The sequence below is a fragment of the Amycolatopsis sp. NPDC047767 genome, from assembly GCF_040704195.1.
GTDB lineage: Bacteria > Actinomycetota > Actinomycetes > Mycobacteriales > Pseudonocardiaceae > Amycolatopsis.
In genome coordinates, this window is the sequence record NZ_JBEYSJ010000050.1 from 1 (window position 1) to 55,913 (window position 55,913).

The window sequence follows — 55,913 nt, forward strand, 5'->3', positions numbered from 1 at the left end:
ACGTCGCCACGTGGAAGGCGCTGGAGAAGCTCTACGCCGACGGCCGCGTGCGCGCCATCGGCGTGTCCAACTTCCAGCCGGCGCACCTGCGCCGCCTGTTCGACGAGGGCACCGTGGCGCCGGTGCTCAACCAGGTGGAGCTGCACCCGTATCTCGTGCAGCGGGAAGTGCGCGCCTTCGACGCCGAGCACGGCATCGCCACGGAGGCCTGGAGCCCGCTGGCCAAGGGCGGCGAACTGCTGAACGAGCCCGCGGTGACGCGGACGGCCGAGCGCCTCGGCCGCACGCCCGCCCAGGTGGTGCTGCGCTGGCACCTGCAGCTGGGCAACGTCGTGATCCCGAAATCCGTCACGCCCTCCCGCGTCGCCGAAAACCTCGACGTCTTCGACTTCACCCTCACCGACGCCGACGTGGCCGCCCTGTCGGCCCTCGACCGCGACGGGCGCACCGGGCCGGACCCGGACACGTTCGACCTGGTGTGAGCCCCGTCGACCGCGGACTGTGAACCGGGCGGCCATTCCCTTCGACGTGGTAAGGCCCGGCTCCAGTTCGACGCTGACAGCCTGTGCGGCGATGTCGACAGAACGTGCAGCGCATGTGGGGGCCACGGCGGCGCTCGGGGATCCCCCAGTCCTGGGGCCACCGCACTGAGCTGTCGAGGAGTGCACGACGAGGAGGGAGGGCATCATGACGGAAACCGAGGGGGAGATGTCGACGCGTGACGCAACCCGGGTGCGTGTGGTTTCGACATCGTCGTGCGCCGCGGCGTTCCCGATCCAGTCTGGGTCCGCCGGCGCGGCCGTCGCCACTGTGGAGCCCGGGAGCAAACGAGGCTGGGTCGCAGTAGGCGCCATCGCGCTCGGCGCGTTCATCGTCGTGATGACGGAGACGATGCCGGTGGGACTGCTGCCGCGGATCGCCGATGGATTGCACGTTTCGCTGGGCCTCGCGGGGTTGATGGTGCTCGTGCCGGGTTTCAGCGCCGCGGTGTCGGCGCCGCTGTTCTTCCTCGGCTCCGGCCGGTTCAACCGGCGCTCGGTCATCCTCGTGCTGGGGTTGACCGTGCTGGTGTCGAACGCGGTCGTCGCGGTCGCGCCGAACTTCGCCTTGGTGCTGATCGCCCGCATGTTCTTCGGCGCCACTCTCGGAGCCTTCTGGACGGTGGTCTCACCGGTCGGGCCCAAACTGGTGGGCCCCGCCGGCGGCACTCGCGCCATCACCATCATCGCGGCCGGTATTTCGGGTGGGACGGTGGTGGGGCTGCCGGCGGGACAGTTCCTCGGCGACCTCGTGGGCTGGCGTCTCACTTTCGCCGCCGCGGCGGCGGCGACGCTGCTTGTCGTGGTCGCGCAGGCGGTCGTACTGCCGGGTATCCCGCCGGACGGGCCCACGCACGTGCGGGATCTCGTCGCAGTGGTGACACGGCGGGCGGCACAGCTGGGGATGGCGGCGGGCGCGGTGGTGTTCATCGGGCAGTTCACCGCGTGGACGTACATCACCCCGTTCCTGATGGACCACACGCATCTGCCCGGCAGCGTGATCTCCCTGCTGTACGTCATCTACGGCTGCGGTGGCATCGTCGGCTCACTCATCGCCGGATCCCTGTTCAAGCGCACCGTGATCGGCAGCTTCGCCGGGGCGGCGACGGTGGTGGCCGCAATGGTCATCGGGCTCGCGAGCGTGGGGACTTTGCCCTGGCTGGCCGGCCTGTTGTTCGTGCTGTGGGGGTTGTTCTGGGGAATCGTGAACCCGGGAACGCTGGTCTGGATACTCGACGCGGCGGCCGAAACCCCGGAGGCCGCGTCGGCGGTCAATGTGACCAACCTTCAGATAGCCCTGGCGGCCGGGTCCGGTCTCGGGGCGGTCCTGGTTACGTCGACGAGCTTGCCCACTGTGTTCCTCACGGCCGGCTTCATCATTCTGGCCTCCGCCGTCCTCTCGGCGGTGGCGATGCGGTTCGTGACGCTCGCCCGCAGGGAGTAACGGGCGCTTCCTTCGGGAGGGGGCGGAAGTCGCGTGCACCAGCACCGCGGCCGCCACGTGCGGGCGAGCAGCTCCGACGAGAGGCCACTGGTTGACAAATAGTCCTACCAATAGTCCATACTGCTGAGCGTCGATTCGCACTCACGCCGAGGTGAGGCGCCGCCCCGTGTCGACGGGTGGTCGTCCGCGCCGAAGGGACGGGTATGAACGTGTGGCGCTCGATCTGCCGGCCGCTCGCGGCCCTGCTCCTGGTCACGGCGGTGGCCGCGTGTGGTGGTGGGGCGGGGGACGACTCGGCGGCCCAGGCCGCGGCCGACAAGCTGAGTCCCGCTCAGCTGGCGGCCGCCGCGGCCAAGGAGGGGGTCGTCGTGTGGTACACGACCTTCGCCGACACCGATGTGCAGCCCATCATCGCCGACTTCAACAAGACGTACCCGAACGTCAAGGTGAACGCGCTGCGGCCCAGCGCGTCCGAGCTGCCGCAGCGCATCATCACCGAACAGCGCGGCGGGAAGTACAACGCGGACGTCGTTTCCGGGGAGGGGCCGCAGATCGCGCAGCTCGTGCAGGCCGGTGCGTTGCAGCCTTATCAGCCGAAGGACGCGCCGCCGTTGCCGGACGGGCTGACGCTGCCGGCCGGGTACCGGGGGGTCGTCTACGTGCTGACCACGGTCCTGGCGTGGAACCCGGCCGTGGTGGCGCAGCGCGGACTGACGGCCCCGAGGTCGTGGGAAGACCTGACGCGGCCCGAGTGGAAGGGCCAATTCTCCATCGATCCGTACGCGGTGAACTGGTACGACAGCCTGATCATCGCCATGGGACACGACAAGGCGCTGGCGCTGCTGAAGGCGCTCGGGGCGAACTCACCGCGTTTCGTGCAGAGCCACACCGTGTCGCTGACGAACGTCCAGGCGGGCGAGCCGCCCGTCGCGGCGACCGCGTACGGCTACAAGGCCTCGGCGCTGAAGCGGAAGACCCCGGGCGAACTCGACTTCGCCAACGGCACTCCGCTGCCGGCTTCGCTCAGCCTGATCGACGTCGTGAAGAACTCGCCGCACCCCAACGCCGCCCGGCTTTTCGACGACTGGATCGTCTCGAAGGCCGGCCAGGAAGCCGTCGTCCGGATCACCAACCACACCTCGATCCGGACGGACGTCACGAACGACGCGGCCGTCTGGGACCCGGCCACCTGGGCCCCGGCGTGGAGTCACCCCGTGCTCGCGCAGGCGGACTACAACACCTACCTCGCGGAGATGAAAGCGGCGCTTCGCGCTCCGTGACAAGGAACGCGAAGCGCCCGGCCAGGTCAACCCGTCAACCCGTCAACCCGTCAGACCGGCAGGGAAGACAGCGGCACGGCGAACACCGAGCGCCCGCAGGTCTGGCCCTGGGCGGAACAATCCGTCGTCGACCATTCCGACTGGGACCACACCAGGCCGGTGGACCAGTCGTAGGTCAGGGCTTCCGGGTGGACTGCCCAGCGGGCCGTCGTCGCGGGGGACCCGCAGCTCGAGGAACTGCTGGCGGTGGTCGTCTGGGCCCAGAGCTGGCCGTTGAGGGTGGCGGAGCTGTGGGAGACGTACCACTTGCCGTTGTGCGAGAGGACGCCCTGCATGTTGCCGACGGAGCTGCGGAAGGCCTCGGTGGCCGCGGTGGTGCCCGAGCTCGCCAGGAGGTAGTCCGCGCCGGTGGGGTAGCGGTAGAGGCGGCCGTGGAGGGACTGATCGGCGAAGTACTCCGTGGTGACGATCGAGGCGGGCGAGGTGGTGCGGTCCAGGGACATCGAGGAGAAGCAGGGGACGCCGGTGTCCGACTGCATGCTGCAGGTGCCGCCGGCGTAGGTGTAGTAGCCGATTTGCATCATGGCGTACTTGTAGGTGTAGGCGGCGTACCCGGCGGACGTCTTGCCGATCGCGTTGGACGTCGTGTCGGTCATCTGCAGGATGTGCTTGGTGCTGAAGACGCGGATGGCGGTGGAGGTGTTGCCGACGGCCGTGACGTAGATCTTGTCGCCGTACCAGGCCATCCCGCCCATGTGGGCTTTGGCGGCGGTGAAGCTCGAGCCCGTGCTGTTCGGGACCGCGAGGTACACCATGCGGTTGGTGGGGGCGGCCGGCTTGTCGTAGTTGACGGCCATGATGCGGGCGTCGTCGTAGCGGCCGAGGGCGTCGCCGCTGTGCCAGCCGGACAGGATGATCTTGTCCGCGCCCCACATGCCGTCGTCGTCGGCGTCGCCGGAGGTGGTGATGCCCTGGGGGACCCAGGTGGCACTGTTCGCGCGGTCGGTGTCCCAGCAGAACGACGTGGTGGCTGCCGGCGCCTTCGGCAGCGCGGCCTTTTCGGCGGCGGTGCAGCCGGTGGTGGGGTAGCTGGGGTCGTTGACGACGGTGTTGAGGCTGACGTTGGGCAGCGCGTTGTCGAGCGCGGTCAACGCGGCGGCCGGGGTGGCGTGCCAGACCAGGCTCTGTTTCGTCGTGGTGGTCAGCGGATCGCTGTAGGCGGCGCTGGCGGTGCCGGGTATCGCGAGCGCGCCGGCGGCGACGGCCAGCACGAGGAGGAGCACTCGGGGAATTCGCATGAGAACCATTTCTGCATGCGATTCGGGAAAGTGTCAAACTGCGGCGTGAAACGAGTTTGTACGATTCTTGTACAATTCTTCGATAGGAATACGCTGGGGTCTTATTGGTGCTTTCAGGCGAAACCGGTGTCCGGCGGCGAGGCGATGGGATTGGATGAACGCCATGCCCGTCGAAACCGCGCTGATCGCGCTCGGCACCGTCGCCGTGCGGACGGCCACGAAGCTGTGGCTCGGCGACCACGAGATCGCCGCGGAGGTCGGCGCAGCCGTGGTCGACCGGCTGTCCGGGCAGCTTGCGAAGGAGCGCGACCGGCGCCGGCTCAAGCGGCTGCTGGACAACTTCGCCGAGGCCGTGGTCGACCGGATCGAGCCGATCGTCGACGTGGAGTTCCGCTCGCTGCCGGAGCACGAGAAGCTCGCGGCGATCGAGGCGGTGCGGGAGACGTTCGCGCTGGCGTCCGTCGACGACGCGGACCTGTTCGCGGCCGACCTCGATGCGGGGCACCTCGACCGCTCCATCCGGCAGCGGGTGCCGTCGCGGACCGCGCTGCTGTCGGCCGACGCGACGGCGTTGCACGACCTGCTGCTGCGCGAATGCTGCGGATACGTCATCGAGATCTCGCGCGGGCTGCCCGCGTTCTCGGCGAACGCGCTGACGGAGCTGCTGCAGCGCGACCGCGAGATGCTCGACGGCATCCGCGAGGTGCTCGCCCGCCTGCCGCAGCGCGACCGCGACGCCGGCTTCGACTACGACTACCGCCAGCTCGTGGCGCGCAAACTGGACCACGTCGAGATGTTCGGCGTGACCCTGGCCGACGCGAGCCGCCGGTACCCGCTGTCCGTCGCGTACATCGGGCTCACCGCGTCGACCGGCGAGCCCGGGCCGGTGCGGCGGGTGGAGGAGCTGCTGGCGGGCGCGCAGCGGGTGTTCATCCGTGGCGAGGCCGGGCTGGGCAAAACGACGCTGCTGCAGTGGATTGCCGTGCGCAGCGCGCTGGGTGACTTCCCCGAGCAGCCGGCGGGCTGGAACGCGACGGTGCCCTTCTTCATCCCGCTGCGCCGCTACGCCGGACGGGACCTGCCGAGCCCGGCGCAGTTCCTCGACGAGGGCGGCAGGTACATCGCGGACTCGATGCCGCCCGGTTACGTCGTGGAGAAGCTGCGCGACGGCAGCGCGGTGCTGCTGGTCGACGGCGTGGACGAGCTCGTCGCCGAACGCCGTGCAGAGGCCCGGGCGTGGCTGCGCGACCTGGTGGACGCCTTTCCTCTGGTCCGGGTGGTGGTCACGTCGCGGCCGTCCGGAGCGCACCCGCGGTGGCTGCACGGCGCGGGGTTCGTGGTGCTGGATCTGCAGCCGATGAACCGGGACGACGTCCGCCGGTTCGTCGGCCGGTGGCACCGCGCGATGCGGTCGATGCGGGCCGACGACGAATCGCGCCGGGCGCTCGACGAGTACGAGACGCGGTTGCTGGACCTGCTGGAAAGCCGCGGCCATCTGCGCAAGCTGGCCGGCTATCCGTTGCTGTGCGCGCTGTTGTGCGCGATGCACGAGGACCGGCGCGCCACGTTGCCCGCCAATCGCATGGAGCTCTACGACGTGGCGCTGCAGATGCTGCTGGAGCGGCGAGACGTCGAACGCCGGATCGAGCCGGTGGAAGGTCTGGGCCGCACCGAGAAGACGTTGCTGCTGGCCGATCTCGCGTACTGGCAGCTGCGCAACGGCTACGCCGACGTCGAGGCGCCGCGGGCGCTTTACCGCATCTCGCGACGGCTTTTCCAGATGCCGCAGGTGAAGGCGAGCATCCAGGACGTGTACCGGCACCTGCTGGAACGCTCGGGGCTGCTGCGCGAACCCGTGCAGGGCCGCGTCGACTTCGTGCACCGGACGTTCCAGGAGTACCTGGCGGCGCAGGACGCGATGAACACCGACGACGTGGGCACGGTCGTGCAGCACGGGCACCTCGACCAGTGGCACGAGGTCGTGGTGATGGCCGTCGGGCACGCGTCGCTGAGGCAACGCGAGGAGCTGCTGACCGGGCTGCTCGCGCGCGGCGACCTGCACCTGCTGGTGCTGGCGTCGCTGGAAACCGTGCCTGAGCTGAGCGGCGACCTGCGACGGGAGATCCAGCTGAAGACCGCGCGGCTGCTGCCACCGGCGTCGATGCACCAGGCGCGGGAAGTCGCGTCGGCGGGCGAGTTCGTGCTCGACCTGCTCGCCGCGTGCCGGCCGCAGACGATCGACGAGGTCACGGCGACCATCCGGGCGCTGGCGGAGACGCGGCTGGAGGAGGCGTTGCCGGTGATCGCGAAGTTCGCCTCGGATCCGCGGCCGCGGGTGTTCGCGGAGCTGCTGAACTGCGCGGAGCGCTTCGAGGAGCAGGCGTACGGCGAGGCGGTGCTGGCGAAGTCGTCGCGGACGAGCCTGCTCGTCGACGGCGAGCTCGGCCTGGCACCGGCACGGTACCTGGATTCGTTGAAGCAGCTGGAACTCGTGTACTTCAGCGCCGACGAGTCGCTTGTGGACCGTTACCGGGACTTGCGGCCGGTGCCGGATCTGCGGCTGTCGCGGTGGCCGGAGGAGAAGCTGTCGGTGATCGGGACGACGTTCCGGCTGGACAGCCTGAGTGTGCGGTTCATGGAGCTGACCGATCTCACGTGCCTGGGTTTCGTGGAGTCGGTGGAGGAGCTGAGGATCGAGGGCGGCGCGCTGCTGTCGTTCGCCGGGGTGGAGCGGTGGCGGGAGTCGCTGAAGCGGGTGTCGGTGGTGGGGTGCCCGACGGGGCTCGAGGCGCTGGCCGATCTGTGGCGGCGGCTGCCGGACGTCGTGCGGATGTGAGTCAGACGCGTTCGCGCGGGTGACTCCGAGGCCGACCTCCGTATCGGATGAAACCGTATCAGCCGAGGTAGAGTGCGGGCATGAGTGGGAAGCCGCGGGCCACCGGCCGGCCGGGGGACGACTCGCCGTTCGCGCTGGGGCTGTTGCTGCGGCGGGCGCACGCGCGGGTGGCGAGCACGATGACGGCCGCCCTGCGGCCGCACGGGCTGGATCTGCGGCACTTCGCCGTGCTGATCATCCTGGTGGATCGTGGGCCGACGACGCAGCGGGACCTCGTCGAGGCGACCGGTTCGGACAAGGCCGGCATCATGCGGGTCGTCGACGACCTGGAGGAGAAGGGGTTCGCGGTCCGCAAGTCCGTGCCGGGCGACCGGCGGGTGCGCGAGGTCGAGATCACCGAGGCCGGGCTGAGGGCGTTCGACGCGGCGCACGACGACGCGGCGGGCCCGGCGCAGGCGCTGGTGTCGCACCTGCGGCCGGGTGAGCCGGCGAAGCTGCTGGAGCTGCTGACGCGGTTCGCATACCCCGAATAACCGGAGCGGATGCGGCCACGGTGTCGTGAGTTTCACATGGGGAGCCAGCGGTCGGCCAGCGCCGATACCCACTCGCCGGCGACGGCCGGGTCGTCCGGCGGGCCGGCGACGAGCACCAGTTCGTCGACGCCCAGCGCGGCCAGCTGCGCGATGTCTTCGGGTTGCGGATCGCGCAGGGCGACGGCGATCCGCAGGTCGGCGAGGTCGCGCCCTTGTGCCCCGAGGAAAGCCAGGCGGTCGGCGACCTCGGGAACGCCGTCGAGGTTGAAGCCGTACCAGCCGTCGCCCAAGGTGGCGGCGCGGCGCAGGGCGGAGTCGCTGTTGCCGCCGAAGACGATCGGGATCGTGGGCCGCGGGGGCTTCGGGTAGACGCGGATCGAGTCGAACCGGACGAAGTCGCCGGTGAAGGAGGCGACGTCTTCGCGCCACAACGTGCGCAGGGCGGCGACGTACTCCTCCGTCCGCGCCGCCCGCCGCGCGAAGGGCACGCCGAGGGCGTCGAACTCCTCGCGCGACCAGCCGACGCCCACGCCGAGGGTGAGACGGCCGCCGGACAACACGTCGAGGCTGGCGGCCTGCTTGGCGACGACGACGGGGTTGTGTTCCGGCAGCAGGAGAACACCCGTGGCCACGCGGATGGTCGACGTGGCCGCGGCGGCGAAACTGAGGCCGATCAAGGGATCGAGCCAGTCCGCCTCCGCCGGGACGGCGATCCGGCCGTCGGCCGAGTACGGGTAGCGCGAGGACGCGCGGTCGACCATCACCACGTGCTCGCCCGACCACAGCGTCGCGAAGCCGGTCGCCTCGGCCGCCACGGCGACCGCGTCGATCACGGCCCGGCGGGCGCCGGCGCCGATGCCCAGTGCGTGCAGGCCGAGCTGCATCGGACCAGCTTCGCACACTCCGGGCGGGCATCAGGCGCGCTGACTGTCCGCGGCGACGCGGACGAAGCTGCGGACCTGCGGGCCCGCGCCCGTTTTCGGCCACGCCACGACGAGGTCGCTGGGCGCGTGATCGGACAGCGGGATGGCGACGAGGCCCGCGGGCAGCGGCTGGTCGGCCGGCGCGAGGGCGGCCGTGCCGTTCCAGGTGACGGCGTGGAGGCATTCGCGGATGGTGCGCAGCACGGGTGCGCCGGGGCCGGGTGGGCCGCCGGTCCAGAAGGACGTCCACGCCGGGTCGGTGGCGTCGGGGAGGTGGACCCAGCCGTGGGCGGCGAGGTCCGCGGCCGAAACTGTCGTGCGGGCGGCGAGCGGGTCGTCGGAGCGCAGGACGACGGCGACGGGGACCGTGCGCAGGACGTGGGTCGAGATGCCGGTGGTGTCGAACGGGGTGCGGGTGAGCGCGACGTCGACCAGGCCCGCGCGCAGCCCCGCGGTCGGGTCGGTGAGGTCGGTTTCGCGCACGGTGATTTCGACGTGCGGGTGGTGCTCGCGGAACCGGGGGACCAGCTGGGCGCCGACGAACTCGGCCGCGTCGGCGAGGGTGCCGACGACGAGCCGCGCGGTGCCGGCCGCGGCGGTCACGCGGCCGCGGATGCGGTCGGCCCGGGCGAGGAGCGCGACGGCGTCTTCGTGGAGAACCGCGCCGGCGGCGGTGAGGGTGACGCCTTTGGGTGTGCGCTCGAACAAGGTCGCGCCGAGCTCGTCCTCCAGCTGCCGCAACGCGCGGCTGAGCGGGGGCTGGCTCATGTGCAGCCGCCGCGCCGCACGGCCGACGTGCCGCTCCTCGGCCACCGCGACGAAGTACCGCAGCACGCGCAGGTCCACCTCGATACGATACCCGTGGGGTATCGGATCGTCGAAAACGGTCTTGGCCGAGAGCGCCCGGACCGGCCGACGATCGAAGGCATGGACAAGACACTCACCATCGGCTGCTACCGCTACGACACCACGCAGGCGCTGTTCGACGGCAGCTTCGGCGCGACCGTGCGGACCGCCCCCACCCTGCCCGAGATCTTCGAACGCGCGATCCGCGAGCACGAGTTCGACGTCGCCGAGCTCGGCCTCACGTTCTTCCTGCGACTGGTCGGCGAAGGCCTGCCGTACGTGGCGCTGCCGATCTTCCCCAACCGCGTGTTCCGGCATTCGTGCGTCTTCGTCAACACCCACGCCGGCATCACCGGGCCGGGCGACCTCGCCGGCCGGACGATCGGCGAGTTCGGCACGTACGGCCAGGACTCCGGCGTCTGGGCCAAGGGAATCCTCGCCGACGAGTACGGCTTCGAGCCCGAGCGCAACCGGTGGGTGATCGGCGGGCTGGAGCACCCGGCGCCGCCGTTCGGCTTCATCCCGCACCCGCGTCCGTCCGGCCTGGACGTTTCCGACGCGCCCGCGGGGAAAACGCTCAACGCGATGCTCGACGCGGGTGAGATCGACGCGCTGTTCTCCGCCAACGTGCCCCAATGCGTGCTCGACGGGTCGCCGAACGTCGCCCGTCTGTTCCCCGACTTCGAGCCGCTCGAACGCGACTACCACCGGCGCACGGGGATCTTCCCGATCATGCACACCATCGTCGTCCGGCGCGAGCTCCTCGCCCAGCGGCCGGGCCTCGCGCGTGAGCTCTACGCCGTGTTCACCGCCGCCAAGGACACCGCCGCCGACCGCTACCGGCGTGACCGCAGGCTCTACCAGGTCCCGGCGATGGTGCCGTGGCTCAACGCCCTCGTGGAGCGCAACGAGGAGCAGTTCACCGGAGACTGGTGGCCCTATGGCATCGAGGCCAACCGCACTGCTCTCGACACCTACCTGCGCTACCACCACGAACAGGGCCTGTCCGAGCGCCGGCAGCGGATCGAGGAGGTCTTCGCGGCCGACCTCCTCGACACCTGACCGTCTACAAGGGATCAGAGGCCAAGACCGCCGGCGCCGCAGCAACCCGCGGACCAGCAGCGGCAGGCAGATCTCGCCGCCGTTCACCGCCGCTCACGCGGCAGACCTCGCGGACTGGCTCCGGCGATCGGTCGCCGGCACGGTGGTCCCGGCAGCCGACTCGGGCTGGGGCGACCCGCGGCTGCAGGCGCTGCTGTCCCGTGCGTCGATGTCCACGCCGACCGCGCGCTGCGTGGTCGGCGCGACCGCTGATCACGAGGCCGGCCGGACACCGATCCGTGCGGCGATGACGACGGCACTCGCCCGGGTCGGCACGCTCGAGGTGGCCGACGAGCTGGGGCCAGTTGACCGTGACCGTCGCACTGGAACACGTCCGGGCTTCTGACACGGCCGTTGATCTTCCGGTGCCCTGCACCTCGGCCCGGTAGGGTTCCCCCCGATGCCGGGGCTGTGCCCGCTCGCGCCGAGGAGGAAGACCGTGACCGAGGGCCGGAAGGCGACCACGACGGGGGACGGGCCGGCCGCCCGGGCGCGGCTCGCGCGGGACTCCGTGAAGCTGGCCGTGGTGGTCGGGGCGCTGGGAGTCGTGTTCGGCGACATCGGGACGAGCCCCATCTACACGCTGCAGACGGTGTTCAGCCCGAGCGACCCGCACCCGGTGCCGGTGAGCGCGCAGAACGTGTTCGGGGTCGTGTCGCTGATCTTCTGGTCCGTGACGATCATCGTGACCGTCACGTACGTGCTGCTGGCGATGCGCGCGGACAACGACGGCGAGGGCGGCATCATGGCCCTGATCACCCTGCTGCGCCGCCGCGGCGGGCAGGGGCGGCGGCGGGTGGCCGTGGTGCTGGCGGGGCTGGGCATCTTCGGCGCGTCACTGTTCTTCGGCGACAGCATGATCACCCCCGCGATCTCGGTGCTGTCGGCGGTGGAGGGCCTCAAGGTCGTCGACGACGCGTTCGAGAGCTGGGTCGTGCCGATCACCGCGGTGATCATCGTGGTGCTGTTCCTGGTGCAACGCCGGGGTACCGCGGCTGTCGGGCGGGTGTTCGGGCCGGTGATGATCACGTGGTTCACCGTGATCGGCCTGACCGGCGTGACGGGCATCGTCAAGCACCCGGCGATCCTCGAGGCGCTCTCGCCGACGTACGCGCTGGACTTCATGGTCGGCCACTTCGACATCGCCTTCTTCGCGCTCGCCGCCGTCGTGCTGTCGGTCACCGGCGCTGAAGCGCTGTACGCGGACATGGGCCACTTCGGCCGCCGCGCCATCACGCGCGGCTGGCTGTTCCTCGTGTTCCCCGCGTGTGTGCTCAACTACTTCGGCCAGGGCGCGCTGATCCTCGAAGACCAGGCCAACCTGAGCAGCCCGTTCTTCCTGCTCGTCCCCGGCTGGGCGCGGCTGCCGCTCGTGCTGCTGGCCACGGCGGCGACGGTGATCGCTTCGCAGGCCGTGATCACCGGGGCGTACTCGGTCGCGTCGCAGGCCGCGCAGCTCGGGTACCTGCCGCGGCTGCGGATCGCGCACACGTCGGAGACCGAACGCGGCCAGATCTACGTGCCGTGGATCAACTGGCTGCTGATGTTTTCCGTGCTGACGCTCGTGTTCGCGTTCCGCAGCTCGTCGGCGCTGGCCTACGCGTTCGGCATGGCCGTGACCGCCACGATCACCATCACCACGTTGCTGTTCTTCTACATCGCCCGATCGAAGTGGAGCACGCCGCCGTGGCTGCTCTGGATCGGCGGGACTGTGCTGCTGGTGGTGGACCTGCTGTTCGTCGCCGCCAACCTCACCAAGCTCGTCCACGGCGCGTGGCTGCCGCTGCTCATCGGCCTCACCGCGTTCACGGTCATGACCACCTGGCAGCGCGGCCGCCACATCGTGACGGCCGAGCGCAGCCGGCAGGAAGGGTCGCTGCGCGGGTTCGTCGACAAGCTGCGCAACGGCGAGTCGCCGACGCAGACCGTGCCCGGCACGGCCGTGTTCCTCAACCGCGGCAACGACAGCGCGCCGCTGGCCATGCGCGCCAACGTGGAGCACAACCACGTGCGCCACGAACACGTGGTGATCATGTCGCTGGAAACCGAGCCCGTGCCCCGGATCCCGGACACCGAACGGATCTCCGTCGACGACCTCGGTTACGCGGACGACGGCATCACCCACGTCACGGCCCGCTTCGGCTACATGGAAACCCCGGACGTGCCGCGCACGCTCGCACTCGTCGACCCGGCCGCCACCGAAGGCCGCCTGCAGGTCGACGACGCGTCCTACTTCCTGTCCAAGATCGAGCTGCGCCGCGGCGACGAACCGACGATGGCGGCCTGGCGCAAGCGCCTGTTCATCGCCACGTCCTACATCACCGCCGACGCGGCCGAGTACTTCGCGCTGCCCCGCGAGCGGACCGTGATCATGGGTTCGCACATCGACGTTTAGCGCGTCAGGAAGGAGCCGACGATGACCGACCCCGATGGGGAAGCCCTGCGCGCGGCGGCCGCCCGAGGAGACTCCGACGCCGTCGACCAGCTGATCGAGCTGGCCGCCGAACGCGGCGACGCGGCCGAGCTGCGCCAGTGGGCCGCCGGCGGCAGCTCCGACGCCGCCGATCTGCTCGTCGAGCTGGCGACCGAACGCGAGGACCACGACGAGCTGCGCCGCCTGGCCTTGGCCGGCAACACGACGGCCGCGGAAGTGCTGGCGGAGCTGGAAAGCGACTAACGCGCCTCTGCGTCGCCGCGCGGCGGGATGTCGCGGGCGAAAGGGTCGTCGTCGTGGGAGTCGAGCCACGCGCCGGCGAGGCGGAGCAACAGCGCCACCAGCACGAAACCGCCGATCGCGACCAGGGTGAACGTCAGGCCGGTCATCCGTCCATCGTGCGGCGGCGGGGTGCGTCGGGCTCGAGTCCGGACGGAACTTTGACGCCCGGGAAGGGCTCGTTGACGGCGTTTTGCCTCGTTGCGGACTTTCGTGCCGCGGGCTACTGAGCCGCGTGGCTCTCGTAGGCGCCGCGGGCGGCCAGTGCGCGCAGCACTGCCTTCGGTCGGCAGGCAGGTGGTCACGCCGTGACTGTCCGGCTCGCGGCATCACCGCGAAAGCCGGCTAGTGCGCGTCGCCGGTGAAGCGGGGGCGGGTGGGGTGCGGGGTGAGCCAGTCTTGGGCGCGGCGCCACCACACGTCGGCGGTGGGGGTGAGGCCCGTGCGGTCGTCGAGGGTGCCGGCTTTGACGATGAGGGTTTCGGGGTGTTCGTGGAGGATCGTGAAGATCGGCGTGCCGCAGTCGCCGCAGAAGAGGCGGTCGCGCAGGTGGCCGTTCTCGGTGCCGGTGGTGTGGTGCACCTTGGGGGTGCCCTCGATCTTCACGGCGTCGCGGGCCACCAGGACGTTCTGCGAGAACGCCGAGCCGGTGTGGCGCTGGCAGTCGTCGCAGTGGCACAGGACGACACCGGTGGGCTCGGCGTCGAAGCGGTAGGTGATGGCGCCGCAGAGGCAGTGGCCGGTGCGGGAAGTGGTGGGGGTCATGGGAAATCTCCTTCTCCCGGCTCGGCGACCGATGCCGGAGTCGCACGTGGACGGTCCCGCGTGGCTGTGCCTCGAGTATTGCGACGGAAGAAGGTCCGAACCTGCCCTTGCCGAACGGGCGGACGCCGTGAGTACCACCGCCGGGGACAGGCTCGTCCCGGGAGAAAGTCCACAGCGGTAGACATCGTCTGTAGACATCAGGCGTAGACTAAGTGGGAGACGGTACCCGCAAGCCCGCGAGCGGGGTGGTTCGTGTCTCGGCAACCGTGAAGGAGAACGTGCCATGTCCCGATCCCACGAGGCTCCTCCGCCGACCGCGCTCGTCCTCGGCGGCGGTGGTCCGGTCGGCGCCGCGTGGATGTCGGCCTGTCCGGGTCCGGGGTCGTCGTGGGCACCTCGGCCGGGTCGATCGTCGGTGCGTGGCTGACGATGGAGCCGGCCGGGCTGACGGCGGTGCCGGCGAAGATGCGGGAGCGCGCGGCCTGGCGCGCCCGGAACGTCGCCGCCGGGCAAGGGGACCGGGCGCTGTTCCAGAGCCTCGCCCAGGACACCTCGGAGGGACCCGAGCGGGCGCGGCGGATCGGGCGGCCGCGATCGCCGCGGTGCCGCCGATTTCGGCGGAGCAGGCCGACGAGCTGTGGTCCTGGGCGTTGCCGGCCGGCCCGTGGCCGCGCCGGCTCCGGATCACCGCGGTGAGCACGGACACCGGCCTCGCCCGCGGGTGGTCGACGGCGGACGGGATCTCCGTCGCCGTCCCGGTGGCCTGTTCGTCGGCGGCGCCGGGCGTCGCACCGCCGGTGCGCGTGGCCGGCGCGACCTGGGTCGACGGGGGCGTGCGCTCGGGTACCAACGCCGACCTGGCCGTCGATCCGCAGTGGCACGAAGGCGGTGCCGCGGAGCCGGGCCGGGTGCTCGTGGTGGCGCCGATGCCGTCCGCAAATCTCGCGCGGGAGGAGGCTTTCCTCACCGCACGAGGTCACCGCGTACGGGTGATCACGGCGGATCCGTTCTACGAGAAGCCCCACGATCTTGTCGACGCGCGGTTCATCGACGTCGGGGCCGAGGCGGGCGCGCGGCAGGCGGACGGCCTGTCCGACGACCTGCTGACGTGGTGGCACGAGCCCGCGCGCAGCCTCGACTGAAATCCGCGAGATCACCCCAGCACGCAAGGAAGCACGGGATGCCCGACTCTTCGTCTCCCCGCCGTCGCGACGCGGCGGCGAGCCGCGATCGGCTGCTGACCGCCGCCGCCGAGCTGTTCGCCGACCGCGGCTACGACCAGACGACGGCTCGGGACATCGGTGAACGCGCCGGGGTCGACCCGACGATGATCGCGCGCTACTTCGGTGGCAAGGCGCAGCTGTTCATCGCCGTGCTGCGCGCCGAGGGCGAACCGGGCACGCAGCTCCCCGATGTCCTGGAACCGGCGCGGCTGAAGGACCTGATCGAACGCACGGGTACGCGCGGGCCGGGTCCGATCCTGCAGGCCGCGATCCGGCCCTACGACAACGCGGAGGCCCAGGAGGCCGCGCTCGCGGAACTGGGCCACCGGGTTCTCACCCCGCTGTGCGAGCGGTTCGTGCGCGAGGGTGTGGCCAACCCCGAGCTGCGCGCCGAGGTCCTGTCGGCCGCCTTGATCGGCGTGATCCTCGGCCGGCACGCGGGGACCCTGCCGTACCTCGCGGCCGCCGGTTCCGACGAGTTGTTCGCCCTGGCGCAGGAGATTCTCGGCGGCGAGCCGCGCTGAGGTCCGGAGAGGACAGTGCTCAGACCACCCGGCGCAGCGCGTCGAGGGTGGATTCCGGGGACGTGTTGAAGCAGAAGGTGACGCCGGGGACCAGCTCGACCAGGACGTTGACGAGCCGTTCGAACAGCAGCGTGTGCTCGGCGGCCATGCGCACGCCCGCGCCGATCATCGCCGCGGTGACCGGGTTCGCGGCCACGCAGTCGCGCACCTGCCGCTCCGCCGCGTCGGGGTCGGCCGGGACGTAACACGGCACGAAGTCGAAGCCCGCGTCGCGCACGGCGGCCTCGCCGGCGGTGATGCGGGCAGTGAGGGTGGCCTCGTCGAGGCCGGGGTGGCGGCTGTAGTCGAGGGCGGCAGGGTGCAGGCCGAGCGAGAGGATGGCCACCGGCGGGTCTCCTTTCGGGTGGAGGAGGGCCCTGCCGAGGCTAGCGGCGCGGTGGCCGGCCGGGCGGCGGGCGCCAGTAAAGTACGCCGAATGGAGAACCTACGGCAGCAGATTCTCGCCGAGCTCGGCGTCAAGCCGGTCATCACGCCGAAAGCCGAGATCCGGCAGCGGATCGACTTCCTCAAGGATTACCTGCGCTCCACGCCGGCCAAGGGCTTCGTGCTCGGCATCAGCGGCGGCCAGGACAGCTCGCTGACCGGCCGGCTCTGCCAGCTGGCGAGCGAGGAACTGCGCGAGGAGGGGCACGAGGCCACGTTCGTCGCGGTCCGGTTGCCCTACGGCGTGCAGGCCGACGAGGAAGACGCGCAGATCGCGCTGGAGTTCATCAAGCCCGACCATTCGGTCACGGTGAACGTGAAGCCCGGCGCCGACGCCGTCGCGACGGAGGCCGCGCTCGGGATGAGCGAGCTGCTGGGCCACGCGCCCGGCCTGCGCGACTTCGTGCGCGGCAACATCAAGGCCCGCGAGCGCATGGTGATCCAGTACTCGATCGCCGGGCAGCTGAACCTGCTGGTCGTGGGCACCGACCACGCGGCCGAGGCCGTCACCGGCTTCTTCACCAAGTACGGCGACGGCGGCGTCGACCTCACGCCGCTGACCGGGCTGACCAAGCGCCAGGGCGCCGCGCTGCTGCAGGAGCTGGGCGCGCCGCCGAGCGTCTGGCAGAAGGTGCCGACCGCCGACCTCGAGGACGACCGGCCCGCCCTGCCCGACGAGGTGGCCCTGGGCCTCAAGTACGCCGAGCTCGACGACTACCTGGAAGGCCTCGACGTGACCCCGGCGGTCGCGGAGAAGGTGGAGTCGATCTTCCTCCGGACGCGCCACAAGCGCACCGTGCCGGTCACCCCGCTCGAGGACTGGTGGCGGAGCTGACCCGAGGGTGAACGGCGGCCGGGTCCGTGAACCCGGCCGCCGTCGTCACTTGCCCGCGGGATCCTTCCGGACTTGCGCTTGCAGCGAAGGCCAGTACTGGTACAGCGAGCTCGGGTACTCCTGCCCCGGGAAGTACCGGCGGTACAGCTTGAGGAACGTGCCGTCGTCGACCACGGCGGCGAGCTGCTTGTCGTAGTCGGTCAGGAACCTGTCGAGTCCTTTTCGGACGGCCATCGCCTCCGGCAGCGGGTTCTGCACGGAGACACCGACTTTCAGCCGCCCGGGGTGCCGGGTGAAGACCGTGATGGCCTGCACGGAGCTGACGACGAAGCCGTCGAGGTTGCCGTTGAGGAGCTGGTCGATGCCGGTGGCGTTGGTCTGGACGCTCACGACACTGGCCTGTGGCAACGTCTTCGCGGCGAAATCGGCCTGTGCGCTGCCGATGCCGACGCCCACGCGCTTGCCGTTCAGGTCGGCGACGGTCTTGGCCGGGGAATCGGAGCGGACCAGCACGTCGTTGGCGTCCACGTAGAACGGCGTGGTGAAGGCGACGTTGCGCTTGCGTTCCTCGGACATCGTGAGGTCGGCGATCATCATGTCGTACTGGCCGGCGGTGACCAGCGGCAGACCCGCGCCGACGGTGGAGAGCTTGTAGGTGATCTTGAGGCCCATGCGCTTCGCGATGACGTCGTTGAGGTCGATCAGCATCCCGGCCGGCTTGCCGCTCGCGTCGGGTGACACGAACGGCGCGTCGCCCTGCGGCACGCCGGCGGTGATGGTGCCGGGTACCGCCAGGCCGTAGGGGTCCGGGCTCGCGGAACCCCCGCCGCCGCACGCGGAAACGGTCAGCAGCGCGGCCGCGGCGAAGGCGGCGCGGAATCGTCGGCGCATTTCATCTGCCCTTCTGGATCTGGTCTCGGAGCTGGGGCCAGTACGTGAACATCTGCGCCGGGTAGGGCTCGCCGGGGAAGTACTTGTCGTACAGGCGAAGGAAAGTGCCGTCGTCCATCGTGGTCTTGAGCTGATCGCCGTAGGCCTTCTCGAACGCGGTGAGCTTGCGGTTGACCGGCATCGCCGACGCCTGCTCGTGCGGCGCGGAGTAGGCGATCCTGACCCGCCCGGGGTTCTCCTGGAGCACGGTCGGGACCTCGGTGGAGGCCAGGACCATCGCGTCGAGATTGCCGTTGAGCAGCTGGGTCACGCCCGCGCTGTTGGTGGGCTGCGAGATGAGGGAGGCGCCGGGGATCTTCGCGGTCACGAAGTCGGCCTGCGCGCTGCCCAGCCCCGCGCCGACGCGTCGACCGGCGAGGTCTCCCGCGCCTTTCACGGCCGAGTCGGTGCGGACCACGACGTCGTCGGAGGCCAGGTAGAACGGCTTGGTGAAGTCGACGCTCTTCTTGCGCTCCGCGGTCGGCAGCATGCCGATCGCGAGCATGTCGAGCTGCCCGGCCGTGACCAGCGGCAACCCGGCGCTGACGGTGGTCATCCGGTAGGTGATCTTGAGGCCCATCCGCTGGGCGATCACGTCGTTGAGGTCGACCAGCAGGCCCACCGGCTTGCCGGTCGCGTCGGGGGAGACGAACGGCGCGTCGCCCGCCGTGACGCCCGCGGTGATGGTGCCGGGTTCGGCCAGTCCGAGGCCGTCGGGTTGGCCGCCCGACCCGCACGCGGCGAGCGAGACGAGTGCGGTGGTCGCGATTAGGATCCGCCGGATCCGCAGAGCTGTCATAGCTCCCTCCAGGCACCGGCTCGCGGGCGCGGGCTCGGTGGTCTGGTATTTCTTAGGCTCATAAGACCAGGTTGTCAACTGCCGGGATCGCGCTCGCGTCTGGTAGACGTCGTGGCATGACAGACCTCATCGACCTGGCCGGCAAAACGGTCATCATCACGGGCGCCTCCTCGGGAATCGGCGCGTCGACCGCCCGGCGCCTGCACGCGGCGGGCGCGTTCCCCGTGCTCGCCGCCCGCCGCGCCGACCGGCTCGCCGCACTCGGCGACGAGCTCGGCGGCGCCCTCACCGTCCCCACCGACGTGACCGACCCCGCGCAGGTGGCGGCCCTCGTCGAGGCCACCCTGGCCCGCCACGGCCGCATCGACGGCCTGGTCAACAACGCCGGCGCCAGCCTCCACGGCCCCCTCGACCAGGTCGACCCCGCCGCCTTCGGTGCGACGCTGGAACTCAACGTCGTCGGCTTGCTCGCCGTGACGCAGGCCGTCCTGCCCGCCATGCGGCGCCAGGGTTTCGGCCGCATCGTGAACGTCAGCTCCGGCACGACCCGCCGCGTCGCGGTCGGCGTGGGCGCCTACGCGGCGAGCAAGGCGGCCGTGAACATGCTCAGCGCGGTGCTCACGCAGGAGCTCGCCGCGGACGGGATCGCCGTGTCGCTGCTGCTGCCGTCCATCACCGCGACGGAGTTCGCGGACGGCCTGTTCAAGCTCGGCGCTTCGCCGATCCCGGGGATGGTCGTGCAGAGCCCGGACTACGTGGCCGGGGTGATCCTGCGGCTGTTGCGGACGGGGGAGGAGTCGTTCGACATTCCGCACGGGGTGGAACAGCCGGAGATCGCCCGCGTGCCTGAATGATCCCGAAGTAGGTCCATTGTGGATGGTCGGCCATCCACAATGGACCTACTTCGTCCGCAGGGTCGACGCCCGCACCACCAGCTCCGGAAGGTACGTCACCTGCCGGTGCACGTGTCCCGGGTCCGACGTCTCCTGGATGAGCAGCTCCGCGGCCGTGCGGCCGAGGCGGTGGCGGGGCTGGCGGACGGAAGTGAGGGGCACCGTGGCGGCCGCGGCGAAGTCGATGTCGTCGTAGCCCACGATGGCGAGGTCGGCCGGGACTGAGATGCCCAGCGCCGCGCAGCTGCGCAGAAGGCCGAGGGCGAGCAGGTCGTTGGCGCAGAACGCCGCGGTCGGGCGGGTGGCGGACGGCAGGCCGGCGAGGCGCTGGCCCGCGTTGCTGCCGTCCTCGACGGTGAGCTGGGGAGTGGCCAGGTCGACGAGGTGGTCGGGGCCCAGGCCGGCCGCGAGCAAGGCGCGCAGGGCGCCCTCGCGGCGGTCGCGGACCTGGCCGAGCGTGAGCGGGCCGCCGACGAAGCCGATGCGGGTGTGGCCCTGGTCGAGCAGGTGGCGGGCGGCGAGCTCGCCGCCGCGGACGTCGTCGACGGCGACGGAGCAGTGGTCGGTGCCGGGGCGCTTGCGGTCGACGATGACCACCGGCGTGCCCCGGCGCGCGAGCTCGGCGAGGGCGGGGGAGTCCGGGTCGACCGGGGTGATGAGAACGCCCTGCACGCGCTGCTGTTCGAGCCGGCGGAGGTAGGCGGTCTCGCGTTCGGCGAGGTTGGCGCTGTTGCACACGAACAGGGACAGGTCGTCCGCGGCGGCCGCGTCCTCCATGCCCGCGGCGACGTCGGTGAAGAACGGATTGCGCCCGTCGAGCATCACGTAGGCGAGCACGCTGCTGTGCCCGGCGCGCAGCTGGCGCGCGGACTCGTTGCGCACGAAGCCCAGCGCCGCCATCGCGGCCTCCACTTTGGCCCGCGTCTTCGGGCTCACGCGCTCGGGCCGGTTGAGCACGTTCGACACCGTGCCGAGCGAGACGCCGGCGGCCGCGGCCACGTCCTTGATCCCGGCCGCGCGGGGTGCGGGGGTCACGACCTCGCTCGAGTCTTCCACTGTCACCCCACCCTGTGTTGAAACGTGACAATCACGGGTCGCTGCCTGAAAAACCGCGACAACGTCGAGATACCGCTGTCATTGACTTCCCGTTCGAACGCATAGTAGCGTCACCGCGCCAGGTTTGTGAAACCTTTCAATCCCGGAGGTCGCGATGACGCGGCAGGAGCGCGACCGAGTGCCACTGCTCGAGGTCCGCGGGGTCACGAAGTCGTTCGGCGCGGTCGCGGCGGTCGCGGGCGTTTCCTTCCCCCTCTACGCCGGCGAGGCCCACGCGCTGGTCGGCGAGAACGGCGCGGGCAAGTCCACGATCGTCAAGATGCTGGCCGGTGTGCACCGTCCCGACCAGGGCGAGCTGCTCCTGGACGGCCGGGAAGTGGAGTTCTCCTCACCCGCCGACGCGAAAGCCGCGGGCATCGCGGTGATCTACCAGGAACCGACGTTGTTCCCCGATCTCACGGTCGCCGAGAACATCGTGATGGGCCGCCACCCGCGCGGCCGGCTGGGGATGATCGACCGCTCGGCGATCCGCGCCGAGGCCGAACGGCTCTTCGCCCGCCTCGGCGTGCGCATCGACCCGAACCGCCCGGCGCGCGGGCTGTCCATCGCCGACCAGCAGATCGTGGAGATCGCCAAGGCGCTCAGCGCCGACGCGCGCGTGCTCATCATGGACGAGCCGACCGCCGCGCTGAGCCTGGTCGAGGTCGAGCGCCTGTTCTCCGTGGCCCGGGCGCTGCGTGACGAGGGCGCGGCCATCATGTTCATCTCGCACCGCTTCGAGGAGATCGTCGACCTGTGCCAGCGCGTGACCATCATGCGCGACGGCCGCCACGTCTCCACCGACGCGATGGAAGACGTGACCGTGGACGAGATGGTGCGCCGCATGGTCGGACGCGACCTCGACGCGCTTTTCCCCAAGCAGGACGTGGAACCCGGCGCCGTGGTGCTCGAAGTGGACGGTCTGACGCGCGAGGGCGTGTTCCGCGACGTGTCGTTCTCCGTGCGGGCGGGCGAGATCGTCGCGTTCGCCGGGCTGGTCGGTGCCGGTCGGTCCGAAGTGGTCCAGGCGGTGTTCGGAGTGGACGAACGCGACGCCGGAGTCGTGCGGCTCAACGGGAAGAAGCTCAAGCCCCACTCGCCGCGCGCGGCGATGGCGGCGGGCATGGCACTCGTGCCGGAGGACCGCCGGCAGCAGGGCCTCGTCATGGACCTCTCGATCGAGCGCAACGTGACACTTCCGCGAGCGAGAGCGCTGTCGAAGCTCGGCCTGCTCCTCGGCCCGGGCGAGCGCCGGGAAGCCTTGCGCTGGACCGAACGCCTGCGCACCAAGTACGGCCGCCTCGGCGACGCGGTGGGCACGCTCTCGGGCGGCAACCAGCAGAAAGTGGTGCTGGCCAAGTGGCTCGCGATGGCGCCGCGCGTGCTGATCGTGGACGAGCCGACGCGCGGTATCGACGTCGGCACCAAGGCCGAGGTGCACCGGCTGATGTCCGCGCTGGCGGCCGAAGGCGTGGCGGTGGTGATGGTGTCGTCGGAGCTGCCGGAGGTGCTGGGCATGGCCGACCGGGTGCTGGTGATGCGCGAAGGCCGGATCGTCGCGGAGATCCCGCGCGCCGAGGCCGACGAGAACTCGGTGATGTTCGCGGCGATGGGACAGGGAGCGGTGGCGTGAACGCGACGAAGGTGGCGGCCCCGCCGCCCCGCCAGGCGAGCCCGGGGGAGCGGCGATCGGTGTTCGGAACCGTGTTCAAGGCCCGCGAGTCGGGCATCGTGCTGGCGCTGATCGTGATCGTGGTGTTCACCGCGACGCAGAACTCCCGGTTCCTTTCGGGGCAGAGCATCCGCGACATCCTGCTCGGCACGGCGATCCTCGCGGTGCTGGCCGTCGGGCAGGCCGTCGTGATGATCACGCGCAACATCGACCTGTCCGTCGGGTCCGTGCTCGGTCTGTCGGCCTTCGCCGTCGGCACGATGCTGCGCGACAACCCCGGCCTGCCGGTGATCGTGGCCCTGCTCGCCGGCCTGGTCGTCGGCGCGGCGTGCGGCCTGATCAACGGCGCGGTCGTGCGGTTCGGCCGGGTCCCGGCCCTGGTCGTCACGCTCGGCACGCTGTACGCGTTCCGCGGCGCGGTCTACTTCTGGGCCGGCGGGCAGCAGATCAACGCCGACAAGCTGCCGCGTTCGTTCCTCGACTTCGGAGACGCGTCGGTGCTCGGCATCCCGTGGCTGGTGCTCATCGCGGTGCTCGTGATGGTGATCGCCGGCATCGTGCTGCGCAACTACCGCGGCGGGCGTGAGCTGTACGCCATGGGCTCGAGCCCGCAGGCCGCCCAGCTGGCCGGCATCAAGGTCGGCCGCAACACCACCATCGCGTTCCTCGTCAGCGGAGCGCTGGCCGGCCTCGCCGGGGTGCTCTTCGCCGCCCGGTTCGGCACGGTCGACGCCGCGGCCGGCACGGGGTACGAGCTCAACGTCGTGGCCGCCGCGGTCGTCGGCGGGGTCGCCGTGTTCGGCGGCAGCGGTTCGGTATGGGGCGCGAGCCTCGGCGCGCTCCTGCTGACGGTGATCGGCAGTGCGCTGGCCGTGCTGGACATCGACCAGTTCTGGCAGCAGGCGATCGTCGGCGCCCTGATCCTGCTGGCCATCGGCGCCGACCGGCTGGTCGCCGTGCGGGTCGCCAAGGCACTGAAGAAGAGGGACTCCCATGTCTGACCCCACCACCGCCGCGCGGCGCCCCGCCTGGCTGGCGCGGCTCGCGAGCTGGGACGTCGCCGTCATCGCGATCGCGATCGTGGTCCTGCTCGTCGCGTCGGGCACCATCGACAACTTCGGCACCGGGCGCAACTACACGTTCCTGCTGCTGGACCTGCTGCCGATCGCGTTGATGGCGCTGCCGATGACGTTCATCATCGTCACCGGCGAGATCGACCTGTCGGTGGCGAGCACGCTCGGGCTCACGTCCGCGGTGATGGGCTCGCTGTGGAACTCCGGCCTGACGATCGAGTCGATCATCCCGCTGTGCATCGTGCTCGGCGCGATCCTCGGCGCGGTGAACGGTTTCTTCGTCACGGTGCTGAAGCTGCCGTCGCTCGCCGTCACGATCGGCACCATGGCCCTCTACCGCGGCCTCGCGTTCGTGGTGCTCGGCGACAGCGCGGTGGCCGACTTCCCGCAGTCCTACACCGCCTGGGTCACCGGGACGATCGGCGGCAGCTCGATCCCGAACGTGCTGGTGCCGCTGGTGATCCTCGCGATCGTCTTCGGGGTCGTCCTGCACGCCACCCCGATCGGCCGCGGCGTGTTCGCGGCCGGCGCGAGCGACACCGCGGCCCGCTTCGCCGGCATCCGCACCGGGCGCACGAAGTTCTCGCTCTACGTCGTCAGCGGCGCCGTCGCCGGGCTGGCCGGGGTGCTGTGGACGCTGCGCTACTCCAGCGCCCGCGCCGACAACGGGTTCGGCCTCGAGCTCGCCGTGGTGGCCGCGGTGCTGCTCGGCGGCGTCTCGATCTTCGGCGGCAAGGGCACACTGCCCGGCGTGCTCGGCGGGGTGGTGCTGCTTTCGGCGCTGCAGAACGCGTTGCGGCTGCAGGACGTGTCGAACGAGGCGCTCAACATCGTGACCGGCGTGCTGCTGATCATCTCCGTGCTGCTGCCCAACATCCTGTCCTCCGCCCGTGCCGCGCTGCAGCGGCGCAGGCGGCGATCCCCGTCCCCGAAAGCCGGAGCTCTCGCCGGCGCCGAGCAGTAACCCAGAAAGGTGACGAAGATGTCCCGACGAATCCTGACCGGCGTCGTGTCGCTGGCGAGCGCGGCAGGCCTGGTCCTGAGCCTCACCGCGTGCGGAGGCACCACGAAGAACGACAGCACGGGCTCCGGCCCGGCCGCGTCCACCGCGTCCGCGGACCCGAACGCGGCGAGCAAGACGGGCGTCAAGATGGCGTTCCTGCCCAAGCAGCTCAACAACCCCTACAGCGACATCGAGGTCGGCGGCGGCAAGGCCGCGCTGGACGAGCTCAAGGGCGAGTACAAGCTCGTCGGCCCCAACGACGCCAGCGCGTCCTCACAGGTCAGCTACATCAACACGCTGATCCAGCAGCAGCAGGACGTGATCGGCATCGCCGCCAACGACCCGAACGCGGTGTGCCCGTCGCTCAACCAGGCCCGCAGCGCCGGCATCAAGGTCGTCGCCTTCGACTCCGATGCGGCGAAGAGCTGCCGCGACGTGTTCATCAACCAGGCCAGCACCCAGGGCATCGGCGAGCAGCTCGCGAAGATGGCCAACGAGCTGGCCGGCGGCGAGGGCGAGATCGCGATCCTCTCGGCGACGCCGAACGCGACCAACCAGAACGCGTGGATCGCCGTGCTGCAGAACGAGCTCAAGAAGCCCGAGTACGCGAAGCTGAAGCTGGACAAGATCGCCTACGGCAACGACGACGACCAGAAGTCGTTCCAGGAGGCCCAGGGCCTGCTGCAGTCGTTCCCGAACCTCAAGGTGATCGTGTCGCCGACCACCGTCGGCATCGCGGCCGCGGCCCGCTACGTGAGCTCGTCGAGCTACAAGGGCAAGGTCGCGATCACCGGGCTGGGCACGCCGAACCAGATGCGGGCGTTCGTGAAGGACGGCACGGTCAAGGAGTTCGCGCTGTGGAACCCGGCCGACATCGGCTACCTGGCCGCCTACGCGGGCGTGGCGCTGAGCTCGGGGCAGATCACCGGTACGCAGGGCCAGAAGTTCAAGGCCGGCAAGCTCGGTGAGTACACGATCGGCGCGGACGGCGAGATCGTGCTCGGCCCGCCGACGGTCTTCAACGCCGACAACATCGACAAGTTCAACTTCTGAGGCGCGGCTCCGGCCGGGCCCGCTCGGCCCGGCCGGACCTCCCGAGTCCACAGAGTCCACTGGATCCACTGAGTCCACCGAGGACGGAGATCGTGGCGCGATACTGCTTCCAGCTGCAGGTCCGGCCCGAGCGGATGGCCGAGTACGCCGAACGCCACCGCGCCGTGTGGCCGGAGATGCAGGCCGCCCTGCGCGAGACCGGCTGGCGCAACTACTCGCTCTTCCTGCGTGAGGACGGCCTGCTGATCGGTTACGTCGAGGCCGACGACCTCGCCGCGGCACAGGCCGCGATGGCCGAGACCGAGGTGAACGCCCGGTGGCAGGCCGAGATGGCGCAGTTCTTCACCGGCCTCGACGACCGCGGACCCGACGAGGGGTTCGCCCTGCTCACCGAGGTTTTTCATCTGGACGACGAGCGCGCGAGCGCGTGAGAAGGAAAAGACGTGATCGACTTGCCCGACCTGGCAGCCGTGAAATCCGCTCTGCGGGCGCAGCGGATCGAGACCCCCTCGTGGGCGTTCGCGAACTCCGGCACCCGGTTCAAGGTCTTCGCCCAGGCCGGGGTTCCCCGCACGCCCGAGGAGAAGATCGCCGACGCGGCGACCGTGCACCGCTTCACCGGGGTCGCGCCGACCGTCGCGCTGCACATCCCGTGGGACCGGGTCGACGACTTCGCCGCCCTGCGCTCGTACGCCGAGGACCTCGGCGTGGGGATCGGCGCGATCAACACCAACGTGTTCCAGGACAACGACTACAAGCTCGGCTCGGTCACCAACCCCGACCCCGGCATCCGGCGCAAGGCGACCGACCACCTGCTCGAGGCGATCTCCATCATGGACGCCACCGGCTCGCGGGATCTGAAGCTGTGGTTCTCCGACGGCCTCAACTACCCGGGCCAGGACGACCTGCAGGACCGCCAGGACCGGCTCGCGGCCGCGTTGCGCGAGGCGTACGACCGGCTCGGCGACGACCAGCGGATGCTGCTGGAGTACAAGCTGTTCGAGCCCGCGTTCTACGCCACCGACGTGCCCGACTGGGGCACCTCGTACGCGCACTGCATCGAGCTGGGCGAGAAGGCGACCGTGTGCATCGACACCGGCCACCACGCGCCGGGCACGAACATCGAATTCATCGTCGCGTTCCTGCTGCGGGCCGGGAAGCTCGGCGCGTTCGACTTCAACTCGCGCTTCTACGCCGACGACGACCTGATGGCCGGCGCCGCCGACCCGTTCCAGCTGTTCCGGATCCTGTACGAGATCGTGCGCGGTGACGCGCTGGACCCGGCGTACGGCATCAACTTCATGCTCGACCAGTGCCACAACATCGAGGCGAAGATCCCCGCGATCATCCGCTCGGTGATGAACGTGCAGGAGGCCACGGCCAAGGCGCTGCTCGTCGACCGCGACGCCCTGCGCACGGCCCAGCAGTCCGGCGACGTGCTCGGCGCCAACGCCGTGCTCATGGACGCCTACAACACCGACGTGCGGCCGATCCTGGCCGAGATCCGCGAAGACGCGGGGCTGGACCCGGACCCGGTCGCCGCCTACCACCGCAGCGGCTACCAGCAGAAGATCGAGGCCGAGCGCGCCGACGGGCAGCAGGCCGGATGGGGAGCATGAGCATGACCGTGCCCGAGGAGCTCATCGCCCGCAGCAACGCGCTGGGCGCCGATCCGCGGAACACGAACTACGCCGGCGGCAACACCTCCGCGAAGGGCGAGGTGCTCGACCCGGTCACCGCGAAGCCCGTCGAACTGGTGTGGGTCAAGGGTTCCGGCGGCGACCTCGGCACCCTGAAGGAATCCGGGCTCGCCGTGCTGCGACTGGACCGGTTGCGCGCGCTCGTCGACGTCTACCCGGGGGTCGAGCGCGAGGACGAGATGGTCGCCGCGTTCGACTACTGCCTGCACGGGCGCGGCGGGGCGGCGCCGTCGATCGACACCGCGATGCACGGTCTCGTCGAGGCGGCGCACGTCGACCACCTGCACCCGGACTCGGGCATCGCGCTGGCCACGGCGGCCGACGGCGCTGCGCTGACGAAGGAGTGCTTCGGCGACCGCGTCGCCTGGGTGGACTGGCGCCGGCCCGGCTTCCAGCTCGGCCTGGACATCGCGGCCGTGAAGGCGGCCAACCCGCAGGCGATCGGCGTGATCCTGGGCGGACACGGGATCACCGCGTGGGGCGCGACTTCCGAGGAGTGCCGGCGGAATTCGCTGGAGATCATCCGCACCGCCGAGAAGTTCCTGGCCGAACGCGGCAAAGCCGAGCCGTTCGGCCCCGTCGTCCCCGGTTTCGAGGGGTTACCGGAGGATGAGCGCCGCGCGCGGGCCGCGGCGCTGGCGCCGCTGATCCGTGGGCTCGCGTCCACGGATCAGCGCAACGTCGGCCACTACACCGATGCCGACGTGGTGCTGGAGTTCCTTTCGCGGGAGAAGCTCGGGCGGCTCGCCGCGCTGGGCACGTCGTGCCCGGACCACTTCCTGCGCACCAAGGTCCGCCCGCTGGTGGTCGACCTGCCCGCGACCGCGCCGCTGGAGGACGTCGTCGCGCGGCTGAAGGAGCTGCACGCCGAGTACCGCGAGTCCTACCGCGCCTACTACGAGCGGTACGCGACGCCGGACAGCCCGGCGATGCGTGGTGCGGACCCGGCGATCGTGCTGGTGCCCGGCGTCGGCATGTTCTCCTTCGGCAAGGACAAGCAGACCGCGCGGGTGGCGGGGGAGTTCTACGTCAACGCGATCAACGTGATGCGCGGCGCGGAAGCCGTGTCGACGTACGCGCCGATCGCGGAGAGCGAGAAGTTCCGCATCGAGTACTGGGCGCTGGAGGAGGCCAAGCTCAAGCGCCTGCCGAAGCCGAAACCGCAGGCCGGGCGGATCGCGCTGGTCACCGGCGCGGGCTCTGGCATCGGGCGGGCCATCGCCGAACGGCTCGCGGCCGAAGGCGCCTGCGTGGCCATCGCCGATCTCAACACCGAGGCGGCCGAGGAGGTCGCCACCGGCATCGGCGGCACCGACAAGGCCATCGCGGTCACGGCGAACGTGACCGACGCGGCCGGAGTGGCAGCGGCGGTCGACGCGACCGTGCTGGCGTTCGGCGGGCTCGACCTGGTGGTGAACAACGCCGGGCTCTCGATCTCCAAGCCGCTGCTGGAGACGACGGAACGCGACTGGGACCTGCAGCACGACGTGATGGCCAAGGGCTCGTTCCTGGTCTCGCAGGCCGCGGCGAAGGCGATGATCGCCCAGGGCCTCGGCGGCGACGTCGTGTACATCTCGTCGAAGAACTCGGTGTTCGCGGGCCCGAACAACGTCGCCTACGGCGCTGCGAAAGCCGACCAGGCCCACCAGGTCCGGTTGCTCGCGGCCGAGCTGGGCGAGCACGGCATCCGTGTCAACGGCATCAACCCCGACGGCGTCGTCCGCGGCTCCGGCATCTTCGCGGGCGGCTGGGGTGCGCAGCGCGCCGCAGTCTACGGGGTGCCGGAGGAGAAGCTCGGCGAGTTCTACGCCCAGCGCACGATCCTCAAGCGCGAGGTGCTGCCCGCGCACGTTGCCGCCGCGGTGTTCGCGCTGACCGGCGGCGACCTCACCCACACCACCGGCCTGCACATCCCGGTCGACGCCGGGGTCGCCGCGGCCTTCCTCCGCTAGGGAGAGCATTTCATGACCGACACACTCGGGCAGCCCGTCCCGGCAGTGCCCTCTGTGCCGTCCGCTTTGGACCGCATCACCCCGCGCCGCACCCGCGTCGGCCTCGTCGCCGGCGGGCTCGGTGCGTACTGGCCGCAGTTCCCGGACCTGCTGCCGCAGCTGCAGGCCTCGGCGCGCCGGGTCGCGGAGCGGCTGTCGGGAATGGACTGCGAGGTCGTCGACGCCGGGTTCGTCTCCGACGCGGCCGAAGGCGCGGCCGCCGCGGAGAAGCTGCGGGTGGCCGACTGCGACCTGATCATCGGCTTCCTCACCACGTACCTGACGTCGAGCATGCTGGTGCCGATCGCGCAGCGCTCGGGCTCGCCGGTGCTGCTGCTGAACCTGCAGCCCACCGAGGCGATGGACCACGCGTCGTTCGACACGGGCGCGTGGCTGGCCTACTGCGGGGCCTGCCCGCTGCCGGAGATGGCCAACGCGTTCCGCCGCGTCGGCGTCGAGTTCCGGTCGGTGTCCGGGTACCTGGAGGACGAACGGGCCTGGGTGAAGATCGCGCGCTGGATCACCGCGGCCGGCGTGCGGGCGGCGTTCCGGCACGGGCGTCACGGCCTGCTCGGGCACCTGTACCCGGGGATGATGGACGTGGCCACCGATCCGACGCTGGTGTCGGCGCAGCTCGGCGGGCACGTCGAGATCCTGGAGGTCGACGACCTGCGCGTGCGCGTGGAGCAGGTCACCGACGCCGAGACGGCGGCCCGGATGGCCCTCGCCCGCGAAGTGTTCACTGTGGACGATTCGGTCGTCGAGGAGGACTTCGCCTGGGGCGCCAAGGTTTCGGTGGCGCTGGACCGTCTCGTCGGGGACTTCGGGCTGGACTCGCTCGCGTACTACCACCGCGGGCTCGACGGGGAGACCCACGAGCGAGTGGGAGCCGGGTTCATCCTCGGCGCCTCGCTGCTCACGGCCCGCGGCGTGCCCACGGTCGGCGAGTACGAGCTGCGGGCGTCGCTCGCGATGCTGCTGATGGACCGGCTCGGTGCCGGCGGTTCGTTCACCGAGCTGCAGGCGCTGAACTTCCGCGACAACGTCGTGGAGATGGGCCACGACGGCCCGGCGCACCTGGCGATCAGCGCGCGCAAGCCGCTGCTGCGCGGGCTCGGCGTCTACCACGGCAAGCGGGGCTGGGGCGTGTCCGTCGAGTTCGACGTGCAGCACGGCCCGGTGACGTTGTGCGGCCTCGGCCAGCTGCGCGACGGCACGTTCGTGCTCGTCGCGTCCGAAGGCGAGGTCGTTCCGGGGCCGCTGCTGCAGATCGGGAACACGACCTCGCGGGTGGACTTCGGCTGCGACCCCGGCGAGTGGACCGACGCGTGGTCGGCCACCGGCGTGAACCACCACTGGGCGCTGGGGACCGGCCACCGCGTCGCCGAGCTGAAGGCGGTGGCGGACCTGCTGGGACTCGGGCTGACCGTGGTGTCCGGCTGATGGATGTGCGGGTGCTGCGCCTGGCCGCCGTCGACCTCGGCGCGACGAGCGGGCGGGTGATGGCCGGGACGGTCGGGCCCGGGCGGCTCGACCTGGAAGAGGTGCGCCGCTTTCCGAACGGCGGCGTCCGGGTCGCCGGTGCCACCGGCTCCACCCTGCACTGGGACGTGCTCGGGCTCTACCGCGAGGTGCTGGCCGGGCTCGGCGCCGCCGGCGCGGTGGCGGGCGTCGGCATCGACTCGTGGGCGGTCGACTACGGCCTCCTCGACGCCGACGGCCGGCTGCTCGCCAACCCCGTGCACTACCGGGACTCCCGCACCGACGGCGTGGCGGAGTTCGTGCACCGGACGATCCCCGCGGCGGAGCTGTTCGCCGTCACCGGCTTGCAGGAGCTGCCGTTCAACACGCTCTACCAGCTGGTGTCCGAAGGCGACCGGCTGGCGGCGGCCGAGAAGATGCTGCTGATCCCGGACCTGCTCGGCTACTGGCTGACCGGGAGCGTCGGCGCCGAGCGCACCAACGCGTCCACCACGCAGCTCTACGACGTGCGCGAGCGGACGTGGGCGGGTGGCCTCGCCGAGCGGGCCGGCATCCCGGCACGGCTGCTGCCCCCGTTGCGCGAGCCGGGCGACCGGATCGGGACGCTGCTGCCGGCGTTGGCCGAGGAGCTCGGGAAGCCGGAGCTGCCGGTGATCGCCGTCGGTTCGCACGACACGGCGTCGGCGGTTGTGGCGGTGCCCGCCGAGCCCGGTGCGAACTTCGCCTACATCTCCTCCGGCACGTGGTCGCTGGTCGGGCTGGAGCTCGACGAACCGCAGCTCGGTGCAGCGGCGCTGGCGGCCAATTTCACCAACGAGACCGGCGTCGACGGCAAGATCCGCTTCCTGCGCAACGTGATGGGCCTGTGGGTGCTCACCGAGACCCTGCGGACCTGGGCCGCGCGCGGCGAGCCCGCGGACCTGGCGACGGTGCTCGCGGAGGCGGCCGCCGCACCGCCCCTGGCGGCCGTCGTGGACCTCGACACCCCCGAGTTCCTCCCGCCCGGAGACATGCCCGCGCGCATCGCCGCCGCGTGCCGCGGAACCGGGCAGCGGCCGCCGCGGAGCCGGGGCGAGCTCGTGCGGTGCATTGTGGACAGTCTCGCGCTCGCGTACCGCCGCGCGGTCCGGCAGGCCGCACAGGTCACGGGCCGTCCGGTCGACGTGGTGCACGTCGTCGGCGGTGGCGCCCGCAACGAGCTGCTGTGCCGCCTGACGGCCGACGCGTGCGGCGTGCCGGTGCTGGCCGGGCCGGTCGAGGCGGCGGCGCTGGGCAACGTCCTCGTGCAGGCGCGGGCCCTCGGCGCCGGCCTGCCGGACCTCGCGGCCATGCGTAGGCTGATCCGCGAGACCCAGCCGCTGCGGCGTTACCAGCCGGGCGGCGGGAACTGGGCTGCCGCCGAGGCGCGGCTGAGCGGAGCGGGGGTGGTGGCGTGAAGGTCGCCGTGCTCGTGACGTGCATCAACGACACGATGTTCCCCGACACCGGCAAGGCGGTGTTCCGGCTGCTGCGGCGCCTCGGCGTCGACGCGGAGTTCCCGGAAGCGCAGACCTGCTGCGGCCAGCCGATGGTCAACACCGGTTACCTCGACGAGGCCGTGCCCGTGGTGCGCGCCTTCACCGACGCCTTCGCCGGCTACGACTGCATCGTCACGCCGTCCGGGTCCTGCGCGGGTTCGGCGCGCCACCAGCACTCGCTCGTCGCGCGCCGCGCGGGGGAGCCGCGGCTGGCGGAGACCGGGCCGAAGGTCTACGAGCTCAGCGAGTTCCTGGTCGACGTGCTCGGCGTGACCGACGTGGACGCCTACTTCCCGCACCGCGTGACGTATCACCCGACGTGCCACTCGCTGCGCATGCTCGGCGTCGGCGACAAGCCGTTGCAGCTGTTGCGCAACGTGCGCGGGCTCGACCTCGTCGAACTGCCCGCTGCCGAGGAGTGCTGCGGGTTCGGCGGGACGTTCGCGGTGAAAAACGCCGAGACGTCCACCGCGATGGGCGCGGACAAGGCCCGCCACGTCCGAGACACCGGCGCGGAAGTCCTCGTCGCGGGTGACAACTCGTGCCTGCTGCACATCGGCGGCCTGCTCTCGCGCGAGCGCTCCGGCGTGCGGGTGCTGCACCTGGCCGACGTACTGGCTTCGACCGAGGAGAACGCGTGAGTGCCACGTTCGTCGGCATGCCGGCGTTCCCGACGGCCGCGCGCGAGGCCCTCGCCGACAGCCAGCTGCGCCGCAACCTCGCCCACGCCACCGGCACGATCCGCGCCAAGCGCGCGGCCGTCGTCGGCGAGGTGGACGAATGGGAAGAACTGCGGCTGGCGGGCGCGGCGATCAAGGACAACACGCTGCGGCACCTCGACGAGCACCTGCTGACGCTGGAAGCGGCGTTGCAGTCCCGCGGCGCGACCGTGCACTGGGCCCGCGACGCGCGGGAGGCGTGCGACATCGTGGCCCGGATCGCCCACGGCCACGGCGTCGGCGAGGTCGTGAAGGTCAAGTCCATGGCCACGCAGGAGATCGGGCTCAACGAGGCGCTCGCCGAGCAGGGCATCACCGCGTGGGAGACCGACCTCGCGGAGCTGATCGTGCAGCTCGGCGACGACCTGCCCAGCCACATCCTCGTGCCCGCGATCCACCGCAACCGCGCGGAGATCCGCGAGATCTTCCGCCGTCGGATGGCCGCCGCGGGCCGGCCGGCACCCGAGGACCTGACCGACGAACCGGCCGAGCTGGCAGGTGCGGCGCGGCTGCACCTGCGCGAGAAGTTCCTGCGCGCCAAGATGGCCGTCTCCGGCGCGAACTTCGCCGTCGCCGACACCGGGACACTGGTCGTGGTCGAGTCCGAGGGCAACGGCCGCATGTGCCTGACGCTGCCCGAGGTGCTGGTTTCGGTGGTGGGCATCGAAAAGGTCGTGCCGACCTGGTCCGATCTGGACGTGTTCCTCCAGCTGCTGCCGCGCTCCAGCACGGGCGAGCGCATGAACCCCTACACCTCCACGTGGTCGGGGCTCACGCCCGGCGACGGGCCGCAGGAAATGCACGTGGTGCTGCTCGACAACGGCCGCACGCGAGCGCTGGCCGACGAGGTCGGGCGGCAGGCGCTGCGCTGCATCCGCTGCTCGGCGTGCCTCAACGTGTGCCCGGTCTACGAACGCACCGGCGGCCACGCCTACGGCTCGGTCTACCCGGGCCCGATCGGCGCGATCCTCAACCCGCTGCTCAAAGGCGTCGGCGTCGACGAGCAGACCGATTCGCTGCCGTACGCCTCCAGCCTGTGCGGCGCCTGCTTCGAAGCCTGCCCGGTCCGCATCGACATCCCCGAAGTGCTGGTCCACCTGCGCTCGCAGGTCGTGGACGCCCACCGCGGCGGCGCGCCGAAACCCGAAGCCGTGGCGATGAAAACCGCGTCCTGGGTGCTGTCGGACGCCCGGCGGCTCACCCTCGCCGAACGCGGGATGGGCGCGGCGGGCAAGGCGTTGAACCGCTTCGGCCGCGCGGTTCTGCCCGGCGGCCGGCGCGCGGTGCGGCGGCTGCCGTGGCCCGCCTCGCTGTGGACCGGCGCCCGCGACCTGCCCGCGCCGCCGCCGGAGTCCTTCCGCGCGTGGTGGCGCCGGACGGGCCGCCGATGAGCGCGCGCGACGAGATCCTCGCGGCCGTCCGCGGTGCCTTGCGCGAGGCCGACCGCGCCGAGGCGCCCGTGCCTCGTGGCTACCGCAGCGCGCCCCCGCCCGCGGACGTGGTTTCGCTGTTCGCCGAACGCGTGGTCGACTACCGCGCCACGCTGAGCCGGTGCGCGCCGGCCGACTTGGCCGACACTGTCCGCGCCGCGCTGGGGCCGGCTGAAAACATCCTGGTTCCGGACGGTTTCCCCGTCGACCTCGGCGGAACTCCGGACGCCGAGGACCTCGACTCCTGCGACGCCGTGGTCACCACGGCGGCCGTCGGGATCGCGCGCACCGGCACGCTCGTGCTCGACCACGGCCCGGGCCAGGGCCGCCGCGCACTCAGCCTGGTGCCGGACGTGCACGTGTGCGTCGTCCGGGAGGACCAGATCGTGCCGGGTGTGCCCGAGGCCGTCGCGCTGCTGGATCCGAACCGGCCGCAGACGTGGATCAGCGGTCCCAGTGCCACGAGCGACATCGAGCTGAACCGCGTCGAAGGCGTGCACGGGCCGCGGACCCTGCACGTGGTGCTCGTCGGTTCGTGACACGCCGAGCGAGTTGGTGACGGCCGAAGCGCTATGGCACGATTGTCCACCTGAGTTCCGCGGCATCCGGGCAACACCGCGGCGAAAGCGGTGGTGGCGATGACGGTGCCACGAGTGGTCCTGGCCGAGGACGACGTACTGCTGCGCGAAGGCCTGGCGAGCCTGCTCGACCGCTCGGGGTTCGCCGTGGCCGGGCAGGCCGGAGACGCGACGGCGCTGCTCGATCTCGTGCGGGAGCACCGCCCCGACCTGGTCCTGGTCGACGTCCGGATGCCCCCGACCCACACCGTCGAGGGGCTGGAGGCCGCGCGCACCATCCGTGAGGAGCTCCCCGAGATCGGCATCCTGGTCCTCTCGGCCCACGCCGACGTCGACCACGCGATGGAGCTGCTGGCCGGCGGCCGCGGCATCGGCTACCTGCTCAAGAGCCGGGTCGCCGACGTGGGGGAGTTCCTCGACACGCTCCGGCGGATCGCCAAGGGCGGCTCGGTCGTCGAGCCGGCGCTGGTGCAGGAGCTCGTCGAGGCCCGCCACCGCAACGACCCGCTGGCCGCGCTGAGCGCCCGGGAACGCGAGGTGCTGGGCCTGATGGCCGAAGGCCGCTCCAACGCCGGGATCGCGCGCCGGCTCTGGGTCACCGAAGGCACCGTGGAGAAGCACGTCCGCAGCGTGCTGGCCAAGCTCGACCTGCCGGAGACCACCGACGACCACCGCCGCGTGCTCGCGGTGCTGGCCTACCTCGACAACCGCTAGCCGGCCGCGCCGAGCAGGCCGCGGATCGCCCCCGCGGACAGGATGGCTTTGGGCAGGAACCCCACCGCGGGACCTTCCGCGATCACGTCGCGGTAGTCCTCTTCCTCGTGGGTCGAGATCACGATGATGTCCGACGAGCCCCCGGCGTCCGTGTGCGCCAGGCGCACCACGAGGTCGAGGCCGCTTTCCCCGCCGAGGTCGATGTCGACCAGCACGACATCGGGTCGCAGCTCCGCGACGGACCGCAATGCTTCCGCCCCGCCCCGGGCCACCCCCGCGACCGTGACTCCCTCACGCTCCAGCAGCCGACGAGCCGCGGCCAGGAAACCCGGACTGTCGTCGACGATCAGGCACCGCACGTGTTCACCCTCCCAGAACCGCGCAGCGCGCGCATTCCCGCTAACCGGTACGGCCACGGCCGGTCACCCCGTCCGCATACACCTCGTCGAGCTGGTGCAACCGGATGCGCCGCAGCGCCTCCGAGAACGTGCAGGCGCCGTACCAGAACCAGCCGCAGGCGTCGCAGTGGCTGTGCCAGCGCCCGCACCGGGTGCAGTACCTGTTGCTCGCGTGGTGGTGGACTGTCATGACCGGACTTCTTCCCGAGGAACCTTCTTTGCCCCCGCCTGGTCACCCAGTGTGGTACCCCGACCGGGTCGCCGTCGTCACGGCGAGCGGGAATTCCCGGGCCCGGCCAGTGGGTAGCTCACCTACCGGCTGGCCGGTACGCCTGCTCAGCCGGCCCGCCCGACCAGCGGGAACTCGGCGCGAAGCACCGTGCCGTCGCCGGGCGGGCTGTCGAGGAAGATCCGCCCGCCGAGCGCCTCTACACGGTCCTTCAGCCCGGCCAGCCCGGTGCCGCGGGCGAAGTCGGCGCCGCCCGCGCCGTCGTCGCGCACGGCGATGCGCAGCGCGTCGGCGCGGGTCTCGACGACGACGGTGATCGCGGTGGCCTGCGCGTGCTTGGCCGCGTTCGTGAGTGCCTCGGCGACGACGTAGTACGCGCCGACCTCGATCGGCTCCGGCAGCCGTCCGTCGGCGCGGACGTCGAGCTCGACGTTCTGCGGCGCGCGCCGGGCGAGGGCCTTGAGCGCGGGCACGAGCCCGAGCTCGGCCAGCAGCGCCGGGTGGATGCCGCGGGCCATCTCGCGCAGCTCGTCCAGCGCGTCGGACAGTCCGTCGGCGATGCGATCGAGCTCGCCGCGGGCCTCGAGGGCCTCGTCGGGGATCAGCGCCTGCACCGCGCGCACCTGGAGGGCGAGCGAGACGAGCTGCTGCTGGGCGCCGTCGTGCAGGTTGCGTTCGATGCGCCGGCGGGTCCGGTCGGCGGTGGCGACGATGCGCGCGCGGGAGGCCTGGAGCTCGGCGCGGGCCTCGGCGTTCTCGACCGCGGTGGCGACGAGCTCGGTGAAGCTGGCGATCTGCGCCTCGGTGTTGTCGGGGAAGCGCTCGGCGCTCTTCGTCGACGCCGCGATCACGCCCCACAGCCGGCCGGACACCGTGATCGGGCAGCCGACCGACGAGCGGATGCCCAGGCTGCGGGCTTCGCGCGCGATCGCGCCCGTCTCGCCGGCGAAGCTCGCGAGCCGCACCGGCCGCCCGGTGGCGCGCACGTCGCGCGCGACGCTGAGCCCGTCGAGCTCGATCTTCGTGCCGACGGCGAGGTGCACGGGCACGCGGCTCCACGCGGCGACACCCGTCACCGTGCCGTCCACTTCGTACCGTTCCATGCGGGCCAGGTCGGCGTCGCAGAGCAGGCCGACCTCCCGCGTCACGGCTTCGAAGACCTCCGGCGGCGACACCGATCTCGCGACGAGCGTCGCGACCCGGCGCAGGGCCGACTGCTCGGCGGTGAGGCGTTCGGAGATCAGGGCCGTGCGCTGCAGTTGCGCCGCGAGGGTCCCCACCACCACCGCGGTGATGAGGAAAACCCCCAGTGCGACCGCGTTCTGGGCGTCGACGAACTGCAGCGAAAACGGCGGCGGGGCGAACAGGACCGCGTAGACACCGACGCTCAGCAACGAGGTTCCCACGGCCAGCGCGGTTCCCCAGATCACGGCGACCGGCAGCACCACGACGAGGTACAACATCAGCAGGGACACGGAGTCCACATGCGGCTCGAGCAGCAGCGCCACACCCGTGACGACGGCGACCGCGACCACGGCGGCGAGCGCGCCGCTGGAGCGCCGCCGCATGCGCTCTCCGGTCCGGCGACGCTGCACCATCGTTTCGTCGGACACGCGCAACACCCGTCCCGAGAATAGGCGCCGCCCGCGCGGACAGCCAGCCCCCGGCCCGCGGGTGAAAGTCCCGGTAGCGGGGGCGAGGGACTCCAGGTGGCAGGAATGCGGACCACAGCCGGTCGCGGCGATCCTGTGAGGACTCGAAAGCCATGGCGGTAGCCGGCATCGGGTCGTCAAGATGCCGCCCGCCCCCCGAGTTCTCCTCCGGATCGGAAGGTGGAAGCGTGATGCGCCAGCACGGCTTGCCCGACCGGGGACGCACGGCCACCCTCCGCCGCGTCCCGGCCGGACCTCGGCAGCGGATGCGTTCGGGCCGGCTGCCGCGAGGCAGCGCCACGGCCGTGCTCGGTGCTCGGGGCCGCACGGATGCGCAGAGGACGAGCCATGCCTGAGCCGTTGTCCCGCTGGGGTTTGCAGCTCTTCGGCTGCCCGTGCTCGGTGTGCGGCCGCCCGGCCGAGCGCCTGTGGTTCCTCGCCGACAGCCGCGTCGTCTCGCACCCGGGCGGCGGGCCGCTGTGCCGGCTGGCGAACCCGCAGGCCGACGAAGACGTTTCGGCGCCGGCCGACCCGCGCGGGATGAGTGCGGCGTGACCGAGTACGCGGGCCCGCGGCGCTGGTGGTCGAGCGACCGGCTGCTGGGCTGGGACGACTTCGATCTGCGCGGCCAGGCGGCGCGGCTCGGACTCCCGGCCGGCTGGCTGCGCGACCGGGCCGAGCGCGGCTCGGGTGAAGGCTCGCCGCAATGCGCCGACTGCCGGGGAATCCCCGGCGGGCGGTGAAAACCGGGACGGACCACCGTCCCCATAGCTACCCGGCCGAGGTCGCGTGTCCCCCGCCCCGCGACTTCGGCCGGGTTCCCAATCCGTCGGCGGCGAGGCGGGTCCGCGACCCCACGGACCTCACGGGCGCACCCAGGTCTCGTTGGGCACGACGGCGAGGTCTTCGAGGTTCAGCGGCTCGCCGGAGTCCGTGTGGGGCGCGACGCTGACGGATTTTCCGGAGCGGCGCTCGACGATCCGCACCGGGCCGCCGTCGGGCTGCAGGTGCTTGTCGGCCCACTGCATCAGCGCCAGCACGACCGGGAAGAGATCGCGGCCCCTCGGCGTGAGCACGTATTCGTCGCGCGGCCGCGCACCGGGTTCGCGGTAGGGCTGCTTCTCGAGCGCGCCGAGCTCCACGAGCTGCTTGAGTCGGGCGGCCGCGACGCTGGGGGAGAGGTCCGTGCGGTCGACGAACTCGTCGAAGCGTGTCGTGCCGTAGAAGGCCTCGCGCAGCACGAGCACGGTCGCGCGGGCGCCCACGACCTCGATCGCCTTGGTGATCGAGCAGTTCTCGGCCCGCCAGCCGCGCCGGTCGGTGACCGCGCCCTCCAGAGTCATCGCCATGCTGCGAGTCTACCCCTGAGTTGCGACTGTCGAAGTCAGCTGCGTAGAGTCTGACTTCGACAATCCGAACCCAGAGTGGGGGACCTCGATGCAGGCGGACTGGACTTACGCGACGGCCGGCGAACTGTCCGCCGCCCTGCGTGCGGGCAAGGTGAGCGCGGCCGGGCTGACGGAGGCGGCGATCGCGCGCATCGAGATGTACGACCCGGAGCTCAACGCGGTGTGCGTGCGCGACTTCGACCGGGCACGGGCGGCGGCGCGGGAAGCCGACGCGGCGCTGGCGCGCGGGGACGACCGGCCGCTGCTGGGGATTCCCGTGACCGTCAAGGAGTCGTTCAACGTCGCGGGCCTGCCGACCACGTGGGGGATCCCGCCGTTCAAGGACTTCGTCGCGACTGAGGACGCGCTGCCGGTCGCGCGGCTGAAGGCGGCGGGCGCCGTCGTGCTCGGGAAGACCAATGTCCCCTTGGGGCTCGGGGATCTGCAGACCTACAACGCGATCTACGGCACCACGAACAACCCGTGGGACCGCACGCGGACGCCGGGTGGTTCGTCCGGGGGCTCGGCCGCCGCGCTCGCCGCCGGGTTCGGCGCGCTGTCGATCGGGTCGGACATCGCGGGTTCACTGCGGGCCCCGGCGCATTTCACCGGGGTGTACGCGCACAAGGCGTCGCAGGGTGTGCTGCCCTCACGCGGGCACACCGCGCCGCCGAACCCGCCGCTGCCGTCCGAAAAGGACCTCACCGTCATCGGGCCGATGGCGCGCACCGCGAGCGACCTCGCGCTGCTGCTCGACCTGCTCGCCGAGTCGGATCCGCTCACGACGCCGCGTGGTGCGTCGGGGAAACTTCCGCCTTCGCGGCGCACGGCGCTGGCGGATTACCGCGTGCTCGTGGTCGAGGACCACCCGGTGATGCCGACGTCCGCGAGTGTGCGGGCCGGGATCCGGCGGGTCGCCGACGTGCTGACCCGCGCCGGCGCGCGGGTGGAGCACGACAGTCCGCTGCTGCCCGATCCGGTCGAGGCCGCGCGGACGTTCGTGCTGCTGTTCGACTCCGTCGTCGGCGCGAGCTGTCCGCCGCCGGTCTACGAGCAGTTCCGGCAGCGGGCCACTTCGGTGGCGCCCGATGATCACAGTCTCGCGGCGGAGCACCTGCGCGGCACGGTGATCAGCCACCGCGACTGGCTGGCCGCCGACGCGGTCCGCCAGCGGCACCGCCAGGCGTGGCGGGAGCTGTTCGAGGAGTTCGACGTCGTGCTGTGCCCGCCGATGCCGACTCCGGCGTTCCCGCACGACCACAGCGAAGACCAGCGGGGCCGGACGATTCCGGTCGACGGCGTGGCGCACCCGTACCCCGGCCAGCTCGTGTGGGCCGGGATCGCGTCGATGCCCGGGCTGCCGGCCACGGTCGCGCCGGTGGGGCTGTCCGACGAGGGGCTGCCCGTCGGTGTCCAGCTGGTGGGGCCGATGTTCGAGGACCACACCACGATCCACCTCGCGCGGCTGCTCGAAGGCGAGCTCGGCGGGTTCACCGCGCCACCGTGGGGTTGAACATCCCGGATTGACTTCGGTCGCCGGCGGTTTCTAGACTCGTTCCGGTGAGAACGATCGTTCTCGGAATGGAGCCGGTGGGCGTGACGATGCAGCAGGTCCGGGTCGAGCGGCTCGCCGAACACGATTACCTCGTCAGCGTCCCCAGCGGCGAGGACGAGGTCCTGATCCGGCTCAGGTCGGACAGCACGACGGTGTCCGAGCTGGAGTTCGGCGGGATCGAGGAGGAGCGGCTGGTGCGCGCGATCATGGCGTACCTGCTCGCGCGCCAGGACGCGGACGACCTGCCGGGCGAGCTCGACCTGGAGGACGTCGCGGCGGCGTACGACGATTTCGGTCCCGTCGTGCGCGGCTCGCTCACGGAGTGAGGACCAGGCGGCCGCGCAGGCCGCCGGTCCGGAACCGCGGGTAGGCGGCCGGGGCCTCGGCCAGCGCGACGGTGCCGGCGCGGCGCGCTTCGAGCACGCCCTGCTGGGTGAGGGCGAGCATCCGCGTCAGAGCGGCGGCGTCGGGGAAGACGACCGCCGAGGTGACGTCGATGCCGCGTTCGGGTGCGGGTTCGCGACCCGGGAAGATGCCGACGTAGGAACCGTTGGCGCGCACCGGCTTCAGCGCGGCCTCGTTGAGGAGGGCGGTGTCGAACACCGCGTCGACCTCGGGTGCCTGCGCCAGGTCCGTGATGATGTCGTGCGCTCCGCCGCGGGTGAGGAACCCGGCGTCCGACGCGCGAGCCAGGGCGACGACCGACCAGCCGTCCTGTGCGGCGAGGGCCACGGCGTAGCCCCCGACCGCACCGGCGGCGCCGGTGACCAGCAGCCGTTGTCCCGCCGCCGGGCCGAGGAGGGCGAGGAGCTGTGCCGCGGTCAGGGAGTTGCAGGGCACGGTGGCGGCGTCGAGGAGGTCGACACCGTCCGGCACCCGCGCGGCGTCCTGGGCCGGCACGAGCACGTACTCGGCGGCGGCACCCGCGACGGCGTGGGGCGCGTGCGGGAACTGCAGGGCCGCGACGCGGTCGCCCACGGCGAACCCGGTGACTCCGGGGCCGACTTCGTCCACGACCCCCGCCACGTCGAGCCCGAGCCCGACACCCGTGTGGCCGCTGTCGATCACGTGCAGGTCGGCCGGGTTCACCGCCGCGCCGGCCATCCGGATCCGCAGCTGCCCGTCCGTCGGGTGAGGGTCGGGCAGGTCCACGACCTCCGGCTCGCCCGGGCCGGTGAGGATGACCGCACGCATGACGTGGTCCTTTCTGGCGGCGTACACTCGACGTCGGCCGGAGCACCGCTCCGGTGCACTTCAAAGCTACGGAGCAGTGCTCCGCGACGTCAAGGCGGGAGAGCTCGCGTGACCGAAGCCACGCCGTCCGGGGTGCCGCACAACCGCGACCTCCTGCTGGCCGCCGCACGCGAGGCCTTCGCGGAACAGGGCACCGATGCGTCGCTGCGGGACGTCGCCCGCCGAGCCGGCGTCGGCATCGGCACGCTCTACCGGCACTTCCCGACCCGTGCGGCGCTGCTGGAGTCCCTTTTGGACAGCAACTTCGCCGCGTTGCGCACGCGGGCGGAGGCACTGGCGGACACTCCCGACCTCGCGGCACCCGACGCGTTGCTCACCTGGCTCGGCGAACTGGCGACCGGCGCGCGCACCTACCTGGGCCTGCCGGAGTCGATCATGGCGGCACTGGCGGACGAGGAGTCCGCGCTGCACGCCTCGTGCGCCGCGATGCGCTCGTCCGCAGGCCGGCTGCTCGCGCGCGCCCAGGACTCCGGCCGCGTCCGCGCCGACGTCACCGTCTACGAGGTCATCTCCCTGGCCCTCGGCCTCGCCTGGGCGGCCCAGCAACCCGGCGGCCCCGCGGACCTGATGGAACGCCTGCTCTCCACGGCCATGCACGGCCTCGCCGTGTCGAGCTGACCCGCGGCGGGCCGGCTCGGCCCACCTGCGCCGCGCCGCCAAGTCTTATGACCGGAGACGAGCCCCGTTCGATGAGCCGCTCCGGGTGGGCCGACCTGTGCCGAGGTCGTCCAGCGGTGGCGGACCTCCGCGGAGGGCCGGGAAGTTCTGCTGTCCGGAGAAGGGAAAGCCGCCGCGATGGGCTGGCGCGCCGCCCTCGCTCTCGACCTCAGGAAGACGCCGCGGGTGCTCCCGCCGGTTGCGGACCTGCCGAAGTCCCGCGGCGCCTGGCCGGGGTCAGTGCGAACCGGCCGCCGGGGTGTAGCCGACGTCGATCGCGTTCGGCAGACCGGCCGGGTGGTGCTGGCCGGTGAGGACGGGGTCGAAGTCGGTGCGACCGTTGAGGAAGCGCTGGAAGAAGGCGGTGACGTAGGCCGACGTGATGGCGCGCTGCCGGGGCTCCGTGAGCCGGGGCTGGTCCTGCTGCGGGCCGTCGGGGAACTGTGACCGGCAGGTGCCCGGGCGGGTGCCGAGGACGGCGTCGTCGTAGCTGCCGACCTGGTGGCCGCTCGGGGACCACTGGGTGTTGTAGTTGTCGTGGTTGCCGCCGGTGAGGGTGAAGCGGTAGATCGGGACCTGGTTGCGGCCGGAGTTGCTCGTGAAGTAGCGGCCGGTGTTGACCTGGTCGCACGTGCCCCACATCTGGGCGAACGGCACCTGCGTCACGGCCTCGTCGTTCCAGTTGTCGGTGGGCGCGAGGGCGAACACCGCCTTCACGGTCACCCCCGCGGGCCAGTCGCCGTGGCGCTGGTCGGCGGCCTGCTGCATGACCCCGCCGCCGCCCATCGAGTGGCCGATGGTGCCGACGTCGTCCAGGTTCAGGTGGCCCTGGAAGCCCACGGCACGCGGCTTTCCGGTGGCCGGGTCGGTGAAGTGGCCGCGCAGCGGTCCCTGCCCGGTCGACGCCAGCTGCTGCCACAGGGCGAGCTGGGCGTTGAGCAGCGCCGCCCGCGCGTAGTAGACGGTCGGGGCCTGGCCGCCCGCCGTCGCGTTGATCCCGTTGGTGCCGAGGGACACGACGACGAACCCGAGCCGCGCGAGCTGCCGCCCGAGGTAGTCGTAGCCGGCCTCGCTGGGCAGCGGCGGGACGCCGGGGGCGCACGGCCACGCCCACATCCGCGCGGACGTCTGCTCGACGATCGCGCTTTGCCGCGCCGCTTCCGCGTCGTCGCCGGCCTTTTGCGCCGCGGCCAGGGCGGCCTGGGCCGCGGCGTTGGCGTCGGTCGCGGCACGGTCGGCGCAGGTCTGCCACGAGCCGTGTTCGATCATGATCACCGGATGGGTGCCGAGCGCTAAGTCGGATGGGTAGTAGACGACGCCGTCGAGCTCGTTCTTGCCTTCGTAGCCGAGGTCCGCCGGTGGCGTGAACGCCTGGTCACCCAGGTCGTAGGCCACCGTCTCGACCCGGCGGGTGGCCGCCGGGTCCCCGGTCGCCACCGCCGTGCCGGATCCCGTCACGATCGCCGCGACGGCGAGCACCGTCGTCTTCATGATCAGCCGCATGGGCGGGGACGGTAACCGAAGATTGTCAGGAACCCGTTTGCCCGCCGAACCGCGTCCTCTGAGAACGACCATTCTCACCGTGTTGTACGTTCGGGTGGCTCCGGCCAGGTGGGCCGGTGGGCGAGGGGAGTGGCATGACCGGCTTGCTCTCGGGCGTTTCGAGCCCGGAAGACGTGCGGCGGCTGAGCTTCGAGGACCGCGTGGCGCTGTGCGGTGAGATTCGCGAGTTCCTGATCCGGACCGTGTCGGCGACCGGGGGCCACATCGGGCCCAACCTGGGCGTCGTCGAGCTCACGGTGGCGCTGCACGTGGTGTTCGACTCGCCGGCCGAGCCGATCCTGTTCGACACGGGGCACCAGACGTATGTCCACAAAGTCCTGACCGGGCGCCGGGCCGGCTTCGAGCGGTTGCGCCAGACCGGCGGGCTGTCCGGCTACGCCGCCCGTGCGGAGAGCGCGCACGACTGGATCGAGAACTCCCACGCGTCCACGGCGCTGTCCTACGCCGACGGCCTCGCGAAGGGCCTGGAACTGCGCGGCGAGACTCGGTGCGTGGTCGCGGTGACCGGCGACGGCGCGCTCACCGGCGGGATGACCTGGGAAGCGCTCAACAACATCGCCGCGGCCCGGCGGCCCGTGGTGATCGTGGTCAACGACAACGGCCGTTCGTACTCGCCCACCGCCGGCGCGCTGGCCGACCGGCTCGCCAAGCTGCGCCTGCAGCCGGGCTACGAACGCGTGCTGGACTCCGTGAAGGGGGCGCTGGAGAAGGCGCCGCTGGTGTACGACGTGCTGCACGGCGTGAAACGCGGCGTCAAGGATCTCCTGGCGCCGCAAGGGATGTTCGAGGATCTCGGGCTCAAGTACGTCGGCCCGGTCGACGGCCACGACCTCGCCGCCCTCGAACGCGCGTTCACGCTGGCGAAGAACTTCGGCGAGCCGGTGGTCGTGCACGCGGTCACGCGCAAAGGTCACGGCTACGCGCCGGCCGAAGACGACGACGTCGAGCAGATGCACGCTCCCGCCGCCTTCGACATCACCACCGGACGGCCGCTGGCCGCGAAAAAGCGCACGTGGACCTCGGTCTTCGCCGACGAGATCACCGCGCTGGGCGCCGAACGCGAGGACCTCGTCGCCATCACCGCCGCGATGCGCGAGCCGACGGGCCTGGGCAAGTTCGCGCGCGCGTTCCCCGAGCGCTTCCACGACGTCGGGATCGCCGAGCAGCACGCCGTGACCTCCGCGGCCGGCCTCGCTTCCGCCGGCGCGCACCCCGTGGTGGCGCTGTACTCGACGTTCCTCAACCGCGCGTTCGACCAGCTCCTCTTCGACGTGGCGCTGCACCGGCTGCCGGTCACGCTCGTGCTCGACCGCGCGGGCGTGACGGGCGCGGACGGGCCTTCGCACAACGGGGTGTGGGACTACGCGTTGCTGGGGATGGTGCCGGGGCTCGTGCAGGCGGCGCCGCGGGACGAACCGACGCTGCGAGCTGCGCTACGGGCGGCGGTGGCCCACGACGAGGGGCCGAGCGTCGTGCGGTTTCCCAAGTCTCCGCTGGTCGCCGGCGTGCCGGCGATCCGCCGCGAGGGCGACGTCGACGTCCTGTGGGAGTCCGGCGAAGGTGACGTCGATGTGCTCGTCGTCGCCATCGGCACCATGGCCACGGACGTTCTCGCCGCGGCTCCGGGAATCGCCGACGCCGGGTTCACGGTCCGCGTGGTCGATCCGCGGTGGGTGAAGCCGCTGCCCGCCGCGCTCGTCTCCCTTGCTCGCGGTGCGGGATTGGTGGTCACCGCGGAGGACGGTGTGGTCGCCGGAGGAGTCGGCTCGCGGATCGGTCAGCAGCTCCACGCCGCCGGCGTCGACACCCCGGTCCGCGAAATCGGGGTGCCGGACGAGTTCCTCGCGCACGGCAAGCTCGACGACGTGCGGGCCCGCGTCGGAATGTCCGCGCAGGCCGTCCGCACCCGGATCACCGAGTGGGGCGCCGCTCTCGCGGTGTCCACAGAGGAATCCACCGCACCGTCGGCATGACGGCCGCGGCCGCCCGCGCTCAGGACTGGGCGCGGGCGGCGCCGCGGCGACGGGGGCCGGGTGTTTCGGCGCCGATGATGATCTCGGCTGTCCGGCGGGCCTCCGCGGCCGGGGTGGCGGTGCGCTGGACGGCGGCCGCCGAGACCGCGCCCTCCGCCAGCAAGTACACGGCGTTGCCGGCTTCGCGGGAGAAGCCGGCGTCGGTGACGATGCCGGACAGCAGCTTGCGGAACTCGCGCTGGTGGTGGTGCACCTCGGCGGCGACCGCCGGGGTCGTGGCCCCGAGCTCGCCGAACGCGTTCATCCACGGGCAGCCGCGGAAGTCGGCCTCGCAGAACCAGCGGTGCAGCCAGGTGAAGATCGCGGCCACGCGGGCGTGCGGCTCGTCGGCCTTGGCGACGAAGTCGGCGATGCTGCCCATCATGCGCTCGTGGCGCCGGCGCAGGAAGGCGACGACGAGGTCGTCCTTGCTGGGGTAGAGCTGGTAGATCCGCCGCAGCGGCAGGTTCGCCGCGGTCCGCAGCCGGTCCATGCCCACGGCCTGGATGCCCCGCGAGTAGAACACTTGCTCCGCGGCGTCGAGCAGCTGCTCGCGGACGGGGTCTCGGAGTTCCTCGGCGCTGGTCACGGCACCTCACGTAAGCGGACGTTGACGGTCGGAAAAGTGAACCCTAGACTATCACCACCGTGAGAATGAACGTTCTCACCGACGACGAGGACACCATGGACCGTCACTCCGGGGTCGAAGCGGGCCGGGAGATCCGGGAAGCGCTGACCCGAGCCGCCGACACCGTGCTCACCTCCAGCCCCGACGGCACCGTGACCCGCACCGGCGAAGACCTGCTGCGACGGGCCCGGGCGCTGGCGGGCCGGCTGGTCGAGCGCGGGCTGACGGGCGCGACGGTCGGCCTGTCGTTCCGCAACAGCGCGGCCGCGCTCGAGGCGTTTCTCGCCACAGAGCTGGCCGGGGCCACGCGCCTGCCGGTCGAACCGTCCGCGGCGACAGCCGAAACCCGGGCGATCTTCGACGCCGGCGGCGCGCGGGCGGTGCTGACCGACGGCCACCACGACGACGTCCGCGACGATCCGACGGGCTGGACGAGCACGGCGCTCGGTGCCGCGACTCTGGTGCACCACGACGCTTCACCGGCACCGGGCCCCGAGTGGTTCGACCGGGTTTTCGTCCGCGCGGAACAGCCACTGGTCGTCTACCCGCGCGCGGTCCGCGGCGGCGAGCTCTTCGGCATCCCCACCAGCTACGCCAACTGGCGCGCCATCATCGATATCAACGTGGACCTCCACCGCGCCGGTGGCTACGGCCCGCCGCTCGCCGCCGGCGAGCGCTACCTGACCGTCGTCCAGCTGATGCACGCGACCGGCCTGGTCGGCAGTTTTCCCTTCCTGCACCTGGGTTTGCCCCAGGTTCTGCTGCCGCGGTTCTCCGCCGGCGCGATGGCCGAGGCGATCGAACGGCACCGGATCACGACGGTGTTCGCCGTTCCCGGAATGCTGAGCCGCGTCGCCGACGCGGTGGGCGACCCCGGCCGCCTGGCTTTGCTGCGCCGCGTGCTCTACGGCGGCGCGCCGGTGGAAACGGCCGAGCTCGCCCGTCTGCACCGCGTCTTCGGCGGCACCCTCTGCCAGCTCTACGGCCGCTACGAGGCCGGCTGGCCGCTCACCGTCCTCAGCCCCGACGACCACGGGCGCCTGCTCGCGGGCGACGCGCAGGTGGCCGGGACGTGCGGCCGCCCGATCCCCGCCGTCGACCTGCGGATCGTCGGCGGGGAAGTCCGCACCCGCAGCCCGATGGTTTCGCCCGCCTTCGCGGACGTGGACGGCTGGTGCCGGCTCGGCGACACCGCCGAGCTCACCGGCGCCGGTTACCTGCGGCTGACCGGCCGGCTCGACGGGATGATCAACACCGGCTCGTTCCACGTCTACCCGGACGAGGTGGAAGAGGTCGTTCTCACGCACCCGGCCGTCACCGCGGTCCGGGTGACCGGGGTCGCCGATCCGCGGTGGGGCGAGACGGTGGCCGCGTACGTCGTCACCACCGATCCGGCGGTCGGCTCGACGTTGCGCGAGTGGCTGCGCGATCGCCTCGCGCCGTACAAGGTCCCGACGGTGGTGCACGTCGTGGATCGCTTGCCACACCACTGATTTCCCCCGGATCCGGGGCCGGGCGAACGGTCCTCTTCCGGGGCGTAGACTGATGCCGAGCGGTGAGAACGAGCGTTCTCAGGGAACAGGAGCTGGATCGAAATGGCGGGCACGGACGTCGACGAGGGGTCCCCGGCAGGGTTCGGGGTCAACGAGTGGCTGGTGGAGGAGCTGTACGACCGGTATCGGCAGGACAAGACCTCGGTGGACCGGTCCTGGTGGCCGGTCTTCGAGAACTACCGGCCCGAGGCGAACACCCCGGACACTCCGGACACCCCGGACACCCCGAGCACCCCGAGCACGCAGCCTCCCGTCGCACCGGCGCCCGGTGAGCAGCCGGACGGAGACGTCACCGTCCTGCGCGGCACCGCGAAAACCCTGGCGTCGGCCATGGACGCGAGCCTTTCCGTGCCGACCGCCACGAGCGTCCGCACGGTGCCGGCGAAGCTCCTGGTCGAGAACCGGATCGTCGTCAACGACCACCTGCGCCGCACCGGCGGCGGCAAGGTCAGCTTCACGCACCTGCTCGGCTGGGCACTGGTGCAGGCCGTGAAGCGGTTCCCCGGCCAGAACGTCCACTACGCCGTGGTCGACGGAAAGCCGGCCGTCGTCACGCCCGAGCACGTGGGGCTCGGCGTCGCCATCGACCTGGCGCGCCCCGACGGCCGCCGCACGCTCGTCGTGCCGGTGATCAAGGCCGCCGAGCCGCTGACGTTCGCCGAGTTCCTGGCGTCGTACGAAGACCTCGTCGAACGCGCCCGCGGCGGCGCGCTGAAGGTCGACGACTTCGCCGGCCTCACGCTGTCGCTGACCAACCCCGGCGGGATCGGCACCGAGCACTCCGTGCCGCGCCTGACCCAGGGCCAGGGCGCCATCATCGGCGCGGGCGCGCTGGAGTACCCGGCGGCGTTCAAGGGCGCGAGTGCCGAGTGGCTCGCGGACAACGGCATCGGCAAGACCCTCACGCTCACCAGCACCTACGACCACCGCGTGATCCAGGGTGCGGGCAGTGGCGAGTTCCTGCGCCTGGTCGAGGAGTTGCTGCTGGGTGAGCACGGCTTCTACGACGACGTCTTCGCCGCGCTCCGGATCCCGTACGAGCCGCTCCGCTGGGCCGCCGAGGTCACCGGAGCGGTCGACAAACCGACCCGGGTCCACGAGCTCATCGACGCCTACCGCGCCCACGGTCACCTCGCCGCCGACACGGACCCGCTGGAGTACCGGCAGCGCTCGCACCCGGACCTCGACCCGGCCACCCACGGCCTCACCCTCTGGGACCTCGACCGCGAGTTCGCGACCGGCGGCCTCGGCGGCCGCGAGCGGATGGCCCTGCGCGACATCCTCGCTCTGCTGCGGGACGCCTACTGCCGCACGCTGAGCATCGAGTACACCCACATCCAGGATCTCGAGCAGCGCAGGTGGCTGCGTGAACGCGTCGAGCAGCCGTTCGCGAAGCCCGGGCGAGACGAGCAGCTGCACCTGCTGGGCAAGCTCATCGAAGCCGAGGCGTTCGAGACGTTCCTGCAGACCAAGTACGTCGGCCAGACGCGCTTCAGCCTCGAAGGCGGCGAGTCGGCGATCGCGCTGCTCGATGCGATCCTGGGCCGCGCGGCCGGCGAAGGCCTGGCCGGTGCCACCATCGCGATGGCGCACCGCGGCCGGCTCAACGTGCTGGCCACCATCGCCGGCAAGACGCACCGCCAGATCTTCGACGAGTTCGAGGACAGCGCCGAGGCGGGTGGCGGTTCTGGCGACGTGAAGTACCACCTGGGCACCGAGGGCGTCTTCACCGCCGCGGACGGCGCCGAGCTGCCCGTGTACCTGACCGCCAACCCGTCGCACCTCGACGCGGTGGACGGCGTGCTGCTCGGGGTGGCCCGCGCGCGGCAGGACCGCAGCGGCGACGGGCGGTTCTCGACGCTGCCGATCATCGTCCACGGCGACGCGGCGCTCGCCGGCGAAGGCGTGATCGCCGAGACGCTGCAGATGTCGCAGCTGCGCGGCTACCGCGTCGGCGGCACGATCCGCGTCAACATCAACAACCAGGTCGGGTTCACGACGCTGCCGCAGGACGGGCGTTCGTCGGTGTATTCGACCGACGTCGCCAAGACGATCCAGGCGCCCGTGCTGCACGTGAACGGCGACGACCCCGAGGCCGTCGTGCGCGCCGGGCGGCTCGCGTTCGCCTACCGGCAGGAGTTCGGGCGCGACGTGGTGATCGACCTGATCTGCTACCGCCGTCGCGGGCACAACGAGGCCGACGACCCGTCGATGACCCAGCCGCGGATGTACGCCGTGATCGAGGCCAAGCCCTCGGTGCGCAAGCTCTACACCGACGTCCTCACGCGGCGCGGCGACCTCACCGCGGACGAGTTCGCGGCCGCCGAGCGGGACTTCCGCGACCGGCTGGAGCGGGCGTTCGCACAGACCACTGTGGACAGTGTCGCCTCTTCGGAGACTCGGCGCGCCGCGCCGGTGCGGCCGACCGCGATCTCCGACGTGACCGTGAAACAGATCGCGACGGCGTTCACCGATCAGCCCGAGGGTTTCACCGTGCACCCGAAACTCGCGCCCCTGCTGGCGAAGCGCGCGGAGATGGGGGAGAAGGGCGGCATCGACTGGGCGTTCGCGGAGCTGCTCGCGTTCGGCTCGCTGGTGCTCGACGGCGTGCCGGTGCGGCTCGCGGGCCAGGACAGCCGGCGCGGCACGTTCGTGCAGCGCCACGCCGTGCTCCACGACCACGAGACCGGCCGGGAGTGGACACCGCTGGGCGCACCTCGGCGAGACGCAGGCGCCGTTCCGGATCTACGACTCGCTGCTGAGCGAGTACGCGGCGCTCGGGTTCGAATGCGGCTACTCGGTCGAGCGGCCGGACGCGCTCGTGCTGTGGGAGGCGCAGTTCGGCGACTTCGTGAACGGTGCGCAGGTGATCGTCGACGAGTTCGTGAGCTCGGCGGAGCAGAAGTGGGGCCAGTCGTCGTCGGTCGTGATGCTGCTGCCGCACGGGTACGAGGGCCGCGGGCCGGACCACTCGTCGGCGCGGATCGAGCGGTTCCTGCAGCTGTGTGCCGAGGAGAACCTGATCGTGGCGCAGCCGTCGACGCCGGCGTCCTACTTCCACCTGTTGCGGCGCCAGGCTTTCGCACCGGTGCGCAAGCCATTGGTGGTGTTCACGCCGAAGAGCATGCTGCGGCTGCGGGCCGCGACGAGTGCCGTCGCGGACTTCACCGAAGGTGCCTTCGCGCCGGTGCTCGACGACCCCCGCGATCTCGATCCCGCCGCCGTCGAGAAGGTCGTGCTGGTGTCCGGAAAGCTGTACTACGACCTGCTCGCGCGGGCGGGCGGGAACGTCGCGCTGGTGCGGCTGGAGCAGTTGTCGCCGTTGCCGCAGGCGGAGCTGACGCGGGTGCTGTCCCGTTACCCGAACGCGGACCTCGTGTGGGCGCAGGAGGAACCGAAGAACCAGGGAGCGTGGTCGTTCCTGCGCGGCGAGTTCGAACCGCCGGCCGGCAAGCGGCTGACGGTGGTGTCGCGGCCCGCGGCCGCGTCACCCGCGACGGGTTCGCACCACCGGCACCAGAAGGAACAGGCCGAGCTGGTGCGGCGGGTGCTCTGAGGCTCAGACCTCAGGGAGGATCCGGCCGTCTTCGAGGACGTTCGCGCCGGGGATCTCGGTGAGGAAGATCGCGACGCTTTCCTTGGCGTCGCCGGTGATCGCGCACCAGTCGTCGGCCAGCCGGTGCAGCAGCCGGGCCCGAAGCTCCGGCGGCCGGCCGGAGCGGAGGAAGCCGACCAGACGCGGGCCTGTCACCGGCTCCCCGGCGACGAAGATGCTGCCCGGCGCGACCTCGGTGAACGAGCAGTGCACGTAGACCTCGGGCGCGCCGGTGACCTCGGCGTGGACTTTCGTCACCGCCGCCGCCACTTCCGCCCGGTGCTTCAGCGTCGCGCCACCGCTCGGGACCGTGAACTGGTAGAAGGGCATCGTCGTCCTCTCGGCCGCCGGGACTCGGATCGAGTCCGACTCTAGGGGGCAGCCACGATGCCCGCAACCAGGTAAGACTCGAAAGTTGTCCTACTCGGCCTTGTCCTACGATGGCTGCCATGAAGCACGACGAGCTCCAGGACGTCTACTGCTCCGTCGCCCGCACGTGGTCGGTCATCGGCGAGCGCTGGACGATGATGATCCTGCGTGAGTGCTTCCGCGGTGAGCGGCGCTACGACCACTTCCGCACCAAGCTGGGCCTCGGCAGCAACGTGCTCAACGACCGCCTGCGCCTGCTCACCGCTGAGGGTGTCCTGGACCGCGTGCAGTACCAGGACACCCCGCCGCGGCACGAATACCGCCTCACCGAGAAGGGCGCGGACCTCTACCCGATCCTCCTCGCCGTCATGTCCTGGGGCGACAAGTACCAGAACGAGGTCCCCCCGGTCCGCCTCCACCACCGCGACTGCGGCCACCCCGCCGACCCCCGCCCGACGTGCGCCCACTGCGGCGAACCGGTGGGCTGGCGCGACCTGACCGCGGAGTTCGAACCGGGCGCCTGGTGAGCGCGCCTTCGCGAAATTCGGTGGGCCACGGGCGCTTGACCGTGCTCGAATGTTCTCGATGACTGAAGCTGACTACCGCCGACGAGACCTCGAACGGCGCGCCGAGATGCTGACCCTGCCCACTGTCCGGCTCCGGCACCACGCGAAGATCCTTGCCCCGCAAGAAGGTGACGTGCGGGTGACCGCGTCGATCGGCCCCTCCGGCGAGGCCGTGGCCCTCTGGTCGACGCCCGAAGATCTCGCGGCGCTGCGGTCCACGACCACGCAGCCGGGCTGGGCCACGTTTCCCGATGCCGTGGCGCCCCATGCGGTCGCGGCCCGCGTGAGCGTGCACGCACCGGAACCGATCGGCACCACGCGGATCGCACGGCTTCCGGTGGCGCACCCCCACGTGCAGCCGTTGCCCGACGGCCGGACGCTGATCGTCGGCGCCCGGTGCCGGTGGCGCGAGGGCGGCCCGGACCGCAACGCGATCGTCTTCGACGCCGACGGAACGCCGGTGATCGAACAGACCCTGGGCGACGGCATCGAACACGTGGCCGCGACGCGCCGGGGCGAGATCTGGGCGGGCTACTTCGACGAGGGCGTCTTCGGAAACTACGGCTGGGGTGGCGAAAACGCCGACGAACCCCTCGGCGATCACGGGCTGAACCGCTTCTCCGCCGATTTGACCCTGACCTGGCGCTTCCGCCCGCCCGACGATCACGGGTCTTGGGGGATCAGCGACTGCTACGCCCTCAACGTCGACGGCGACACGGCGTGGACCTGCCACTACACCGACTTCCCCGTCGTGCGCATCCGAGACGGTGAGGTGACCGGTTGGCACAACGACGTCCACGGCGCCAGGGCCCTGGCCGTCGGCGGTTCCCGGGTCGTGTTCTACGGGGGCTACGGCGCCGAGCGCGACCGGCTCGTCGTGGGTGTCCTCGGCGACGACCGCGTGCACGTGACCGGCGAGTACCGCCTGGTCCGGCCGGACGGCCGGGAACTGCCCGCCGTCCGCGCCATCGGCCGTGGGCCGGACCTGCACGTTCTCCTCGAGCACGACTGGCTGCGGCTGTCCGTCGAGGACCTCCCCGGCGAAGAGCCGCGGTAGCCGGCCGTCCGGCGAAGACGTCACGACGCTTCCGCCGCGGGGGCCGGAGCGGGTTCGGCCGCGGGCACGACCGGACGCCGCACCAGGCCGAGTTTCCCGGCCGCCGCGTAGAGGACGAACCCCGCCACCAGTGACGTGATCGCCGGGCTTCCGAAGCCCGCCAACGCGCCCGCTAGCGAAGCCAGCACCCACACCACCAGCGCGGCCGGGACCCAGCGGGGCGCCTCGGGCGGAAGCTCGTCCGTGGCGCGGCCCCGGTCGAGCAACGGACGGCACGAGCGGACCACGAAGTACTCCGCCAGCATGATCCCGGCCACCGGCGGGAAGATGTACCCCAGGGCCGCCGCGTACGAGGTGAACCAGTCCAGCGCGCCGAACGCCGCGGTGACACTGCCGACCACGCCGACGGCGATCGTCACCGCCGCGCGGTGGACCTTGCGGCGGAAGATGATCTCGACGAACGACACCAGGGCGAGGCTGGCGCTGTAGAGGTTCCAGTCGTTGATCTTCACGGTGCCCAGCAGGATCACCAGCACCCCGACCCAGCCGACGGACGAGACGATGATCGCGATGACGTCGCTGGAACCCGCCGCGTGGGCGAGCAGCACGCCGGCCAGCCCGATCACGTACTCGCCGAGGGTGATGCCCACGACGGTCTGCTTCACGACGTCGCCGACGGACCGGTTGAAGCGCGCCATGTCGGGCGTGATCACGGCGCCGGTGATGAACGAGCCGGCGACCAGCGCGGCGCCCTGCGCGAGCGTCATGGCCGGGCCCGGCGGGGGAGAGGCGACCAGGTCCGACAGCGAGTGCCGCGACAGCTCGGTGCCGACCGACCACGCCACGAGGGCGAGGAACACCGGCACGGCCAGGTAGGCCGTCCACGCCATCGACGTCATGCCGTAGACCACGATGCCCGTGACCACGAGCCCGAACACGATCGCCCACGCCCACAGCGGCAGCCCGCCGAGCAGCGACAGCAGGCCCTGCGCCGAAACGCCCGACTGCACGCCGAACCCGATGGTGATGGACAGCCCCAGCACGAGCGACAGCAGCGCCGAGCCGCCGGTGCCGAAGCCCGTCCACCGCGCCAGCAACGCGGTCGGCAGTCCTTCCCGCACGGCGATCACGCCGACCAGGACGGACACGAGCTCGATCACCAGCGCGCCCAGCGTGAGCGCCCAGAACGCGGTCCAGAAGTGCATGCTGTAGCCGAGAGTGGCCCCGATGAGGAACTGGATCAGGGCCGAGAGCTGGCCGAACCGCTGGACCGCGATCCCGAACCAGGAACGGCGCGCGGTGAGCGGCACGCGCGCGAGGGAGTAGTCGTCAGAACCCGCCGAACTCATGACAGCCTCCAAGGCCGGCTCGATGTGGTGGATCCCCCCTGCAACGATGGGTGGTCAGGGCTGGTGCGGGACGCCTTCGGACAGGTGCGCGTGCAC

At 71.5% G+C, this 55,913-nt stretch carries 55 protein-coding genes and 1 pseudogene (1 of these 56 running past the window's edge); 37 read left to right on the forward strand and 19 right to left on the reverse strand.

The window, feature by feature from the left end; genetic code table 11:
• The 3 genes from AB0878_RS45660 to AB0878_RS45670 all read left to right on the forward strand — a co-directional run.
• A partial coding sequence (locus tag AB0878_RS45660; RefSeq protein WP_366588984.1) for an aldo/keto reductase occupies positions 1-482 on the forward strand: 482 nt, incomplete at its 5' end.
• Between the two features lie 205 nt (positions 483-687).
• Positions 688-1,983: an MFS transporter gene (locus AB0878_RS45665; RefSeq protein ID WP_366588987.1), complete on the forward strand. Its 1,296-nt coding sequence runs from the start codon at positions 688-690 to the stop codon at positions 1,981-1,983.
• A 203-nt stretch (positions 1,984-2,186) separates the two neighbouring features.
• Complete coding sequence (locus AB0878_RS45670; RefSeq protein WP_366588989.1) at positions 2,187-3,263, forward strand: extracellular solute-binding protein; 1,077 nt, start codon at positions 2,187-2,189, stop codon at positions 3,261-3,263.
• A 50-nt stretch (positions 3,264-3,313) separates the two neighbouring features.
• Here AB0878_RS45670 and AB0878_RS45675 read toward each other — a convergent pair whose 3' ends face one another.
• Entirely contained in the window at positions 3,314-4,561 is a 1,248-nt protein-coding gene (locus tag AB0878_RS45675; protein WP_366588991.1) for a hypothetical protein, read from the reverse strand.
• 163 nt (positions 4,562-4,724) lie between these two features.
• On the opposite strand from AB0878_RS45675, the gene AB0878_RS45680 reads away from it, so the two are divergent.
• Both AB0878_RS45680 and AB0878_RS45685 read left to right on the forward strand, forming a co-directional pair.
• Positions 4,725-7,397, forward strand: coding sequence for an NACHT domain-containing protein (locus AB0878_RS45680; protein ID WP_366588994.1), 2,673 nt, complete (start codon positions 4,725-4,727; stop codon positions 7,395-7,397).
• An 80-nt stretch (positions 7,398-7,477) separates the two neighbouring features.
• Complete coding sequence (locus AB0878_RS45685) at positions 7,478-7,930, forward strand: MarR family transcriptional regulator (protein WP_366588996.1); 453 nt, start codon at positions 7,478-7,480, stop codon at positions 7,928-7,930.
• Positions 7,931-7,962: 32 nt separating this feature from the next.
• On the opposite strand, the gene AB0878_RS45690 is transcribed toward AB0878_RS45685, so the two are convergent.
• Entirely contained in the window at positions 7,963-8,814 is an 852-nt protein-coding gene (locus tag AB0878_RS45690; RefSeq protein WP_366588998.1) for an LLM class F420-dependent oxidoreductase, read from the reverse strand.
• Positions 8,815-8,844: 30 nt separating this feature from the next.
• Complete coding sequence (locus AB0878_RS45695; protein WP_366589000.1) at positions 8,845-9,699, reverse strand: LysR substrate-binding domain-containing protein; 855 nt, start codon at positions 9,697-9,699, stop codon at positions 8,845-8,847.
• 81 nt (positions 9,700-9,780) lie between these two features.
• On the opposite strand from AB0878_RS45695, the gene AB0878_RS45700 reads away from it, so the two are divergent.
• From AB0878_RS45700 to AB0878_RS45715, 4 genes are all read left to right on the forward strand, one after another.
• Positions 9,781-10,761, forward strand: coding sequence for a 4,5-dihydroxyphthalate decarboxylase (locus AB0878_RS45700; protein WP_366589002.1), 981 nt, complete (start codon positions 9,781-9,783; stop codon positions 10,759-10,761).
• Positions 10,762-10,969: 208 nt separating this feature from the next.
• Entirely contained in the window at positions 10,970-11,146 is a 177-nt protein-coding gene (locus AB0878_RS45705) for a hypothetical protein (RefSeq protein ID WP_366589004.1), read from the forward strand.
• A 93-nt stretch (positions 11,147-11,239) separates the two neighbouring features.
• On the forward strand, positions 11,240-13,195 hold the full coding sequence (locus AB0878_RS45710) for a KUP/HAK/KT family potassium transporter (RefSeq protein ID WP_366589005.1): 1,956 nt from the start codon (positions 11,240-11,242) through the stop codon (positions 13,193-13,195).
• A 21-nt stretch (positions 13,196-13,216) separates the two neighbouring features.
• Positions 13,217-13,477 carry a hypothetical protein gene (locus AB0878_RS45715; RefSeq protein ID WP_366589008.1) on the forward strand — a complete coding sequence of 87 codons (261 nt, stop codon included), beginning with the start codon at positions 13,217-13,219 and terminating at the stop codon, positions 13,475-13,477.
• Here AB0878_RS45715 and AB0878_RS45720 read toward each other — a convergent pair.
• Positions 13,474-13,623, reverse strand: a complete 150-nt coding sequence (locus AB0878_RS45720) for a hypothetical protein (RefSeq protein ID WP_366589010.1) — start codon at positions 13,621-13,623, stop codon at positions 13,474-13,476. The genes AB0878_RS45715 and AB0878_RS45720 overlap by 4 nt on opposite strands.
• Positions 13,624-13,858: 235 nt before the next feature.
• Complete coding sequence (locus AB0878_RS45725; protein ID WP_366589013.1) at positions 13,859-14,278, reverse strand: GFA family protein; 420 nt, start codon at positions 14,276-14,278, stop codon at positions 13,859-13,861.
• Positions 14,279-14,880: 602 nt separating this feature from the next.
• Between AB0878_RS45725 and AB0878_RS45730 the strand changes: the two genes are divergently transcribed.
• Both AB0878_RS45730 and AB0878_RS45735 read left to right on the forward strand, forming a co-directional pair.
• Complete coding sequence (locus tag AB0878_RS45730) at positions 14,881-15,420, forward strand: patatin-like phospholipase family protein (RefSeq protein ID WP_366589015.1); 540 nt, start codon at positions 14,881-14,883, stop codon at positions 15,418-15,420.
• A gap of 38 nt (positions 15,421-15,458) precedes the next feature.
• Entirely contained in the window at positions 15,459-16,025 is a 567-nt protein-coding gene (locus tag AB0878_RS45735) for a helix-turn-helix domain-containing protein (RefSeq protein ID WP_366589017.1), read from the forward strand.
• Positions 16,026-16,044: 19 nt separating this feature from the next.
• Here AB0878_RS45735 and AB0878_RS45740 read toward each other — a convergent pair whose 3' ends face one another.
• The gene (locus AB0878_RS45740; protein ID WP_366589019.1) at positions 16,045-16,410 is read right to left on the reverse strand and encodes a hypothetical protein; all 366 of its coding nucleotides are present in this window, start codon (positions 16,408-16,410) and stop codon (positions 16,045-16,047) included.
• A 90-nt stretch (positions 16,411-16,500) separates the two neighbouring features.
• On the opposite strand from AB0878_RS45740, the gene nadE reads away from it, so the two are divergent.
• Positions 16,501-17,343, forward strand: a complete 843-nt coding sequence (nadE, locus tag AB0878_RS45745) for an ammonia-dependent NAD(+) synthetase (protein ID WP_366589022.1) — start codon at positions 16,501-16,503, stop codon at positions 17,341-17,343.
• 45 nt (positions 17,344-17,388) lie between these two features.
• Here the strand turns inward: nadE and AB0878_RS45750 are convergent, their stop codons facing one another.
• Positions 17,389-18,234 carry an ABC transporter substrate-binding protein gene (locus AB0878_RS45750; RefSeq protein ID WP_366589024.1) on the reverse strand — a complete coding sequence of 282 codons (846 nt, stop codon included), beginning with the start codon at positions 18,232-18,234 and terminating at the stop codon, positions 17,389-17,391.
• A 1-nt stretch (position 18,235) separates the two neighbouring features.
• Positions 18,236-19,072, reverse strand: a complete 837-nt coding sequence (locus AB0878_RS45755; RefSeq protein ID WP_366589026.1) for a transporter substrate-binding domain-containing protein — start codon at positions 19,070-19,072, stop codon at positions 18,236-18,238.
• Positions 19,073-19,188: 116 nt separating this feature from the next.
• On the opposite strand from AB0878_RS45755, the gene AB0878_RS45760 reads away from it, so the two are divergent.
• Positions 19,189-19,926 (forward strand): SDR family NAD(P)-dependent oxidoreductase, encoded by a 738-nt coding sequence (locus AB0878_RS45760; RefSeq protein WP_366589028.1) that lies wholly within the window; start codon positions 19,189-19,191, stop codon positions 19,924-19,926.
• A 45-nt stretch (positions 19,927-19,971) separates the two neighbouring features.
• On the opposite strand, the gene AB0878_RS45765 is transcribed toward AB0878_RS45760, so the two are convergent.
• The gene (locus AB0878_RS45765; protein ID WP_366589114.1) at positions 19,972-20,973 is read right to left on the reverse strand and encodes a LacI family DNA-binding transcriptional regulator; all 1,002 of its coding nucleotides are present in this window, start codon (positions 20,971-20,973) and stop codon (positions 19,972-19,974) included.
• 202 nt (positions 20,974-21,175) lie between these two features.
• Between AB0878_RS45765 and AB0878_RS45770 the strand changes: the two genes are divergently transcribed.
• The 13 genes from AB0878_RS45770 to AB0878_RS45830 all read left to right on the forward strand — a co-directional run bounded on the left by AB0878_RS45770 (position 21,176) and on the right by AB0878_RS45830 (position 35,992).
• On the forward strand, positions 21,176-22,693 hold the full coding sequence (locus AB0878_RS45770; RefSeq protein ID WP_366589031.1) for a sugar ABC transporter ATP-binding protein: 1,518 nt from the start codon (positions 21,176-21,178) through the stop codon (positions 22,691-22,693).
• A complete protein-coding gene (locus tag AB0878_RS45775; protein ID WP_366589033.1) occupies positions 22,690-23,733 on the forward strand; it encodes an ABC transporter permease in 1,044 nt (347 codons plus the stop codon). The genes AB0878_RS45770 and AB0878_RS45775 overlap by 4 nt, the downstream gene beginning before the upstream one ends.
• Positions 23,726-24,769, forward strand: coding sequence for an ABC transporter permease (locus AB0878_RS45780; protein ID WP_366589035.1), 1,044 nt, complete (start codon positions 23,726-23,728; stop codon positions 24,767-24,769). Before AB0878_RS45775 ends, AB0878_RS45780 begins: the two co-directional genes overlap by 8 nt.
• A gap of 18 nt (positions 24,770-24,787) precedes the next feature.
• Positions 24,788-25,861, forward strand: coding sequence for a rhamnose ABC transporter substrate-binding protein (gene rhaS / locus AB0878_RS45785; protein WP_366589037.1), 1,074 nt, complete (start codon positions 24,788-24,790; stop codon positions 25,859-25,861).
• 92 nt (positions 25,862-25,953) lie between these two features.
• The gene (locus tag AB0878_RS45790; protein ID WP_366589040.1) at positions 25,954-26,292 is read left to right on the forward strand and encodes an L-rhamnose mutarotase; all 339 of its coding nucleotides are present in this window, start codon (positions 25,954-25,956) and stop codon (positions 26,290-26,292) included.
• Positions 26,293-26,304: 12 nt separating this feature from the next.
• On the forward strand, positions 26,305-27,480 hold the full coding sequence (gene rhaI / locus AB0878_RS45795) for an L-rhamnose isomerase (protein ID WP_366589044.1): 1,176 nt from the start codon (positions 26,305-26,307) through the stop codon (positions 27,478-27,480).
• 2 nt (positions 27,481-27,482) lie between these two features.
• Positions 27,483-29,513 (forward strand): bifunctional aldolase/short-chain dehydrogenase, encoded by a 2,031-nt coding sequence (locus tag AB0878_RS45800; protein ID WP_366589046.1) that lies wholly within the window; start codon positions 27,483-27,485, stop codon positions 29,511-29,513.
• A gap of 12 nt (positions 29,514-29,525) precedes the next feature.
• Positions 29,526-30,995, forward strand: coding sequence for an L-fucose/L-arabinose isomerase family protein (locus AB0878_RS45805; RefSeq protein WP_366589048.1), 1,470 nt, complete (start codon positions 29,526-29,528; stop codon positions 30,993-30,995).
• Positions 30,995-32,470 carry a rhamnulokinase family protein gene (locus tag AB0878_RS45810; protein ID WP_366589050.1) on the forward strand — a complete coding sequence of 492 codons (1,476 nt, stop codon included), beginning with the start codon at positions 30,995-30,997 and terminating at the stop codon, positions 32,468-32,470. Before AB0878_RS45805 ends, AB0878_RS45810 begins: the two co-directional genes overlap by 1 nt.
• Positions 32,467-33,192 carry a (Fe-S)-binding protein gene (locus tag AB0878_RS45815; protein WP_366589053.1) on the forward strand — a complete coding sequence of 242 codons (726 nt, stop codon included), beginning with the start codon at positions 32,467-32,469 and terminating at the stop codon, positions 33,190-33,192. Before AB0878_RS45810 ends, AB0878_RS45815 begins: the two co-directional genes overlap by 4 nt.
• Positions 33,193-33,209: 17 nt before the next feature.
• On the forward strand, positions 33,210-34,661 hold the full coding sequence (locus AB0878_RS45820; RefSeq protein ID WP_366589117.1) for a lactate utilization protein B: 1,452 nt from the start codon (positions 33,210-33,212) through the stop codon (positions 34,659-34,661).
• The gene (locus tag AB0878_RS45825; RefSeq protein WP_366589055.1) at positions 34,658-35,239 is read left to right on the forward strand and encodes a lactate utilization protein C; all 582 of its coding nucleotides are present in this window, start codon (positions 34,658-34,660) and stop codon (positions 35,237-35,239) included. Before AB0878_RS45820 ends, AB0878_RS45825 begins: the two co-directional genes overlap by 4 nt.
• A gap of 99 nt (positions 35,240-35,338) precedes the next feature.
• The gene (locus AB0878_RS45830) at positions 35,339-35,992 is read left to right on the forward strand and encodes a response regulator transcription factor (RefSeq protein WP_285967331.1); all 654 of its coding nucleotides are present in this window, start codon (positions 35,339-35,341) and stop codon (positions 35,990-35,992) included.
• On the opposite strand, the gene AB0878_RS45835 is transcribed toward AB0878_RS45830, so the two are convergent.
• The 3 genes from AB0878_RS45835 to AB0878_RS45845 all read right to left on the reverse strand — a co-directional run bounded on the left by AB0878_RS45835 (position 35,989) and on the right by AB0878_RS45845 (position 38,232).
• Entirely contained in the window at positions 35,989-36,351 is a 363-nt protein-coding gene (locus AB0878_RS45835; protein WP_366589057.1) for a response regulator transcription factor, read from the reverse strand. The genes AB0878_RS45830 and AB0878_RS45835 overlap by 4 nt on opposite strands.
• A 40-nt stretch (positions 36,352-36,391) precedes the next feature.
• Positions 36,392-36,580: a hypothetical protein gene (locus AB0878_RS45840; RefSeq protein ID WP_366589059.1), complete on the reverse strand. Its 189-nt coding sequence runs from the start codon at positions 36,578-36,580 to the stop codon at positions 36,392-36,394.
• Positions 36,581-36,726: 146 nt separating this feature from the next.
• Positions 36,727-38,232, reverse strand: coding sequence for a DUF4118 domain-containing protein (locus tag AB0878_RS45845; RefSeq protein WP_366589061.1), 1,506 nt, complete (start codon positions 38,230-38,232; stop codon positions 36,727-36,729).
• 387 nt (positions 38,233-38,619) lie between these two features.
• Between AB0878_RS45845 and AB0878_RS45850 the strand changes: the two genes are divergently transcribed.
• Positions 38,620-38,826 carry a hypothetical protein gene (locus tag AB0878_RS45850; RefSeq protein ID WP_366589063.1) on the forward strand — a complete coding sequence of 69 codons (207 nt, stop codon included), beginning with the start codon at positions 38,620-38,622 and terminating at the stop codon, positions 38,824-38,826.
• Complete coding sequence (locus AB0878_RS45855; RefSeq protein WP_366589065.1) at positions 38,823-39,014, forward strand: hypothetical protein; 192 nt, start codon at positions 38,823-38,825, stop codon at positions 39,012-39,014. Before AB0878_RS45850 ends, AB0878_RS45855 begins: the two co-directional genes overlap by 4 nt.
• Positions 39,015-39,134: 120 nt before the next feature.
• Here the strand turns inward: AB0878_RS45855 and AB0878_RS45860 are convergent, their stop codons facing one another.
• Positions 39,135-39,620, reverse strand: a complete 486-nt coding sequence (locus AB0878_RS45860; RefSeq protein WP_366589067.1) for a helix-turn-helix domain-containing protein — start codon at positions 39,618-39,620, stop codon at positions 39,135-39,137.
• Between the two features lie 88 nt (positions 39,621-39,708).
• Here AB0878_RS45860 and AB0878_RS45865 point away from each other — a divergent pair, with 88 nt between their 5' ends.
• Complete coding sequence (locus AB0878_RS45865; RefSeq protein ID WP_366589069.1) at positions 39,709-41,172, forward strand: amidase; 1,464 nt, start codon at positions 39,709-39,711, stop codon at positions 41,170-41,172.
• 47 nt (positions 41,173-41,219) lie between these two features.
• A complete protein-coding gene (locus AB0878_RS45870; RefSeq protein WP_366589071.1) occupies positions 41,220-41,540 on the forward strand; it encodes a hypothetical protein in 321 nt (106 codons plus the stop codon).
• Here the strand turns inward: AB0878_RS45870 and AB0878_RS45875 are convergent.
• Positions 41,530-42,408 (reverse strand): alcohol dehydrogenase catalytic domain-containing protein, encoded by an 879-nt coding sequence (locus AB0878_RS45875; RefSeq protein WP_366589073.1) that lies wholly within the window; start codon positions 42,406-42,408, stop codon positions 41,530-41,532. The two genes, AB0878_RS45870 and AB0878_RS45875, sit on opposite strands and share 11 nt — an antisense overlap.
• 108 nt (positions 42,409-42,516) lie before the next feature.
• On the opposite strand from AB0878_RS45875, the gene AB0878_RS45880 reads away from it, so the two are divergent.
• Positions 42,517-43,086, forward strand: a complete 570-nt coding sequence (locus AB0878_RS45880; RefSeq protein WP_366589075.1) for a helix-turn-helix domain-containing protein — start codon at positions 42,517-42,519, stop codon at positions 43,084-43,086.
• 276 nt (positions 43,087-43,362) lie between these two features.
• On the opposite strand, the gene AB0878_RS45885 is transcribed toward AB0878_RS45880, so the two are convergent.
• Entirely contained in the window at positions 43,363-44,628 is a 1,266-nt protein-coding gene (locus AB0878_RS45885) for a hypothetical protein (protein WP_366589077.1), read from the reverse strand.
• 134 nt (positions 44,629-44,762) lie between these two features.
• Here AB0878_RS45885 and dxs point away from each other — a divergent pair, with 134 nt between their 5' ends.
• Positions 44,763-46,661, forward strand: a complete 1,899-nt coding sequence (dxs, locus tag AB0878_RS45890; protein ID WP_366589079.1) for a 1-deoxy-D-xylulose-5-phosphate synthase — start codon at positions 44,763-44,765, stop codon at positions 46,659-46,661.
• 19 nt (positions 46,662-46,680) lie between these two features.
• Here the strand turns inward: dxs and AB0878_RS45895 are convergent, their stop codons facing one another.
• Positions 46,681-47,289 carry a TetR/AcrR family transcriptional regulator gene (locus AB0878_RS45895; RefSeq protein ID WP_366589082.1) on the reverse strand — a complete coding sequence of 203 codons (609 nt, stop codon included), beginning with the start codon at positions 47,287-47,289 and terminating at the stop codon, positions 46,681-46,683.
• A gap of 65 nt (positions 47,290-47,354) precedes the next feature.
• Here AB0878_RS45895 and AB0878_RS45900 point away from each other — a divergent pair, with 65 nt between their 5' ends.
• The 3 genes and pseudogenes from AB0878_RS45900 to AB0878_RS45910 all read left to right on the forward strand — a co-directional run bounded on the left by AB0878_RS45900 (position 47,355) and on the right by AB0878_RS45910 (position 52,437).
• Positions 47,355-48,821, forward strand: a complete 1,467-nt coding sequence (locus AB0878_RS45900; RefSeq protein ID WP_366589084.1) for an AMP-binding protein — start codon at positions 47,355-47,357, stop codon at positions 48,819-48,821.
• Between the two features lie 102 nt (positions 48,822-48,923).
• A pseudogene (locus AB0878_RS45905) lies at positions 48,924-51,536 on the forward strand (multifunctional oxoglutarate decarboxylase/oxoglutarate dehydrogenase thiamine pyrophosphate-binding subunit/dihydrolipoyllysine-residue succinyltransferase subunit); the annotation flags it as partial.
• An 88-nt stretch (positions 51,537-51,624) separates the two neighbouring features.
• Complete coding sequence (locus AB0878_RS45910; protein WP_366589119.1) at positions 51,625-52,437, forward strand: hypothetical protein; 813 nt, start codon at positions 51,625-51,627, stop codon at positions 52,435-52,437.
• A gap of 3 nt (positions 52,438-52,440) precedes the next feature.
• Here the strand turns inward: AB0878_RS45910 and AB0878_RS45915 are convergent, their stop codons facing one another.
• On the reverse strand, positions 52,441-52,806 hold the full coding sequence (locus tag AB0878_RS45915) for a tautomerase family protein (RefSeq protein WP_366589087.1): 366 nt from the start codon (positions 52,804-52,806) through the stop codon (positions 52,441-52,443).
• A gap of 119 nt (positions 52,807-52,925) precedes the next feature.
• Between AB0878_RS45915 and AB0878_RS45920 the strand changes: the two genes are divergently transcribed.
• A complete protein-coding gene (locus AB0878_RS45920; protein WP_366589090.1) occupies positions 52,926-53,372 on the forward strand; it encodes a winged helix-turn-helix transcriptional regulator in 447 nt (148 codons plus the stop codon).
• Positions 53,373-53,430: 58 nt separating this feature from the next.
• Entirely contained in the window at positions 53,431-54,468 is a 1,038-nt protein-coding gene (locus tag AB0878_RS45925; RefSeq protein ID WP_366589093.1) for a hypothetical protein, read from the forward strand.
• 20 nt (positions 54,469-54,488) lie between these two features.
• Here AB0878_RS45925 and AB0878_RS45930 read toward each other — a convergent pair whose 3' ends face one another.
• A complete protein-coding gene (locus AB0878_RS45930) occupies positions 54,489-55,817 on the reverse strand; it encodes a cytosine permease (RefSeq protein ID WP_366589096.1) in 1,329 nt (442 codons plus the stop codon).
• Between the two features lie 54 nt (positions 55,818-55,871).
• A protein-coding gene (locus tag AB0878_RS45935; RefSeq protein ID WP_366589098.1) for a nuclear transport factor 2 family protein crosses the window boundary here: on the reverse strand, positions 55,872-55,913 show its final stretch. It continues 342 nt past the right edge of the window; only the last 42 of its 384 coding nucleotides appear in the window; its start codon lies beyond the right edge, outside the window — the gene reads right to left on this strand; it ends in the stop codon at positions 55,872-55,874.

Bases quoted from the DNA above. Each gene is read 5' to 3' on its own strand.
- AB0878_RS45825 (WP_366589055.1), top strand. From the start codon at position 34,658: ATGAGCGCGCGCGACGAGATCCTCGCGGCCGTCCGCGGTGCCTTGCGC.
- AB0878_RS45860 (WP_366589067.1), bottom strand. From the start codon at position 39,620: ATGGCGATGACTCTGGAGGGCGCGGTCACCGACCGGCGCGGCTGGCGG.
- AB0878_RS45820 (WP_366589117.1), top strand. From the start codon at position 33,210: ATGCCGGCGTTCCCGACGGCCGCGCGCGAGGCCCTCGCCGACAGCCAG.
- rhaS (WP_366589037.1), top strand. From the start codon at position 24,788: ATGTCCCGACGAATCCTGACCGGCGTCGTGTCGCTGGCGAGCGCGGCA.
- AB0878_RS45810 (WP_366589050.1), top strand. From the start codon at position 30,995: ATGGATGTGCGGGTGCTGCGCCTGGCCGCCGTCGACCTCGGCGCGACG.
- AB0878_RS45755 (WP_366589026.1), bottom strand. From the start codon at position 19,072: ATGACAGCTCTGCGGATCCGGCGGATCCTAATCGCGACCACCGCACTC.
- AB0878_RS45830 (WP_285967331.1), top strand. From the start codon at position 35,339: ATGACGGTGCCACGAGTGGTCCTGGCCGAGGACGACGTACTGCTGCGC.
- AB0878_RS45735 (WP_366589017.1), top strand. From the start codon at position 15,459: ATGCCCGACTCTTCGTCTCCCCGCCGTCGCGACGCGGCGGCGAGCCGC.
- AB0878_RS45920 (WP_366589090.1), top strand. From the start codon at position 52,926: ATGAAGCACGACGAGCTCCAGGACGTCTACTGCTCCGTCGCCCGCACG.
- AB0878_RS45780 (WP_366589035.1), top strand. From the start codon at position 23,726: ATGTCTGACCCCACCACCGCCGCGCGGCGCCCCGCCTGGCTGGCGCGG.
- AB0878_RS45700 (WP_366589002.1), top strand. From the start codon at position 9,781: ATGGACAAGACACTCACCATCGGCTGCTACCGCTACGACACCACGCAG.
- nadE (WP_366589022.1), top strand. From the start codon at position 16,501: ATGGAGAACCTACGGCAGCAGATTCTCGCCGAGCTCGGCGTCAAGCCG.
- AB0878_RS45770 (WP_366589031.1), top strand. From the start codon at position 21,176: ATGACGCGGCAGGAGCGCGACCGAGTGCCACTGCTCGAGGTCCGCGGG.
- AB0878_RS45760 (WP_366589028.1), top strand. From the start codon at position 19,189: ATGACAGACCTCATCGACCTGGCCGGCAAAACGGTCATCATCACGGGC.
- AB0878_RS45865 (WP_366589069.1), top strand. From the start codon at position 39,709: ATGCAGGCGGACTGGACTTACGCGACGGCCGGCGAACTGTCCGCCGCC.
- AB0878_RS45900 (WP_366589084.1), top strand. From the start codon at position 47,355: ATGAACGTTCTCACCGACGACGAGGACACCATGGACCGTCACTCCGGG.
- AB0878_RS45680 (WP_366588994.1), top strand. From the start codon at position 4,725: ATGCCCGTCGAAACCGCGCTGATCGCGCTCGGCACCGTCGCCGTGCGG.
- AB0878_RS45800 (WP_366589046.1), top strand. From the start codon at position 27,483: ATGACCGTGCCCGAGGAGCTCATCGCCCGCAGCAACGCGCTGGGCGCC.
- AB0878_RS45690 (WP_366588998.1), bottom strand. From the start codon at position 8,814: ATGCAGCTCGGCCTGCACGCACTGGGCATCGGCGCCGGCGCCCGCCGG.
- AB0878_RS45840 (WP_366589059.1), bottom strand. From the start codon at position 36,580: ATGACAGTCCACCACCACGCGAGCAACAGGTACTGCACCCGGTGCGGG.
- AB0878_RS45725 (WP_366589013.1), bottom strand. From the start codon at position 14,278: ATGACCCCCACCACTTCCCGCACCGGCCACTGCCTCTGCGGCGCCATC.
- AB0878_RS45850 (WP_366589063.1), top strand. From the start codon at position 38,620: ATGCCTGAGCCGTTGTCCCGCTGGGGTTTGCAGCTCTTCGGCTGCCCG.
- AB0878_RS45915 (WP_366589087.1), bottom strand. From the start codon at position 52,806: ATGCCCTTCTACCAGTTCACGGTCCCGAGCGGTGGCGCGACGCTGAAG.
- AB0878_RS45875 (WP_366589073.1), bottom strand. From the start codon at position 42,408: ATGCGTGCGGTCATCCTCACCGGCCCGGGCGAGCCGGAGGTCGTGGAC.
- AB0878_RS45925 (WP_366589093.1), top strand. From the start codon at position 53,431: ATGACTGAAGCTGACTACCGCCGACGAGACCTCGAACGGCGCGCCGAG.
- AB0878_RS45675 (WP_366588991.1), bottom strand. From the start codon at position 4,561: ATGCGAATTCCCCGAGTGCTCCTCCTCGTGCTGGCCGTCGCCGCCGGC.
- AB0878_RS45750 (WP_366589024.1), bottom strand. From the start codon at position 18,234: ATGCGCCGACGATTCCGCGCCGCCTTCGCCGCGGCCGCGCTGCTGACC.
- AB0878_RS45665 (WP_366588987.1), top strand. From the start codon at position 688: ATGACGGAAACCGAGGGGGAGATGTCGACGCGTGACGCAACCCGGGTG.
- AB0878_RS45670 (WP_366588989.1), top strand. From the start codon at position 2,187: ATGAACGTGTGGCGCTCGATCTGCCGGCCGCTCGCGGCCCTGCTCCTG.
- AB0878_RS45885 (WP_366589077.1), bottom strand. From the start codon at position 44,628: ATGCGGCTGATCATGAAGACGACGGTGCTCGCCGTCGCGGCGATCGTG.
- AB0878_RS45685 (WP_366588996.1), top strand. From the start codon at position 7,478: ATGAGTGGGAAGCCGCGGGCCACCGGCCGGCCGGGGGACGACTCGCCG.
- dxs (WP_366589079.1), top strand. From the start codon at position 44,763: ATGACCGGCTTGCTCTCGGGCGTTTCGAGCCCGGAAGACGTGCGGCGG.
- AB0878_RS45715 (WP_366589008.1), top strand. From the start codon at position 13,217: ATGACCGACCCCGATGGGGAAGCCCTGCGCGCGGCGGCCGCCCGAGGA.
- AB0878_RS45705 (WP_366589004.1), top strand. From the start codon at position 10,970: ATGTCCACGCCGACCGCGCGCTGCGTGGTCGGCGCGACCGCTGATCAC.
- AB0878_RS45805 (WP_366589048.1), top strand. From the start codon at position 29,526: ATGACCGACACACTCGGGCAGCCCGTCCCGGCAGTGCCCTCTGTGCCG.
- AB0878_RS45930 (WP_366589096.1), bottom strand. From the start codon at position 55,817: ATGAGTTCGGCGGGTTCTGACGACTACTCCCTCGCGCGCGTGCCGCTC.
- AB0878_RS45720 (WP_366589010.1), bottom strand. From the start codon at position 13,623: ATGACCGGCCTGACGTTCACCCTGGTCGCGATCGGCGGTTTCGTGCTG.